Genomic DNA, 57,671 nt, shown 5'->3' with positions numbered 1-57,671 from the left:
GCTCGACGGTTTGCAGATCGCCAAACCCAAAGACATCGGCGACGCCGCCAGAGAGGGCACGCACCAGCACCTCTACGCTCATCAGAACAAATGGTACGCCCCCGTGGGCACGCGCTGGTTTGAGGTGGTGATCAATGAACACGACCAAGTGCAAATCATCGACTCGCGCCAGCAACCGCCGCGTAACGGCCCGCCACTGGCGCGCACTGCCAATGGCCAATGGGTGGTCGACCTTCGATTGCGCTTGCGCGGTGGCGGACTCGACAGCGCTCTCGAGAACGCTCAAAGCGCCAACAAACCTCATGCCAGGCAACTGACCGCCGAAATCAGTGCGTTCGACGCAACGATGGAAGCCAAGAGCATTCAACGTGACGCCGACCACGACAACTTCAACGCAGCGCTCGCGCCAGCACGCGCACAGGCGCGCGAGCAATACCTGGCGACGCTCGATTCACAGCACAAGGCGTACGGTGCGAACATTGAGCAGATCAAGGAGTTGAACCAAATGGAGCCCATTCCCAACTACCGCACCGTCATGATTCAACGGCTGCAGATGCAGCTGTTTCTTGGGCAGGAATGGCTCGACCTGCATGCCACGGAGTTCGACGCCAACCTGAGCATAATGAAGGTAATGCTTGCCAATGAAGCCGGCTTCGCACCACAGGCGTTTGTGCGGATCTTCGAAGAAATGACCGAACAGACCCAAGCCATCATTGAAAAAACGGAGTTGGCGCAGAGCCGTTTTGACGAACTGAAGTTGTTGGGGAAAAAAGCTGTCGAGGTCGTGCACACCTATCGCAACTCGTTGCCTGAATATGATCTGAACGACCTCAAACTCTTGCAGATCAGTCTCGGCCAGGAGATCTGCATCAAGGCCGGTGCAACAGCGAACACCGCCAATGCCTATCGGACACTGGCCAATCTCATCGAAGACGCTGCGCTGAGCATCCAGAGCACGCTGAATCTGACCGCGGATGAAAGCCTCGACAACCTGCGCGAACGCACGGCTGTCCTGAGCAACGTGGCCGAACGATTTTCCGCCATCGATCAACGCTTTGGCGATCTGCTCATCGATTATCCCGAGCAGATCAATACCGCACGACTTGAGCATGTGCGCAACCGGGTGATCGCGTTCAAGGTCCGCACAGATGAAAAATTGGTCGAGCTGCTGCGCTACAAGCACTTGCTGGAGCAAGAGCCCGGGACTTCCAGATCCCGACCTGCATCATCTTCGACGCGGCGGATCATCAAAACCAAGTCCAGAGGCACGGTGGTCGGCGAACGGAAACAGCGCATCAAAGGTCAGGACGCCGACCAGGTAGAGGTGCGAACCACCCTGACCGGGGTCATCGCCACATTCCAGGAAGAGTCACCCGGTGTTTGGGTGGAGCAGCGCAAGACCCAACCCAAACCGGCCAAGGCCAGCCCCACGCTCAATACCAGCATTCGTGAAGGCCAGGCCCTGATCGATGGCTTGGAGGCGTTCCATCGACGGATCGAGGCTCAGCTCAAACGAGGGCGGCGGATACCGGTCGAAGTCGAGGAGGAATACCACAGACATGCCGCTGCCTTGCGCGAAGCCAATGCGGCTCTCGATGAAGCCCTGACCGCGAGCAATCTGACCGCGGACCTCAAAAAACCCACCGAAGAACTCGGGCACAAGCTTGATCAGGCCGCTAACGCCCTCGACGAAAAAGGTACCAGCACCCGCATCAGACTGATCAAGCAACAGCCGCCGAGTGCGGCGGGGGTCCAATGGCTCAAAGACAAAGGTGAAGTGAAGATCACTCAAACCATCACCCGTCGCCGGCTCAAAGGTCGTACAAAAGATTTTCTAGACGAGTACGAAGTACGCGATACCCACGCCGGCAAGGTGCTGTGTTACGCCCATTTCCACTACAACAGTGCCGACGCTTCCGCCGCTTCGTTCACCGCCGGGCATATGAAAACAGTTGCGCAACGACACTTGGGCGGCTCCTACGAACCGAGCAATCTCAGCAGTACGCAGCTCATCGAAATCCATCGCAGCGAGGTTTCCCGGCAATCAGCCGAGCGTCTGTTCTTCACGCCTGCCAAACCTGCCGCAAGCGCTTCAGCGCCGCTGTAATGTCAGGTTCAGGGACGGCCGCAAAGCCCAGGACCAGCCCGGCGCGCTGGTCCGACGCTGTCGTGGAGTCCGGCAGCCAGTAACGGCTCAAGCCGTTGATCTCGACGTCGACGCCAGCCGCTTGCGCAATCAATTGCTGCTCACGCTCGATGCTGTCCACGGCAACGGTCAGGTGCAGCCCCGCCGAGACAGCGGGCAAATCGCCCACCCCGTCGATGACGGTCGGCCAACCCTCGAGCAGGGTATTGCGGCGGCTCAAGGCGGCGCGGCGCATGCGCCGGATATGCCGCTGGAAATGCCCGGCTGCCATGAACTCGGCCATCACCGCTTGGGTACTCACCTCGGAATGGCGGACATCCACTGCCCGGCGTTGCGAGAAGGCATCCACCAGCGCCGGGGGCAGCACCAGATAACCGAGGCGCAATGCCGGAAAGGCAACCTTGCCGAAGGTGCCGACATACAGCACTCGCCCCTGTCGATCGAGTGCCGCCAACGGCGCCAGCGGTGCACCGGTGTAGCGGTATTCGCCATCGTAGTCATCCTCGACAATCCAGCCTTGGTTGCGCTCGGCCCAGGCAAGCAACTCAAGGCGCCGGGCAAGGCTCATCACTACGCCGGTCGGGTACTGATGAGAGGGCGTCACATAGACCACTCGACAATCGTGGGTGGCCGACAGCGCCGAGCAATCCATGCCCTCTTCGTCCACCGCAATACCATGCAAACGACCTCCCGCCACCGCGAACGCATGACCGGCCGCGCGGTAGCCCGGATTCTCGATTGCCACGCCATCGCCGGGCTCCACCAGCAACTGTGCACAAAGGCTGATGCCTTGTTGGGCGCCGCTGGTGATCACAATTTGTTCAGCCGAACACTGCATGCCACGCGAACTGCGCAAGTAGGCGGCGATCATCGCGCGCAAACGCGCATCGCCGGACGGATCGCCATAGCACAATTGCTCCAGATCCGGTTTGCGCCAGAAAGCCGCATTCAGCTTGGCCCACACCTCAAACGGGAACAGATCAAACGCTGGAACCCCGACCCGAAAAGCGCGCGGTGGACCACTCGGCGGTCTGGGTAAATGGTTGTTTTCGATGCGGGAAAAACCACCACTGTGGATAACTTTACTGGATGGAATCACAGGTAAATCCAGCCAATTTGTGGATAAGTCTGTGGGTAAGCCTGTTGAAAACCCTGTGGATACTTTTGTGGATAGTTTTTCTGACGAGGTCCCTGCCGGCATCAACTGTGCGACGTAGGTCCCGTCCCCTACTCGCCCTTCGATAAAGCCTTCGGCATACAGTTGATCGTAGGCGCGCACGACGCTGTTGCGCGAAATCCCCAACGCCGCCGCCAGATCGCGACTGGCCGGCAACCGTGTGCCACTTGCCAGCCGTCCATCCAGTACGCGCAGGCGCAAAGCCTGATACAGCTGACGGCTCAAACCCTGGCGTCGATCAAGCTCGATTCCGGCAGGGTTGAAGGGCATGGATAACGGCAGCGACTCGGGCATGACAATGGACCTATGAAATTGGTCATCAATGGCTCTTACAACAGACCAATAGCCTGCCTACGATGCTGGCATTCGCCAAGGAAATTCTGTCCATGTACACGCCACGCGCCTTTGCCATCGAAGACCTGTCCCAACTGCACGAACTGATCCTCGCTACTCGTCTCGCCATTCTGGTGACCCATGGCGAAAGCGGCCTGCAGGCCAGTCATGTACCGGTGCTGCTGCATTGCGAACAAGGCGAGTACGGCACGCTGTACGGGCACCTGGCCCGCGCCAACCCACAGTGGAAAGACCTGCGCGACGGCGCCGAAGCGATGCTGATCTTTGCCGGCGCCGATGCCTATGTCAGCCCGGGCTTTTACCCGAGCAAAGCCGAACACGGCAAAGTCGTGCCGACCTGGAACTACATCGCCGTGCATGCCTATGGCCACGCCGAAACCTTCAGCGATGGCGGGCGCCTGCTCGACATCGTCAGCACCCTCACCGACCGCCATGAAGCCGGCCGCGCACAGCCGTGGGCAGTCGCCGATGCGCCCGCCGACTACATCGACGGCATGCTCAAAGCGATCGTCGGATTTGCCATTCCCATCGACCGTCTCGAAGGCAAGCGCAAGCTCAGCCAGAACCGCAGCGCCGAAGACATTGCCGGCGTGCGCGAAGGCCTGGCCGCCAGCCCGGAAATCAATGATCAAACCCTCGCCCGACTGATGCGCTAAGGAAATCACCATGAGTCAGATCGATATTCGCCCGGTCAGCGTCGACGACCACGCCGCGTGGTTGCCGCTGTGGCAGGCCTATCTGCGTTTCTACAACACCGAGCTGCCAGAAGCGGTGACGGAAAGCACCTGGCAGCGCTTTCTCGACCCGAACGAACCAACGCACGCCGCCCTCGCCTGGTCCGATGGCAAAGCGGTGGGCATGGTGCATTACATCTACCATCGCTCGAACTGGAGTATTGAAAACTCCTGCTACCTGCAAGACTTGCTGGTTGCGCCAGAAACTCGCGGCACTGGCGTCGGCCGTCTGCTGATCGAACACGTTTACGCCACGGCCAAGGCTGACGGCTGCTGCAAAGTGCACTGGCTGACCCACGAAACCAACGCCACCGCGATCCAGCTCTATGAGCGCATCGCCGAACGCCCGGGCTTCATCCAGTTTCGCAAAGCCCTTTAAGGAGACGCACGCATGACCGCATCGCTCGCAGACTGGAAAGGCGTCCCCGCCCCCACTGCCACATTGCTTGAAGGGCGTTTCATTCGCCTGGAAAGACTCGACCCGGCGCGCCACGGTGACCAGCTGTTCGCCGCCCTCGAAGGCCCCGGTGCCGACCCGAAACTCTGGGATTATCTGCCCTACGGCCCATTCCCGGAGCGCACAGCGTTCGACGCATGGCTGAACAACCACGCGGCGGCCAGCGACCCGTATTTCTTCAGCGTCGTCGATCGCGCCAGCGGTCAGGTACAAGGCATCCTCAGCCTGATGTCGATTGTCCCGGCCCAGGGCCGTATCGAAATCGGCCACGTCACCTTCGGCGCGCCGATGCAGCGCTCGCCGAGAAGCACCGAAGCGGTGTACCTGTTGGCCAGATATTCCTTCGACCTCGGCTACCGTCGCCTCGAATGGAAATGCAACAACGGCAACGCCCGCTCCAAGTACGCCGCCGAGCGTTTGGGTTTCAGCTTTGAGGGTGTGTTTCGCCAGCATATGGTGGTCAAAGGGCAGAACCGCGACACCGCGTGGTACTCGATTCTGGATGGCGAGTGGCCGGCAATTGCGGCAGGTTTCGAGCGGTGGCTGTCGGATGAAAATCAGACGCCCGACGGGCAGGTGAAAGGTTTGGTCGAGTGCCGTTCCTGATTATCTGAAAAGCAAAAGATCGCAGCCTGCGGCAGCTCCTACACGGGATTGACGTTGACCCTAGAGCTGCCAAAGGCTGCGATCTTTTGATCTATTTTCAGCCCAGCTTTTGCGCCAGCACCGCAATGTGCTCCGGCCCGATCCCGCAGCAACCGCCCAAATGGCTGGCACCGCGCTGCTGCCAGTCAATCGCCCAGTGCAAGTAACCCGGCGGATCCAGGTCATCGCGCAACGGATCGAGTCCGTCATTGGCGGTTGCCTCTTTTGGCTGCGGCGGAAACGCATTGGCATAGGCGCCAAGGTGAATGTTCACCCCCAGACGCTCGAAGGTGTCACGCGCGGCATCAATCGCGGCACCGATCACTTCCGGCTGACTGCAATTGAACAACAATGTCTCGACGCCCAACTCGGCCGCCACTGCAGCGGCTTCGGCGACGGGCTCACCAGAGCGCAGGCGCGGCACTTCATCAGTGTCCTCGTCCTTCAAGGTGAACGACAACCAGAACGGTTTGCCATCCTTCGGCAACCCGGCGCGAATGGCGCGCGCCTCGACGATCGAACTCTGGGTTTCCGCCAGCCACAGATCAACGTGCGGTGCCAGGCCATCGACCAAGGGCGCCAGCAACTCGGTCACTCGCTCGGCGTTGAACAGATCCGGACGATAGGAGCCAAACAGCGGCGGCAATGAGCCGGCCACTCGCACGGATTTCCCCGAGGCCTGCACCGCACGCCGCGCCAGCTCACCGGCCAATGCTGCCAGCGCCTGCCCTTCAGCGGCGAAACGCTCTTCGCCAATATGGAACGGCACCACGGCGTAACTGTTGGTGGTAATCACGTTGGCACCACTGGCGATATAAGCGGCATGTACCGCCTCAACTGCTTGCGGCGCCTCGCTCAACGCCAGCGCCGACCACTCCGGCTGACGAAATGGCGCACCGGCGCGCTGCAATTCACGGCCCATGCCGCCATCGAGAATAATCGTGCTTCCTGCGGCCATATGCTTTTCACTCATATGCTTATGAAAATAACTCACTATCAGAGTCGTTCTTATAACTATTTAATACGCACCATCCGGTTAATAACAACCTCTTTTTTGCTCAGGGATCGACTGTGAAATTTCAACCGCTACTGGCCTTGGGCCTGACCATTCTGGCCGCCTCCACGCAAGCCTTTGGTGGCACTACGCTGGACCGTATCGAGCAAAAGAAAGAACTGGTTGGCGTACTGATGGAAAGCTATCCGCCGTTCTCGTTTCTCAATGACCAGAACCAGCTCGATGGCTTCGACGTGGATGTCGCCAAAGCCGTGGCTGACAAGTTAGGCGTCAAGTTGCGACTCGAAACGCCGTCGTGGGACGTCATTGCCGCCGGCCGCTGGAGCGGGCGCTACGACATCTGCATCTGCTCGATGACACCGAGCAAGGCCCGCGCCGAAGTGTTCGATTTCCCGGTCGAGTACTACGCCTCGCCGGCAGTGATTGTGGTCAACGCCAAGGATGAGCGGATCCACGCTGCCAAAGATCTGAGCGGCAAAAAAGTCGGCCTCACCAGCGCGTCCAGTTACGAAAGCTATCTGAACAAGAACCTGGTCATCGAAGGCGCCGAAGACACGCAGTTGCAGTATCCGTTCGACGATGTGCAGATCGCGCCGTACGACACCGACAACGTCGCCTTCCAGGATTTGGGTCTGGGCGCCGGCGTGCGCCTGGATGCCATCCTCACCAACCTCGTCACCGCGCAACCACGCCTTAACGAGGACAAACGCTTCAAACTGGCGGGGGCGCCGTTGTATTCGGAACCGAATTCGGTGGCCATCGAAAAGGGTGACGCGCAATGGGATGCCAAAGTTCGCGAGGTGTTCGCGCAACTGAAACAGGACGGCACCCTGAGCAAGCTGTCGCAAAAATGGATCGGTGCTGATATCAGCCAATGACTTCTTTCCCGACACCTCCACAGCCACCGCAAGCGGTGGCTGAATCACGCCTGCAACGCTTGTTCGGTTTTCGTACGCGGCTGTACCTGACGTGGGCAGCGCTGTTCTGTCTGTTCGCCGGGTTCTTCCTGAGCTTCGACCTGAAGTTCTCGATCATCCTCGACAAACTGCCGAATCTGGTCGGCCTGCACCTCGCGCCCAACGGCTTTTTGCAGGGTGCGGCGCTGACGCTTTTCCTGTGTATGTGCTCGATTGTTGCCTCGTCCCTGCTGGGCTTCGTCACGGCATTGGCGCGGCTGTCGAAAAGCGCCGTGGCGTTCGGCATCGCCAGTTTTTACACCTCGTTCTTTCGCGGCACGCCACTGCTCATCCAGATCCTGCTGATCTACCTGGGCTTGCCGCAACTGGGCATCGTGCCTGGCGCCATCGTCGCGGGCATCATTGCCCTGTCGTTGAACTACGGCGCCTATCTCAGCGAAATCTTCCGCGCCGGCATCCTCGGTGTCGACCACGGCCAGCGCGAAGCTTCACTGGCCTTGGGAATGCGCGAGACGGTGATTTTCTGGCGCATCACCCTGCCGCAAGCCATGCGCACGATCATCCCGCCCACGACCAACCAGTTCATCTCGATGCTCAAGGACTCGTCACTGATTTCGGTGATGGGGGTCTGGGAAGTGATGTTTCTCGCCCAGTCCTACGGACGCTCAAGCTACCGCTACATCGAAATGCTGACGACGGCGGCGATCATTTACTGGCTGATGTCGATTGGCCTGGAGTTGATTCAAGCGCGCATGGAGCGGCATTACGGTAAGGCTTACGTGCGTCGTGATCAGTGACTCATCACCTCAAAGACATCATTCTGTAAAAACCCTTCGCTATACAGGACGGCCCGCTTATAACAAAAAGGCCGTCCACCCATGCCGTTCCCGCCTCAGCGTCTGTCTCTCGCCATTGCCCTATTGATCACCGCTACGTCGGCAAACGCTAAAACCGTGCAGATCGACACCGCCACCACTGCAGCGCAAACCCTGGGTGGCAGCGACACGTTGACGATTTCCGCGCCGGGCAGCATCACCAACAGCGGCAAGGCCGTGAGCCTGAAAGACAAGACCAGCGGTGCCGGTGTGGTGATCGACAACGCCGGCAAAATCGTTTCCAGCGGTGGCCGGGCCATCGACAGCAGTGGCGACCTGACCCAGGCGCGCAACTACACGATTTACAACCGCAGCGGCGGGCAGATTCTCGGTGCCAACGACGCGCTGCGTATCGACAGCAACTTTGTCAGCGGCAGCCTGTTGATCGACAACAGCGGCGTGATTCGCTCCACCACCGGCCAGGGACTGGATCTCGATGCGCTGCGCAGTGACGGCGTGAAGACCACCATTATCAACCGCGTCGGCGGGCTGATTCGCGGCGACGCCAGCGACGGCATGAAGACCGGCGCGAATGCGACGATCAGCAACTATGGCGAGATTTCGTCCGGCGATTCGCACAATACCGACGAGAAGTTCGACGGCATCGATATCGATTCTGCAAGCGGTGTCAGCGTGACCAACTACGGGGTGATTTCCGGCGGCCGGCATGGCATCACCACCGATCTTGGCGCGACGCTGATCAACTACGGGCAGATTACTGGCCGCAACGGTTCCGGCTTCGGTTCCGACGGCGATGGCACGGTGATCAACCACGGCACCATCACCGGGGCCTACTCAGGCTTGCAAGCGAACGGTGACGGCGACGGTGTCGACATCGACAAGATTGCCCATATCGAAAACTACGGGACCATTCAGGGCGTCGGTGCGGGCGGTGTGGACAAGGGCGGTTTCGCCAACGGAAGCGAAGGTATCGCGCTGGGTGGCGGCTACATTCTCAACGCCAGCGGCGCGCTGATCAGCGGGGCTGACAGCGCCATTCTGGTCGACGATGGCAGTGGCGGTTCGGGGCTGGCGGCGACCACCCTGGAAAACTTCGGCACCATTCAAGGCCTCAACGGTTTCGGCGTGAAGTTCGTCGGTGATTTCGCCGACAACGTCATCAACGGCGGCACGATCAGCGGCAGCAATGGCCTGGCGCTGGATCTGGGCGGTGGTAACGACAGCCTGACCTTGCGCAACGGCAGTCGCTTTGTCGGCGTGGTGGATGGCGGCAGCGGTTACGACCGGGTGGTGATGGATGACGCGGCCGGTGGCAGCTTCGGCGCCAGTCGCAATTTCGAATGGCTGGAGGTCAAGCAAGGCGCGTGGACGCTGACCGGACATGATGATTTCAGCGACGGCGGCGCGGTGCGCAACGGCGCCACCCTGATCAACCAAGGCAGCATCGCTGGCAACCTGAGCGTGGATGCCGGCGGTGTGTATGCCGGTGGCGGTTCGGTGGGCAATCTGAACGTCAACGGCACGTTGCGCACCGACACCAGCCTCGGCCGCGCCACGATCGTTCGTGATTTGAACATGGGCAGCGCAGCCACCCTCGCCTATGGCGTCAACGCCGACGGCAGCAGCGCGCCGGTACAGGTCGGCGGCATCGCCAACCTCAACGGCGCAACGCTCGCCGTCAATCCCGGCATTGGCACCTATCCCTGGCAGAGCCACTACACGGTGCTGCAAGCGGCGCAGGTCAACGACACCTTCGGCAAGGTCAGCAGCGACTATGCGTTCCTGACGCCGACCCTCGCCTACACGCCGACGCAGGTCGATCTGACCTACACCCGCAATGACGTAGCGTTCAATGCGTTCGCCACGTCCGGCAACGGCAGCAACGCCGCCAACAGCCTCGCCTCGATCGGCAAAGACAACGCCTTGTACAACGCCTTGCTCAATACCAGCCAAAGCAGTGCGGGTGCGGCGATCGAACAACTGGCCGGCACCAGCAACGCCAACCTGACCAGCGCCACCCTCGGCGCCAGCAGTCAGGTCGGCAGCAGCATGCTCTCGGCAATGCAGCAAATGGGCGGCAGCCCGGGACTGCTGGTCGGCCTTGATCAGCGCGACACACCCGTACTGGCAGCCAATGGCGTGCCGTCCGAGGCGCGCAATCTGAATGATCCGAATGCTCGCGGGCGCCTCTGGCTGCAAGGCATCGGCGGCTACGGCAAGCTCGATGGCGAACACGGCAGCAGTGGTCTCGAACAACGCACCAAGGGCAGCGTGCTGGGCGCCGACTGGTCACTGAACCCGGCATGGCGCCTGGGCGTACTGGGCGGCTATTCGAAAACCGATCTGGACGCGACCGGCGTCGACGGCAACGTCGAGAGCTGGCACGCCGGTGTCTATGCATTGCATCAGAACGGCCCGATGTCGCTGCGTCTGGGCGCGGCGTACAGCGGCCATCAGGGTGAAAGCAAACGCACCATCGCCTTCAATGGTTTCAGCGACCGCCCCAAAGGCGATTACGACGCCGACAGTCAGCAAGCCTTCGCCGAACTCGGCTACGCCATGGGCAGCGGCCGCCTAAGCGCCGAGCCGTTCGCCAGCCTCGGCTATCAGCGCTACCACCGCGACCGCTACCAGGAAAAGGGTGGCGCCGCCGCGCTGCAAGTCGACAGCCAGACCCAGGACAACTTCAGCAGCACCTTCGGCCTGCGCCTGGCGCACCTGAACAGCCTGGACAACGGCATGAGCGTGACCCCGCGCATGGCTGCTGGCTGGAAACACACCTATGGCGATGTCAGCAGCTCCACGCGCCAGGCGTTCGTGACCGGCGGCACAGCGTTCAGTGTCGATGGCAGCTCGCTGGATCGCGACAGCCTGGTGCTGGAGGCCGGGCTGGATGTGGGAATCTCGGCGCGGCATACCTTGGGTGTGGGATACAGCGGTGAGATCGGCAGTAATAGCCGCAATCACGGTCTGATCGGGCAGTGGCAGATGAGTTTTTGAGGTTGAACAGTCGGCGGGGTCTTGATTGAGTGTAGGAAACGGCACCGCTGAAGCCGAGTAAAACTTCGGGTTCAAGATCACACGGTCATTTTCTACAAAACGATGCGATGTCGCCTGCAAGCCTGCGGGAAGCAGCCGACATCGGATTTTTCGGTGCATCAATAGAGTTGGGTCTCCTGCTAACAGAGGCTCGATTCAATGCCCGCTCAACACATCTGCAAACCGAAACATCTGGCTTTGGCGATTGCACTGGCAATCGGCTGTGTAGAAACCTCGATAGCGCAACAACCCGAATCACCCGTCGCTGCAGAAACAGAAGACAGCAAGCCGCGAAAAAAAACCCGCGTCCCCAAAACAGTGGCTCCGGCTATTCCAGATAACGTGATGGAACCGATCGAAGACCTCTTTGCGGTGGAGGAATTTATCGGACCGCTCGAACACTCTGCACCGTTCCTCAGGAGTCTTGGAAAGCCCGCCGTCGCAACGGTGAATTTTGACGATGCTTTCTACGCGGATCTGAAATTTCCCGAGATCGTCATGGAAGAACACGATGACCAGGAGTTTGACCTCGTCGATCCCTTTGATCGGGACATGCATGCCTACACAACGGCAATTTCGTTTCTTTCCAGTCCGGTTGAGAGCGTCGGTGGTGTGTCCCTGCAACTGGGCGAAGGAGACGATTTACTGGTGATCAACAACGGCGCCCGCTGGAGTGGACGCCTGGACGGCGGCGCTGGCATCAACGGCCTGCAACTGAACGGAACCGAGGGCGGTGAAATTGGTGAGACGCGCAATTTTTCAAGTCTGCGTGTCGCCCGTGGCCTATGGACGCTCAGCCATGAATTTGCTGGTGACGCAGACGTCAAGTCGGGGGCGGCACTGGTCAACTATGGCTCGATTGGAGGGGTAACCGTAGACAAGGGGGCGGTATTCGGTGGTTCCGGCCACGTTGCCAACTTATACGTCGGCGGATCATTGGTGGCGTCCCGGGCGCATGGAGCGCCGAGAATCCAGGGTGATCTGGAGTTCGCTAAGGACGCAGTATTTTCCTATGGCGTCTCTACTGATGGTGGGTCAGACCCCGTAATGGTCGAAGGCACCGCAACCTTGGGAGGCGCTCAGGTTCAGGTTCACGGGATGCCCGGAAATTACGCGGACAACACGGAGCACTTGATTCTGACCGCCGACATGATTGAAGGAGAATTCGGCGAGGTCACCACCAACCTCGCCTACATGATTCCGACGCTGTCCTATGAAGAACAAAGGGTGAACCTCAATTACACCCGCAGTGATGTAGCGCTCGCAGTACTTGCCAAGACCCGCAATGGACGTTCAGTCGCCAGTAGTATTGTCGAACCGACGGCGCGCGCAGCAACAGTACCTGCACGCACTGACGCTGCCGAAAAACCGGCAACATCTCAAACAACAAAGCCTTCAAACACCGCCGTCGCGGCATTGCTGACCAGCGACAAAACCTCCGCACCGGTCGCCCTCGAACAACTCGCCGCCGGCAGCAATGCCAATCTCGCCAAAGCCACCCTGAGCAGCATCACTCCGGTGAGCGCGAGCATGCTTTCGGCCATGCAGCAGCTGAATAGCCGTTACGGCTCGGCTTACAGTTCCGGCACCTCGCCGCGTCAGGCTGCCGGCGCTGCCGACTCCGGGCGAGTGTGGATTCAGGCGCTCGGTCATGGCGGCAAGGTCGACCGCGACTTCGACAGTACCCTCAAACACGCCACCCAAGGTCTGGTCATGGGCGCGGACTGGCGGCTCAACGAGCAATGGCATGTCGGCCTGATCGGCGGTAAATCGCAGACCCGACTCGACGCCCGCCAATATGAGGGTGATCTCGACAGCTGGCATCTTGGCGCCTATGCCGTGCGCCAGGACGGACCGATCTCACTGCGTCTCGGGGCGACCTACGCCAGCCATGACGGCGACAGCAAACGTCGCGTGGCCTTCAACGGTTTCAGTGATCGCCTCAAGGGCAATTACGACGCCAACACCCAACAGGCCTTTGCCGAACTGGCGGTCAATATTGGCCGACACAACGCGACGCTCGAGCCGTTTGCCAGTGTTGGCTATCAGCGCTATCAGCGCGACAGCTACAGTGAAAAAGGTGGGGATGCGGCGCTGAACGTCTTCGGACAAACCCGCGACAACCTCAGCAGCACCTTTGGCCTGCGTACGGCAAAAATCAGTCGGCTGGATAACGGCATGACGCTGACACCGCGATTCAGTGCCGGCTGGAAACACACCTTTGGCGAGATCGAAAGCGACACCCGCCAGCAACTGGTCAAGGGCGGAAAACGCTTTGAAATTGCCGGTGCGGCGCTGGATCGAAACAGCCTGTCCGTGGACGCCGGCCTCGACCTAGGGCTGTCAGCCAATCACACGATCGGTGTTGGTCTCACCGGTGAAATGGCCACTGACAGCCGCACTCACGGCGTGATGGGCCAATGGCGCATGGAGTTTTAACTGACACAACATTTTCTGTAGGAGCTGCCGAAGGCTGCGATCTTTTGATCTTTGTTTTTATTAACCCAAAACAACATCAAAAGATCGCAGCCTTCGGCAGCTCCTACAGGTGAAAAATTCAGACAAAAAAAAGGGGAGCACATGCCCCCCCGAGGTTTAAAGCGTTGGTTCGCGGCGGTTATCTCAGCCTTCGATCTCGATCAGAATTTCACCCGGATTCACCCGATCACCCTTGGCCACATGAATCGCGGTGACCTTGCCGGCAACCGCAGCCTGGACTTCGGTTTCCATCTTCATCGCTTCGGTGATCAGCACAGCCTGGCCGGCCTTGACGGTGTCGCCCTCCTTGACCAGGACATCGACGATGTTGCCCGGCATGGTGGTGCTGACGTGGCCCGGTGCCGACGCCTGCTTGCGTTTGCTGCTACCGCCGCTGACAAATTCGTTGAGCGGTTCGAACACCACTTCTTCCGGCATGCCATCGATGGACAGGTAGAAGTGACGCTTGCCTTCGGCCTTCACGCCGACGCCCGTGATGTCGACGCGGTAGGTTTCGCCGTGGACGTCGATGACGAACTCGGTCGGCACGCCTTCGCCGCCCGCCGAGGCGACCCTGCCGGCTTCAGGAATCGGCAGCAGCACTTCCGGGGTTAGGGTACCGGCGGCACGCTCCTCGAGGAACTTGCGACCGATGTCCGGGAACATGGCGAAAGTCAGCACGTCTTCTTCCGACTTGGCCAAAGCGCCGATGTCAGCACGCAGCTTGGTCATTTCCGGTTTGAGCAGATCGGCCGGACGCACGTCGATGACTTCTTCACTGCCGATGGCCTGGCGACGCAGCTTCTCGTTAACCACGCCCGGCGCCTTGCCGTAGCCGCCCTGCAGGTAAAGCTTCACTTCGTTGGTGATGGTCTTGTAGCGCTCACCGGCCAGCACGTTGAAGAACGCCTGGGTGCCAACGATCTGCGAGGTCGGGGTCACCAGCGGCGGGAAGCCGAGGTCTTCACGCACCCGTGGGATTTCCGCGAGCACTTCGGCCATGCGGTTGAGGGCGCCCTGCTCTTTCAACTGGTTGGCGAGGTTGGAAATCATCCCGCCCGGCACCTGGTTGACTTGCACACGGGTGTCGACGGCGGTGAATTCGCTCTCGAACTGGTGGTACTTCTTGCGCACGGCGTAAAAATACAGACCGATTTCTTGCAGAAGTTCCAGGTTCAGGCCGGTGTCGTACTCGGTGCCCTTGAGCGCTGCGACCATCGACTCGGTGCCTGGGTGGCTGGTGCCCGAGGCAAAACTGGAGATCGCGGTGTCGATGTGGTCAGCGCCGTTTTCGATCGCCTTGAGCTGGCACATGGTCGCCAGACCGGCCGTGTCGTGGGAGTGGATGAACACCGGCAGCGATTGCTCGGCTTTCAACGCGCGAACCAGTTCGCCAGTGGCGTACGGGGTCAGCAGACCGGCCATGTCCTTGATCGCCACCGAGTCGCAACCCATGGCCTCCATTTGCTTGGCTTGCGCCACGAAGGCGTCGATGGTGTGCACCGGGCTGGTGGTGTAAGCGATGGTGCCTTGGGCATGTTTGCCGGCAGCCTTGACCGCCTCGATCGCCACGCGCAGGTTACGCACGTCGTTCATCGCGTCGAAGATACGGAAGACGTCGATGCCGTTTACTGCAGCTTTGGCGACGAAGGCTTTGACCACGTCGTCGCTGTAGTGGCGGTAGCCCAACAGGTTCTGCCCGCGCAGGAGCATTTGCAGGCGCGTATTAGGCAGCGCCGCACGCAGCTGGCGCAGACGCTCCCACGGGTCTTCTTTCAGAAACCGTACGCAAGCGTCGAATGTCGCCCCGCCCCAGCACTCCAGCGACCAGTAGCCGACTTTGTCGAGCTTGTCGCAGATCGGCAGCATGTCTTCGGTGCGCATGCGGGTGGCGAGCAGCGATTGGTGAGCGTCGCGCAGGATGGTGTCGGTGACAAAGATCTTCTTGGACATTGTTGTATTCCTCACAGGCCTGCGTGGGCGGCGATGGCGGCGGCGATGGCCAGGGCCAGCTCTTCGGGTTTGCGCTTGATCGAGTAATTGGTCAGTTCAGGGTGGCTTTCAACGAAGCTGGTATTGAACTGGCCGCTACGGAATTCCGGGTTGCGCAGGATTTCCTGGTAGTACGCGGCGGTGGTCTTCACCCCCTGCAGACGCATGTCGTCGAGGGCGCGCAGGCCACGATCCATTGCCTCTTCCCAGGTCAGTGCCCAGACCACCAGCTTCAGACACATCGAGTCGTAGAACGGTGGAATGGTGTAGCCGGTGTAGATCGCCGTGTCGGTGCGCACGCCCGGACCGCCGGGGGCGTAGTAACGGGTGATCTTGCCGAAGCTCGGCAGGAAGTTGTTTTTCGGGTCTTCGGCGTTGATGCGGAACTGCAACGCGAAACCCCGGTGCTGAATGTCTTCCTGCTTCACCGACAGCGGCAGGCCGGAGGCGATGCGAATCTGTTCGCGGACGATGTCGATCCCGGTGATTTCTTCGGTGATGGTGTGTTCCACCTGCACCCGGGTGTTCATCTCCATGAAGTACACCTCGCCCTCGGCGAGCAGGAACTCGACGGTGCCGGCGTTCTCGTAACCCACAGCCTTGGCCGCGCGTACCGAGAGGTCGCCGATGTAGGCGCGCTGTTCCGGGGTCAGTTGCGGGCTCGGGGCGATCTCGATCAGCTTCTGGTTGCGGCGCTGGATCGAGCAGTCCCGCTCGAACAGGTGCACGACGTTGCCGAAGCTGTCGCCGAGAATCTGCGCTTCGATGTGCTTGGGGTTGACGATGCATTTTTCCAGGAACACTTCCGCCGAACCGAAGGCTTTGGTCGCTTCGGAAATCACCCGAGGGAAATTCTGTTCAAGTTCTTCGCGGCTGTTGCAGCGACGGATACCGCGACCGCCACCACCGGAGGTGGCTTTGAGCATCACCGGGTAACCGATGCGGTCGCCTTCGGCCAAGGCTTCTTCGATGTCGGCGACATTGCCTTCGGTGCCCGGCGTCACCGGTACGCCCGCCTTGATCATGCTGCGGCGCGCTTCGGTCTTGTCGCCCATGCGGCGAATGACTTCTGCCGACGGGCCGATGAATTTGATTCCGCGCTCGGCGCAGATGTCGGCCAGTTCGGCATTTTCCGAAAGGAAACCGTAACCGGGGTGCAGTGCATCGCAACCGGTTTCCACCGCCAGGTTCACCAGCTTGCGCGGGTTCAGGTAACCGGCCAGTGGCTCGGCACCGATGCTGTGAGCCTCGTCCGCACGCTTCACATGCAAGGCATGGCGGTCGGCGTCGGAAAAAATCGCAACCGAGCGAATGCCCATTTCGGCGCAGGCTCGTACGATTCGTACGGCAATCTCACCACGGTTGGCGATCAGGATCTTTGTTATCACTTGGAGGTTCCCTTGAGCCGGTGGCACCACGACCTGCTAGACCAGGTCGACGCGTGACCAAATGTTTCAATTTGGTCGCAGGTCCACACTAGCGCTCATGAGGGATTAACAAAAATGAATAAAAATTGGGTCATGCATAAGTAAAGACTTATAGTTGAGTGATCAGCCTGCCGTCAGAGCCTATAAGAAATGCGTAAGTCCCTGATGCGTATGACATTGCGTCAATTGCAGATCTTCAACGAAGTGTGTGATTTACGCTCTTACAGCCGCGCCGCCGAGGAAATGTCCCTCACCCAACCGGCCGTCAGCCTACAGATTCGTCAGCTCGAAGAGCTGATCGGCCAGCCATTATTCGATTATGTCGGCAAAAAACTCTATATGACCGAGGCCGCCGAAGCCCTTCAGCGCGCCAGTCGGGACATCTTCGGGCGGCTGGAAAACCTCGATATGCAGCTGTCGGACATGCAGGGGTCGCTGCAAGGTCAGCTGAAACTCGCGGTGGAATCCAGCGCCAAATACTTCGTGCCGCATCTGTTCGCCGCGTTCAAGCGCCAGCACCCGGAAGTGAATCTGCAACTGACGGTGGTCAACCGTGGCCAAGTGATTCGACGGCTGTCGGACAACCGCGACGATCTGGTGATCATGTCGATGGTGCCGCAGGACATGGGCCTGGAATTCCTGCCCTTCCTCAACAACCCGATTGTTGCCGTGGCGCGCCCGGATCACCCGTTGGCGCACATGGGGCCACTGCGCCTGCAAGATCTTGAGCCTTACACGCTGCTGATCCGCGAACCGGGTTCAGGTACCCGACTGGCGTGCGAAGAGTACTTCAAAGAGAAACGCGTGCACTTCACCCAGACTCAGGAAGTGGCCTCAGCCGAAGCTCAGCGTGAATGCGTGCAGGCGGGTCTGGGCCTGGCGCTGTTGACGCGCCACGCCCTGAACCTGGAGCTGGCGACCGGCGGACTCGTCGAACTGCCGGTCGAAGAATTGCCACTGTTCCGTAGCTGGTGCCTGGTGCAAGCCAAAGCCAAACGCTTGTCACCGGTGGCACACGCCTTCCTGGCGTTTATCCGCAGCGAACGGGTGCAGATCAGCGCGCTGGTTGAGCGCTTCGACGGGAAGTTGCGGGAGCCGCCTGCCAGTGGTTGATTTCGGGAAAATCGCCGATTTCGGCTTGAAGCTGGCGAAGTTCGAAGCGATCTTCGATTGCGCGGCGAAACTCCATGCGGCGCTGGTCTTCCTGCTGACGACGGGTTTTCGCGGCGCTGTTGCGTTCTTCGTAGGGCTGAGCCATTTCGATTCTCCCAAGGCGAGTACGGGAGTTTCACGATAGGCGGGAGGGATGACGGTTTGGCTTCTTCGGGGTGACAAACTGATGAAGGTTTACTTCGAAAAGCAAATCGCAGCCTTCGGCAGCTCCTACAGGGAAATGCATTCCAATGTAGAAGCTGCCGAAGGCTGCGATCTTTTGATCTTAGTCATCGAGGGCTTTCACGGCTTTCGGCGACAAGCGCAAGCTGCGCAGACTGCGCTTCACGCTCTTGAGGTGATTGACCAGACTCGGCCCACGCGCCATCGCTACGCCCATCGCCAGCACGTCGATCACCACCAGATGCGCGATACGCGAAGTCAGCGGTGTATAGATCTCGGTGTCTTCGTGCACATCGATCGCCAGATTGACCGTCGACAGTTCGGCCAACGGCGTCTGACTCGGGCACAAGGTAATCAGCGAAGCGCCGCTCTCACGCACCAGATTGGCGGTGATCAGCAGATCCTTGGAACGCCCCGACTGAGAAATGCAGATCGCCACATCGGTCGGTTTCAACGTCACTGCCGACATTGCCTGCATGTGCGGATCGGAATACGCCGCCGCCGTCAGCAGCAACCGGAAGAACTTGTGCTGCGCGTCCGCCGCCACAGCGCCCGACGCACCGAAGCCGTAGAACTCGACCCGCTGCGCCTGCGACATCAACGTCACCGCGCGCTGCAGCTCCACCGGATCGAGCTTCTCGCGAACCTCCATCAAGGTGTGCAATGTGGTGTCGAAAATCTTTAGGCTGTAATCGGCGACCGAGTCGTCTTCATGGATCGCGAACTGGCCGAAGCTGGCACCGGCGGCCAGGCTTTGCGCCAGTTTGAGCTTGAGATCCTGGAAGCCGGAGCAACCAATGGCGCGACAGAAGCGCACGATGGTCGGCTCACTGATGCCAACGCTGTGGGCGAGGTCGGCCATGGAACTGTGCATCACTGCCGCAGGGTCAAGCAGCACGTGGTCGGCGACCTTGAGCTCCGACTTGCGTAACAGGTGACGTGACTGGGCGATGTGTTGCAGCAGATTCAAGGGGCTGGACTCTTCTTATGGGCAAGGATGTAGCACGCTTGTAGTTATACTACATGAATTGGCTTTTTGCCTGCTCAATGCGTAACTCCATGTCCCCGTATCAGGCGCGATGGACCGCATGTAGCCCTTAAAGCGGTTTGTCCTGTTCGCGCAAAAGCCCAGCCAGAGCAGCGGCTTCGACCGGGCGACTGATCAGATAACCCTGCACTTCATCGCAACGCTCGGCGCGTAAAAAATCCAGCTGCTCCTGGCGCTCGACACCTTCGGCGACCACTTTCAGCGACAAGCCATGGGCCATGGCAATGATCGCGCGAGTGATCGCCGCATCTTCACTGCCCTCCCCCAAACCGCGTATGAACGCCTGATCGATCTTCACGTAATCCACCGGAATACGCTTGAGGTAACTCAGCGAGGAGTATCCGGTGCCGAAATCATCGATGGCCAGTTTCACCCCCAAATCACGCAGTTGCTGGAAGGTCGCGATGATGTGCTCGACGCTGTCGAGCAATTGGCTTTCGGTCAATTCCAGCTCGAGAAAATGCGCCGCCAGACCGGTCTCCTCCAACACCTGCCGCACCAGACTGACCAGTTTGCCCTGACGCAGTTGATGCACCGACAGGTTCACCGAAACACGGATCGGTTCCAGCCCCTGCCGCTGCCATTCGCAGGCCTGCCAGCACGCCTGGCGCAAGACGAACTCGCCGATCGGCCCGATCAGACCGGTTTCCTCCGCCAACCCGATGAACTCCCCCGGCGGCACCCGGCCCATGGTTGGATGATCCCAGCGCACCAGCGCTTCCGCCGCATTCAGCCGTCCGGTTTGCAGGCACAGCTTCGGTTGATAGAACACGTTCAACTGTTTTTCCTCGATGGCTTTGCGCAACTGGTTTTCCAGTTGCAAGCGCTCAAGGGTGCTGGCCTGCAGGCTGTCGGTGTAGAACTGGAAGTTGTTCCCGCCCAGGTGCTTGGCATGTTGCATGGCCATGTTCGACTGGCTGACCAGTGCGGAGATTTCCCGGGCGTTGTCCGGCAGCATGCTGATGCCCATCGAGGCGCTGACCACCAGCTCATGCCCTTCGACTGTCAGTGGCAGGCGTAATTTGCTCGACAGGCGCGTGGCGACCCGGGCCAGACTCGACAGATTGCCGTAGGCATCGAACAGCACGGCGAATTCGTCGCCGGACAAACGGGCGATTGTGTCCGCTTCCGGCAAGGCGTTGACCAGGCGGCGCGCCATTTTTTGCAGCAACTGGTCGGCAATCTCATGGCCGAGGCTGTCGTTGAGCAATTTGAAACGATCGAGATTGATGTGCAGCAACGCCAGACTGCGCCGGCCCTGACGCGAGCGCTGATGCGCTTCATGCAAACGCTCGCGGAACAGTGAGCGGTTGGCCAACCCGGTGAGCTCGTCGTAGTGGGTCAAGTAACGCATGCGCTCTTCAGATTCGCGGCGCGCCGACAGATCGGCGAAGAAGCCCACAATATGGCTGACATTTCCCCGACTATCGCGCACCGCATTCAGCTGTAGCCACTGCGGATACAGCTCGCCGTTCTTGCGCGTCTCCACCAGTTCGCCCTGCCAACTGCCGTGCTGCTCAAGCGCATGACGGATCGCCAGGTAATGGCGGCGAGCATCGCGGCTGCACGGCAATTCGACGACATTGCGCCCGAGCATGTCTTCAATGTCGTAGCCGGTGACGCGGCTGAACGCCTGATTGATCGCGATCAGCGCATAGTTCGGGTCGAGAATCACGATGCCTTCACTGGCCGCTTCGAATACGGTTGCCGCCAGGCGCTGCTGCTCTTCGAGGCTTTTGCTGGCGCTGATGTCGCGGCGGGTGCCGACCATGCGGATCACCCGGCCGCTGTCGCTGCGCTCTACGGCGCGGCCTCGGTCTTCGATCCACACCCAATGGCCATCGCCGTGACGTACGCGGTATTCGATCTGATAGTCCTCGGTGCGTCCCTTCAAGTGCTCGATCAACGCGTATTTCAGCGTCGGCACATCGTCCGGATGCAGACGTGGCTTGAGGTCGCGCAAAAGCGCCGTGACGTATTCCGGAGCGAGGCCGAACAGCTCCTGAATCTGCGTGTGGTGGACTTCGTCGGTTTGCAGGTTCCAGTCCCACAGCCCCAGCTCACTGGCCTTCAACGCCAGCGCCAGCCGCGCTTCGCTTTTGCTCAGGGCCTGATTGGCCGCGTCCAGTTCAAGGCTGCGCTGGGCCACGCGGTCTTCAAGTTCAACCTGCGCTTCACGCAATTTGCCTTCGGCGCAGCGGCGCTGGTCGATTTCTTTGGCAAGATCCTGATTGAGCTGTTCGCTGCGCGACTGCGTCTGTTGCAGGTGTTCGATCAAGTGCTGATTCTGGAAGCGCCGCAGCAAGCCGCGATCGATCAGCCGATTGACCTGCCACGCGACCACGCTCAGCGAGCCGAGCAGGATCAGACCGAGCCAGCCCCAACCGCGCGCCTGCTCGTCACCGCCCCAGAACAGATAACCGATCGCCGGCAACAGGCAGGGCAAGGTAAACGACAGAAACGCCGGCAGGCTCACCGCGTAGGCGACGCTGGCCGAGAGGGTCGCGGCGCCGATCAGGCCGAACACCCAGGCCTGCTGAATGAAGTTGTCGGCGGGTACCAGAGCGATGCCGGCACCGGCCAGGGTCAGACCGGTCATGGTCGAGCCGAGCAGAAACATCCGCCGCCAGATCGGTTGCGCCTGACGATCGGGGATCGCCGAATCGAACGCCGCCACCTGAATCACCCGCAATGCCACCAGCGACAGCAACCACACCAGCCAGACGCTGACCACGAAGTAGCGCTGCGGGCTCCAGAGCAAAGCGGCGCAGACCAGACCATTGATCAACATGAACAGCGTGGGCAACAACGAGCCCTGATACAGCAGACGCGTGCGCTCGACCGCCATCTCGACAGCATAGTGCTTGCGGATAACCCGGGGTTCCACGGAGGGGCCCGACAGTTCGGAGCTGAGGGTCATGGGCAACGTTCTTGTTCTTATAAGGAGGGCGTGCGCCCGAAACGTGGACGGAGCATACACAAGCCGATCCCGTTGCCAAACTGCTCCACATCATAATTTCCGCGAAACTTTTCCGTCCTTTGCCACTGGCCAAACCCTTGGAGCGCGGCGGGCCGATGCCTGTAGCCAGTGACCGACCGGTCGTCATCGACGGGAGTTTCATCGGCTAATGCAAAGCTCGGTTTGCCCGGGCCTGCGGCGCACCCTAGAATGCCCCGATGCGCGATGATCTCTCCCTTCTGCTGAACTCCCTCAACGATGCCCAACGTCAGGCCGTAGCAGCCCCCGTTGGCCGTCAGTTGGTCCTGGCCGGCGCCGGTTCCGGTAAAACCCGAGTGCTGGTGCACCGTATCGCCTGGTTGATCCAGGTCGAAAACGCCTCGCCCCACTCCATCCTGTCGGTGACCTTCACCAACAAGGCCGCTGCCGAGATGCGTCACCGCATCGAGCAATTGCTGGGGATCAACCCGGCCGGCATGTGGGTCGGCACCTTCCACGGCCTGGCGCACCGCTTGCTGCGGGCGCACTGGCAGGAAGCGGGCCTGAGCCAGACTTTCCAGATTCTCGACAGCGACGATCAGCAACGGCTGGTCAAGCGGGTGATCCGCGAGCTGGGCCTCGACGAGCAACGCTGGCCGGCGCGTCAGGCGCAGTGGTTCATCAATGGCCAGAAAGACGAAGGTCTGCGTCCGCAACATATCCAGGCCAGCGGCGATTTGTATCTGGCGACCATGCGCGGCATTTACGAAGCCTACGAGGCGGCGTGCCAGCGTGCCGGCGTCATCGATTTCTCTGAACTGCTGCTGCGTGCCCTCGACCTGTGGCGCGATCACCCGGGCCTGCTGGCGCATTATCAAAAGCGCTTCCGGCATATTCTGGTGGACGAGTTCCAGGACACCAACGCCGTGCAATACGCCTGGTTGCGTCTGCTCGGCAAGGGTGGCGACAGCCTGATGGTGGTGGGCGACGACGACCAGTCGATTTACGGCTGGCGTGGCGCGAAGATCGAGAACATTCATCAGTACTCCTCCGACTTTCCGGATTCGGTGACCATTCGTCTGGAGCAGAACTACCGCTCCACCGCCGGCATCCTCAAGGCCGCCAACGCCCTGATCGCCAACAACACCGGGCGTCTGGGCAAAGAGCTGTGGACCGACGGTGGTGATGGCGAAGCAATCAATCTGTACGCCGCGTTCAACGAACACGACGAAGCACGCTACGTTGTCGAAACCATCGAAAGCGCGCTGAAAACCGGCCTCGCTCGCAGCGATATCGCGATTCTGTACCGCTCCAACGCCCAATCGCGCGTTCTCGAAGAAGCCTTGCTGCGTGAGCGCATTCCGTACCGCATCTATGGCGGTCAGCGCTTCTTCGAACGTGCCGAAATCAAGAACGCCATGGCCTACCTGCGTTTGCTTGAAGGTCGTGGCAACGATGCGGCGCTTGAGCGGGTGATCAACGTACCGGCTCGTGGCATCGGCGAAAAAACCGTCGAAGCCATTCGCGAGCACGCCCGGCACAGCGATGTTTCGATGTGGGAAGCCATGCGCCAACTGGTCGCCAACAAAGGCCTGACCGGTCGAGCAGCCGGTGCGCTGGGTGCGTTTATCGAGTTGATCGAAAACCTCGCTGCCAAGTGCACCGAGATGCCGCTGCACCTGATGACGCAAACCGTCATCGAGCAGTCCGGCCTGATCGCTTATCACGAAGCGGAAAAAGGCGAGAAAGGCCAGGCCCGGGTAGAAAACCTTGAGGAACTGGTCAGCGCCGCGCGCAACTTCGAGAACACCGAAGAGGACGAAGAACTGACGCCACTGGCGGCGTTCCTCGGCCATGCTTCGCTGGAGGCTGGCGATACTCAGGCCGACGAGCACGAAGACAGCATTCAGCTGATGACCCTGCACAGCGCCAAAGGCCTGGAATTCCCTTACGTGTTCCTCGTGGGCATGGAAGAAGGCCTGTTCCCGCACAAGATGAGCCTGGAAGAACCGGGGCGTCTCGAAGAAGAGCGGCGTCTGGCTTACGTGGGCATTACCCGGGCGATGCAGAATCTGGTGATGACCTATGCTGAAACCCGACGCCTTTACGGCAGCGAGACTTACAACAAGGTTTCGCGTTTCGTACGCGAAGTACCGAAAGGACTGATTCAGGAAGTGCGCTTGTCGAACAGCGTCAGCCGACCGTTCGGCGGCAACCAGTCGATGAGCGGCAGCAACCTGTTCAGTGGCAGCGAAATCCCGGAAACAGGTTTCAGCCTCGGTCAGGCGGTACGCCATTCGATCTTCGGTGACGGCGTGATTCTCAACTTTGAAGGTGCCGGCGCCCAGGCACGGGTACAGGTGAACTTCAGCGAAGGCAGCAAGTGGCTGATGCTCGGTTACGCCAAGCTGGAAGCAATCTGACGACCTGCACTGAACAAATGTGGGAGCGAGCAGGCTCGCTCCCACAGGTAATACGGCGCACAGTGCATCAATCCCGCTGAACCTATCTCCTTTTCCTACAGACAAAAGTACATAGGCTGATTGCCTCGCGAAGCTGAACGCGACCTGTCAGGCAAAAGCCCGAAACACTCTCTCGCTAGCCAGTAACACTTCAGCTGTGCAACATGGCGCGCGTGTCTCCACAAACGGGAATACCCTTTATGAAACGTTTTCTTAGCATCGCCATGGCGTTGTGCATCGGCCTGACGATGAGCCTCGACGCCAACGCCAAGCGCTTTGGTGGTGGCAAAAGCGCCGGCGCTGCGCCGACGCACCAGACCAGCCAGATGGCTCCTTCTTCTCCAGGTGTCGGCGGCGCAGCAGCGACCGCTGGTGCTGCCGGTGCCGCTGGCGCTGCCGCCAAGGCCGGTGGTGCTTCGAAATGGCTCGGCCCTCTGGCCGGTATCGCCGCCGGTGGCTTGCTCGCTTCCATGTTCATGGGCGGTGGCTTCCAGGGCATGCAGATCTTCGACATCCTGATCATGGCCGTGATCGCGTTCGTGATCTTCCGCTTCATCGCCGCGCGTCGCCGCAAGCAGCAAGAGCAATTCGCTCCGGCCGGTGCGCCGATGCAGCGTGAAGTGTTCGAGCAGAAACCTGCTGCCATGGGTTCGATCTTCGGTGGTTCGGCTGCGCCTGCTGCCGCCCGTCCGGTAATCAACGCGCCGGCCTGGTTCAACGAGCAGAACTTCCTTGAAGCTGCACGCAGCCACTTCCAGTCGCTGCAGCAGCACTGGGATGCCAACGAAATGGACAAGATCGCCGAGTTCGTGACCCCGCAAATGCTTGAGTTCCTCAAGCGTGAGCGTGCAGATCTGGGTGACGCTTTCCAGTCGACCTACATCGACAACCTCCAGGTGCAACTGGACGGCGTTGATGACCGTGCCGACAAAACCATCGCCACCCTGACCTTCAGCGGTGTGTCGAAAACCTCGCGCTTCGACCAGGGCGAAGTGTTCAGCGAAAGCTGGAACATGGAACGTCCGCAGGGCGACAACCAGCCTTGGCTGGTGGCCGGTATCCGCCAGAACGGCTGATCCCTGTTCACGCTTCACTTGCGGTAATAAAAACCCCAGCCTCGGCTGGGGTTTTCTATTTCGCGGTTGCATCTATAGCGAGCTACTGTATAAACCGGCCCATATAAACCGCGCCATTCAAGCAAGAGGATCCCGGACGTGGAAGAAATCATCGAACAACTGCGTGAAGCCAACGAACCCGTGCCGGTTCCTTTGGAGTTGCCTGACGAAGATCTGCTGGTTGAAATCGAAGAACAACTGTTCATCGACATTCCGTTTGTCTTCAAAGAGTTTCTGCTGACCGTCAGCGATGTGGTTTACGGCAGCCTCGAGCCGGTGACCGTCACCGACCCGCAATCCCACACCTATTTGCCGGATGTTGCCGCCAACGCTTGGGATGTCGGTGTTGATCGCAGCCTGATCCCGATCTGTCAGGACGGTGATGACTACTACTGCGTCGAAGAAGATGGCACGGTAGTGCTGTGGCAGGCAGAAGAAGAGCTGATTGCCGAAGAAACCTGGGAGTCGGTGTGGCACTGGGCGCGGGACGTCTGGCTGGAAAGCTGATCGGCCAGCCGCCCCGGCAGGTCAATGTCCCGACGACTCCTTGTGGTTGTCGAGGGTTTCCAGCAGCGCCACCTGCATCCGCGTGTGCACGCGGATGAACCAGCGCCAGAGCAGCGCCGCCACGGCGGCCGCGACCACGGCGATCAGCACCAGCAACTTGTTGGTCGGCAGGATACTGGCCGACAAGGCTGCCAATAGCAGGAAAATCACCAGCAGCGAGAGGATCGGGATCACTTCGGAGATCACCCGGCGCACTCGCTGCGTGTGACGCCCCGCCATCTCAGGCTTCACGCCCATCTCTGCCAGCAGCATCGACAGCGCCTTGAGCTTGCGATACGCCGCGATCAGGAACGGCAACGACACCAGCAGCGCCCCGCCCCAGATCAATGCCTTCTGCCAGCTCGGATCACTGATCCAGTCTTGCAGCGACAGCGAGATGCGCTCGGCGAAATACGCTCCGGCGAAGAAGATCGCAATCACCAGCGCCAGATTGACCCCGACTTGCAGCAGGATTTTGCGGATAATCGACGCCAGCATCGCGCCCTCGCCTTGCGGCTGGATGCTGCGCAGCCACTCACCGTACATGCCCAACACACGCCCCAAACGTTTGGGTACGGCACCGGACAGCTTGATCGACAGCGGATCCGCCGCGCGAATCAGATACGGCGTCAGCAGCGTGGTGATCACCGACACCGCCACGGCGACCGGGTAGAGGAAGTTACTGGTCACCTGCAAGGTCATCCCGAGCGCGGCGATGATGAAGGAAAATTCGCCAATCTGTGACAGGCCCATCCCCACGCGCAGTGAGGTGCGTCCGTCATTGCCGGCGATAAACGCTCCGAGACCGCAGGACAACATCTTGCCGAGTACGACGGCTACGGTAATTACCGCAATCGGCCACGCGTATTCGAGCAGAATCAGCGGATCGAGCATCAAGCCGATGGCGACAAAGAAGATCGCACTGAACAGGTCGCGGACCGGCTCGATCAGGCGCTCGATCTTCAGCAATTGTCGCGACTCGGCCATGATCGCGCCGATCAGAAAGGCGCCAAGCACCATGCTGTATTCAAGCTTGACCACCAGCAGGCAGAAGCCGAAACACAGGCCGAGCACAGTGATCAGCAGCATCTCGTTGCTTTCGAATTTGGCCACGTAAGCCAGCAAACGCGGCACCAACAGGATGCCGATAACCAGCGCGACGATCATGAACAGCGACAGTTTGCCGACCGTGGAAAACACTTCGCCGGAGCTGACCGTGCCGCTGACGGCGATGCTCGATAGCAGCGCGATGATGCCGATGCCGAGGATGTCTTCGACAATCAGGACGCCGAAGATCAACTGCGCAAAGCGCTCGTTTTTCATCTTCAGGTCATTGAGGGCCTTGACGATGATGGTGGTCGAGGAGATCGCCAGAATCGCGCCGAGGAACAGCGAGTCCATGGTGTTCCAGTCGAACCAGCGGCCGATTTCGTAGCCGATCCAGATCATCAGGACGATCTCGAGGAACGCCGCAATAAACGCCGTGGCGCCGACCTTGAACAGCTTGCGCAGGCTGAACTCCAGGCCGAGGCAGAACATCAGGAAAATCACCCCGAGTTCGGCGAGGGTCTTGATCGTTTCTTCGTCGTGGATCAGGCCGAACGGCGGGGTGTGCGGGCCGATGATGAAGCCGGCGACGATGTAGCCGAGTACCACCGGCTGTTTGAAGCGATGAAACAACACAGTCACCACACCTGCGACCAACATGATCACTGCCAGATCCTGAATAAAGCTGATGGCATGCATGGCGTGGGCTCCTTGAATGACGAGGCTCGCCAGCAGACGTCAGAAAGGTCTGGGCGAGCGAAGTAAAAATCCGCTTTTCGTGTGGGAATTGCCTTTGTAAGGGGCTTTTGCAGGTTAACACCGCGACTTGCGGCTGGAAGGCGGTGCAATATATGGAAACAGATCGATTCCGGCGTGACGGCGGCCAGTCGCCCGGCGTCCCGATAACGGTGCTTTTGAAAAGCGACCAGGCACCCGCAGAGGTGCTTCCAGTAATCAGCCTTGATCCGTGAGAACGTTATGGAACCCGGAAACGCCCAGCTGTCGATGACGGTACTGATGACCCCCGACATGGCCAACTTCTCTGGCAATGTCCACGGCGGCACCCTGCTCAAATACCTCGACGAAGTGGCCTACGCCTGTGCGAGCCGTTATGCCGGCCGCTACGTGGTGACGCTGTCGGTGGATCAGGTGATTTTCCGCGAGCCGATCCATGTCGGCGAACTGGTGACCTTCCTCGCGTCGGTCAACTACACCGGCAACACCTCGATGGAAGTCGGCATCAAAGTGGTCACCGAAAACATCCGCGAGCGCTCGGTGCGCCACACCAACAGCTGCTTCTTCACCATGGTCGCGGTAGACGACCAGCGCAAGCCGGCCGCCGTGCCGCCGCTGCAACCGCAGAACAGTGAAGACAAGCGTCGCTATATGCAGGCGCAGCAACGTCGGCAGATTCGCCAGGAGCTGGAGAAGCGCTATCAGGAGATCAAGGGCGACGCCTGAGATCAAAAGCAAAAGATCGCAGCCTTCGGCAGCTCCTACAGGGTTTTGCATTCCCATGTAGGAGCTGCCGAAGGCTGCGATCTTTTTGAACGATTAGGCGATTACAGGCTGATCGCCGTCGCCTCGAACTTCACCCGCGGATGCGCAATGCGATCCTGCGCCCGCACCAGTTGCAGCTCATAACTGGCGCAAGCTTGAGTCTCCAGCAATACCTCGTGCACCGCCGCCGCGGTGAATTCGAACGCCGCCAGCAGACTGTCACCCAGCAGCACCCGCGCCAGGAACAGCCCGGACGTCAGATCGCCCACGCCCACCGGCTGCCGCGGAAACGCCAGCAGCGGACGGCGCAGATGCCAGCTGCCTTCGGCCGTCACCAACAACATCTCGAAACCATCGGCCGGTTTGCCCGGATAATCCAGATGCTTGACCAGCACTGCTTTCGGCCCGCGCGCCAGCAACGCCCGCGCCATCGCCAGGCAATCGAACAGCGACTGCGGCTTGCGCCCGGAGAAGCTGTCCAGCTCCAACTGGTTCGGACACATGATGTCCGCCACGGCTGCCGCCTCTTCCAGCAGGAAATCGCTGACCTCGGTCGGCACGCTGCACCCCTTTTCCGGATGGCCCATCACCGGATCACACAGGTACAGCGCCTTCGGGTTGACCGATTTGATCCGCTCGACACCACTGAGAATCGCCCGGCCCTGCGCCGCGCTGCCGAGGTAACCGGACAGTACCGCATCGCAATTGCCCAGCTCGCCAATCGCGGCGATGCCTTCGACCAGCTCGGGAATCTGTTGCGGCGCCAGCACTTCGCCGGCCCATTGGCCGTACTGGGTGTGGTTGGAAAACTGCACGGTGTTGAGAGGCCAGACATTGACCCCGACCCGCTGCATCGGAAAAACCGCGGCGCTGTTGCCGGCGTGGCCGAACACCACGTGGGACTGAATGGCGAGCAGATGAGGCGTACGTTTCATTCGGGTCATTCCGTAAAACGATTGAAATTCAAGCCGCGCAGTATGCGACGAAACACAGCCTGTACGACAGACCGGCGACGCAGTTAAGCTGACGCTATCTTTTGGAGTTCGATGTTGATGCTGACCCTGGAAAACATCTTCGTGCTGATACTGTTCGCCGCTGCCGGCGCCTGGCTGTGGCACAACCACGGCTTGCGCGAACGCGCGCTGGAGCGGGTCAAACAGCATTGTCTGAACGTGCGGGTCGAGTTGCTCGACGGCAACGTGGCCCTGAAGAAGATCGGTTTCATCAAGGACGCCAACGGTCGCCGACGACTGGCGCGGGTGTACAACTTCGAGTTCACTGTAACCGGCGAAACCCGGCATAACGGCACCATCACCCAGTTTGGCGCACACAGTGCGCAGATCGAACTGGCGCCCTACCCGGCGCCGTTCGACGACACGCCGCCGGTGGTTGAAGTGCACAAGCCGCGGGCTGAAGTGATCGAGTTGAGCCAGTGGCGGCAAGAACACACCAAGTGGAAGCCGTAAAAGCCTGCCAATGGCTATGATCTATTGATCTTGACCTTCCCGGCACGCTGACAGCGTTCTCTGCAGCACCTCAACATCCTGCACTTCACTGAAGATCAGCTCGATTCGCGAATCTTTTCGCCATTCACTGGCCTGCCAGATCAACGTTGCATTCTCCAGCGCATTCGCCGACACCCAGCCATCCGTGCTGTGGATAACCAGTTTCGCCCTGATCCAATCCAGATTCCCTAGGCAGTCGGCAATGCGCCGCTTGTCGAACCTCTGCCCCGGATGCCAGCGCCAACCAATGCTCCATCCGCCTTCCTGCGCCTGACTCAGGCAAATCGGCACCGTCGGGTCACTCCAGACGGCCGGCATCTGCGCCAATCCTTGGGGCACCACCAGGTTATCCACACCGATAACCGCTTGCGCTGCCAGTCCCGGGAGATCGTTCAAGGTGAGTTGTGCCTGCTGCGTCCAGATCTGCCGGACCGGTGGGAGCTGACCGGCGATTTTCTGCCGCTCATTTTCATCAAGGTTTTCCGCCTTGTTCAGCAGCAACAACCCGGCACTGGCTAACGCTTCCTGCTGCGCTGCCGGCAATGCTTTCCCCGCCCGGAGCGCCTGAGCATCCAGGACCAGCACGCATGGCTGCACCGTCAGCACACCCCGCCACGGCGCCTCGTTCAGCTGTTTGATCAACTGCGCCGGATGCCCCAGGCCGGACGGCTCGATGAAAAGTCGATCCGGCTTCGCCCTGCGCAGCAACCGCCCCAGGCCAATCTGAAACGGCGCGCCATTGACGCAACACAGGCAGCCGCCGGCTACTTCGCCCAGTGCGATACCATCGGCGTCGCTCGTCAACAGGGCGGCGTCGAGACCGATCTGGCCGAACTCGTTGATCAGCACCGCCCAACGCTCGCCTTCCGGGCGCTGGGCCATGAGTTGGCGAATCAGACTGGTCTTGCCGGCGCCCAAAGGGCCAGCAATGACATGGGTAGGAATGTTCTGCAACATGGCCGGAAGCTTTCTTGGGAGATTCGAAGATGCGTTGGAGGGGATGGTCGTTGCTGTTGGCGCTGCTGTCGAGTGAAGCATGGGCCCAGGCCTGCGTGGTGCACAGTCAGGGCGAGCGGCTCGACGTCAAAGTCTGTCAGCAGAACCGCAATATCCCGGAGAAACTGTTCAACGACGGTTTCTGTCAGCCGACGCTGGCCGGGCAGAAAGTCGAAGTGCAGTACGTCGACCAGTGCCCGAGCGGTGCATTTGGCGTATGCAGCAACGCACAAGTCGCCAATATGCCTTATCGCCAGGATATCCACTATTACGGTGTGGCCACGGATGCGGCGTACCTGAAGCCGTACTGCGAAGGCCAGAGCCAGGGTAAGTGGCTCAAGCCTTGAGTCGTTAGCCGAGCCAGTCGAGGGTCAGTATCAGACGGCGTTCGCCCACAGCCGGTTGCGGCGAGCGGTGGATCAGGCCGAAGCCTTCATTGCCGTGCCATTTCTCGCCTTTCAGCAACGCCACGTCGCCGCTGTTGAGTTGCTGTATTTGCACGTGTGGCTCGGCGTTGACCTGCCCCAACTGACTGCGATCCATCACACCCTCCTTGAGCCATTGGCTGCCGACACCCGCATAAGTCGTGATCAGTCGCACCGGCACGTGATCGACATGGAAGCGTGGACACATGGCTTTATCGAGCACCCGCAGACGCAGGCCTACACGCTTTGCCCCCAGTAAGCAGGCGAATGCGCTGACCAGCCATTTCAGGTCGGCGATAAAACCCTCGTAGCCTTCCAGATCACGGAAGCCTGATGCCAGGCCGGTGAGATCGGGTTCAGCGTCCTCATCCGGCAACTCAAGGCACAACGATTCCGCCAAGGGCTCATTGAGCGACAGCAGCAGGTGGGCGAATTCGCTGATGTGCAACGGCAGTTGGCGTTGCCAGACGGCGAGGTTGGTATCGTCCTCGAGAATTCGCGCCAGCGCTTTGGGTGTCGGGCCTTGATGCTGATGGCGGGGGCGGTTTTGCTGCAATTTGAGTGCAAGCATCAGGCAGCCTCTTCGTGCCAAGGGCCAAAGGGATCCGGTAGCGCACGCCAGCCTTCTACACCGAGTGCCATCTCCTCATCGGTGAGTAGGCACTCATCCAGTTCGACTGAGAGCTGCAGGAAATCGATGTTCTGACCGATGAACACCAGTTCCTGGCGGCAGTCTCCTACGCTCGGCGTCCAGTTTTCCATGATCGCGGCGGTGCTTTCCTGATCTTGTGGCCACTGCTCCTTTGGCACGAAACGCCACCAGCGCCCTGCAAAGCCGTGGCGCATCAAACCACCGGCCTGCGACCAGCTACCGGCGTCGGTGGGTTTGCTCGCCAGCCAAAAGAAGCCTTTGGAGCGCAGCAATTTACCGTTCAGCCAAGGACGGTCGATGAAGCTGAAAAAGCGTTGCGGGTGAAAGGGCCGGCGGGCGCGATAAGCTGTGGAGGCGATGCCGTACTCGTCGGTTTCCGGCACGTGCTCACCGCGTAACTCCTGCAGCCAACCCGGCGCCTGGGCGGCCTTTTCGAAGTCGAAACGTCCGGTATTGAGGATTTTTTCCAACGGCACCTCGCCCATTACCATCGGGATGATTTCCGCTTGGGCGTTGAGACGCTGGAGGATCGCGATCAACTCCTCACGCTCGCGCTGGCTGATCAAGTCGATCTTGCTGATCAACAGCACGTCGGCGAACTCGATCTGTTCGATCAACAGATCCGTGATGGAGCGCTCGTCTTCTTCGCCAAGGATCTCGCCACGGGAGGCGAGGCTTTCCGCTGCCTGGTAGTCCGGCAGGAAGTTCACACCGTCGACTACAGTGACCATGGTGTCCAGACGCGCGATGTCGGAGAGACTCTGACCGTGCTCATCGCGGAAGGTAAACGTCTCTGCCACGGGCAGTGGCTCGGAAATCCCAGTGGATTCAATCAGCAGGTAATCGAAGCGAGATTCACGAGCGAGCTTGCTGACCTCCTCCAACAGGTCCTCGCGTAACGTACAGCAGATACAGCCGTTACTCATTTCGACTATTTTTTCTTCTGAACGATTCAGGCTGACATCACGCTGGACTTCGCTGCCATCAATATTGATCTCGCTCATATCATTGACGATAACAGCCACACGCAAACCGTCTCGATTACGTAGTACGTAATTCAAAAGTGTACTTTTTCCGGCGCCGAGAAATCCTGAAAGAACGGTGACGGGCAACTCTGCTGACATTGGATAATCCTCTTTAGAATGCAGCCAATCAGCGCTTTTGTTGCGCGTGGCGTTTTCGCGCTTCCCACGGTGGATCACGTAGAAAACCAACGCTTTGAAATTGGCCTGCCCAGGCTTAATTTGGATTTATGTTATAGTATAACAGCACTTAGAAACCAGCCTTCTCTTGTCTTGATCGACAAAGAGCCGGAAGCTCTGCCAATACCGAGTCCGGAAATCACCATGAAAAATGCGCTGAAATGCTCAATGTTGAGCCTTGGGTTATTACTGACCGGCAACGCCTGCGCTCAATTACCCGCTCTCGCCAGCTGCACGCGCAGCGCTAATCTGCTGGCGTGCGTGGACGCCGACGGCAACGCTTATAGCGTCACCACAGCCGGCAACACGCTGTATCTGCGCGGTTTTGAGAAGAATGGCCAACGTTATTGGGCGCAGACCAACAGCCGTTTCGGCCAATTGACCTTCTTTACCGGGATCGCCTCTGATGGCGAAGCCTGGGTTGGCTACACCCGACGTGTCGGCTGGACGACCATCAATCGCTTCTCCAGCTCGGGCGGCAGCAGTGCGAAATTCACCTGCAGCCGTATTACCGGCTGCTAAACCGGCGTGCTTTGCTGCGCTTGCTGCCAGGCAAGGTAGCTGTCGATGGGCGGGTTCTTTGCAAAGTAACGCTGCAGCCCTTCAAACAATCCGTTGGCCACGGCCTGCTGATGTCGCGCCGTGACCAGCCGTTGACTGTCGCGCGCGTTGGAAATGAAGCCGGTCTCCACCAGAATCGAAGGTACATCTGGCGATTTCAGAACCGCGAATCCTGCCTGCTCCACACGTTTCTGATGCAGTGTGGTGATGCCAGCCAAACTACCAAGTACCGTGCTGCCCAATTGCAGACTGGCGGCGATCGTAGCGTTCATCGACATGTCGAGAATCACCCCCGCCAGCATCGGATCTTTATCTTTCAGATTGAGCAGACTGGTAGCGCCGAGCAGATCCGCACCGTTCTCCCGCTGCGCCATGAAACGCGCCGTCGCCGATGTCGCACCGCCCTCAGACAAGCAATACACCGACGCGCCGGAAGCGGTCAGACGCGGCGCTGCATCGGCATGCACTGAAATAAACATGTCAGCCTTGTGCTGACGGGCTATCTCCACACGTTTGCGCAACGGCACGAAAAAGTCGTCGTTGCGCACCAGTTTCACATCGAAGCCTTTCTCTTTTTTCAGGCGTTTGGCAAGCAGTTGCGCGATGGAAAGCACCACATCCTTTTCCCTTTCGCCCTTGGCGCCAACTGCGCCCGGATCCTTTCCACCATGCCCTGGATCGACGACAACCATGATGTCTCGCCGGGGATGTGCCTTCATTGGAGGTGTTTCACGTGGAACCATTGGGACATTGAGCTCGGATTTTTCGCTGACCAAATCCAAAACCAGGCGATACCCTTGGCCATCCTGTGGCGCCAAAAGAAAGCTGTTCAGCAGAACCGGACTGCTTAAATCCAGAACAATCCGCGTATCACCGTGGCCAAAAACCCCGGAGCGAATCGAACGAATGACCGTGCCGTTCAGCGCCAGCTGGCTGAAATCTGCGCCAACGCTCGCACCAGACACATCAATAATCAGCCGCTCCGGGGCCGTAAGGGTGAAGGTTTTGTAGCGTACCGAGCCGCTTAGATCGAACACCAATCGCAGCTTTTCATCCGACCGCCACAGCCGGGCATTGCGAATCTGCGCGGCAGAAGCACTGAAAGGGAGGGCGAAGGCCGCGCTGGCCAGGATCAGATTAAGCAGATGGCGTCTGTGCATATGAAAACCTGTTCATGAAAAAGGCATCGTGATTTGAATTGTTATAATGTAACATTCAATTCAATCAACACGATGGTCCCGAACATGAATTCGATGACACTTCCGGATATCGCCGCGCAGGTCGCACGCCAGGCTTTGCCACTTGAATGGGTGGGCATGCGGGGCATCGCGTTACCTGTTTTGTTAGAGGGTGAGCGCGTGAGCGCGAAGGCTGATGCGGGCGTCAGTCTTGATGATGGCGAGGCACGCGGTATTCATATGTCGCGATTGTATTTAGCCCTGGAAACACTCGAACAGAAGAACCTGTCCCCCACGCTACTGCATCAGGTGCTCAAGCGTTTCCTGCAAAGCCACGAGGGTTTATCCACCCGCGCCTACCTGAATATCCATACCGATTTACTGCTAAAGCGGCCGGCGCTTATCAGTCCATTGGCCGGCTGGAAGTCTTATCCCGCGAGCATCTTCGCCAGTCTGATAAATGAAGTGTTCCACGTGGAACTCAAAATCGAAGTGCCCTACTCCTCAACTTGTCCTTGCTCTGCGGCCTTGGCGCGACAACTGATCCAGCAACAATTCATCGACGACTTCGCCAACAAAGCCCTTCAGCACGCAGACGTTTTGGCTTGGCTGGGCTCGACCCAAGGCATCATTGCCACGCCACATAGTCAACGCAGCACTGCACAACTGCACCTTCATCTCGACGAATTCATTGATGAGTTACCTATGAGCGTGATCATCAATGACGCTGAAGCTGCCCTCGGCACCGCCGTACAAACCGCCGTGAAGCGCGCCGACGAACAAGCCTTCGCCCTCGCCAACGGGCAGAACCTGATGTTCTGCGAAGACGCGGCACGTCGACTGAATCTGGCGTTGCGTCGTACTCCGGGGGTCAGCGCTTTTCACCTGCGAGTGATCCACGCCGAAAGTCTGCACGCCCACGACGCCGTCGCTGAAAGCCACTGGCAGCGTGAGCAAGCATGATCCGCTGCCAATCCCTGAGTTGGGGCGCACCCGGCCAAGCACTGACCGCGCCCCTGAACCTTGAGCTCGACAGCGGCAGCCTGACGGCGATCGTCGGCGCCAACGGCTGTGGCAAAAGCAGCCTGCTGAAAGTGATCGCCGGATTGCAGAAGCCTCTGGCTGGCACAGTCGCCCTGAGTGTCCCACGTCAAAGCGGATTATCCTTTCTGCCCCAGCAACAGCATCTGGATCGCCAATTCCCCATCAGTCTCGAAGAACTGGTCGCCGCCGGATTCTGGGGACGCAGGCTATCGACTCAACTACGAAGCCAGCGCCTGAAAGACGCACTGGCGAACTGGCACCTGAGCGGACTCGAGCACCGTCCCCTCATGGCCCTGTCCGGTGGCGAACTGCAACGCGCCCTGCTCGCTCGACTGAGCCTGACCGATGCGCCCGTGCTGTTGCTCGACGAACCCCACGCCGCACTCGATGAACTCGGTCAGCAGTTGCTCTGGCAGCACATCCACGCCTGGCATGGCGAAGGTCGAACACTGGTCGTGGTGTGCCACGACCTTGCCGCCGTGCGCCGACACATTCCCGAAACGTTGCTGATCAAAAACCGCGACTGCGTGTTTGGCGCGAGCGCAGAACTCATTCAGCAAACACCTCACACACAGGTGGCCTGATGCTCACCGTCGCCCACCTCTGGCAACCGTTCAATGAGTTCGTGTTCATGCGCCGCGCCCTGCTCGGCGGCCTCGTATTGGCGTGCAGCACCGCGCCACTCGGCGTGTTCTTGATCCTGCGAAGGATGAGCCTGATCGGTGACGCCGTGGCCCACGGCATCCTTCCCGGCGCGGCCTTGGGTTTCTGGTTTGCCGGACTGAGCTTGCCCGCACTGACGCTGGGAGGCTTGGGCGCAGGGCTGAGCATGGCCGGTCTCGCCGCCTGGATTACCCGCCGCACCGGTCTGCGCGAAGACGCCAGCCTCGCTGCGATCTATCCGATTTCGCTGGCCAGTGGCGTGCTGATCCTCGGCATCGCCGGCAAACGCCTCGATCTGTTGCACCTGCTGTTCGGCTCAGCACTGGCCGTCGACGGACCGACCCTCACCGGCATGTTGTGGGTGTCGGGATTCAGCCTGATCGCCATGGCCCTGATCTACAAGCCGCTGTTGCTCGACACTCTCGACCCGTTGTTTTTGAGAACCGTCAGCCGCCTCGGCCCACTCGCCCATGGTGTCTTCCTGACGCTGGTCGTACTCAATCTGGTGATCGGTTTTCAGGCGATCGGCGCGCTGATGGTGGTCGGGCTGATGATGCTTCCCGCCGCGGCTTCGCGATTCTGGAGCCGCCGTTTGCCGATCCTGATTGCCATCGCAGCGGTCATTGGTTGTCTCTCGGTATGTTTCGGCTTGCTGCTGTCGTTCTACTACTCGCAGCCGAGCGGCCCGGCCATCGTCCTGGTCGCCGGCCTCGGCTATCTGTTGTCCGTGGTGTTCGGACCGGTGCACGGTCTGTTGCGCCGCCCGCCTTTGCTCACATCCCAATGAGGTGTTTCCCGATGCGCGCTCTACTCGTGCTGTTCAGCCTGATGCTGTCGATGTCCTTGTCGGCCGCGGAAAAACTGCCCGTGGTCACCAGCTTCAGCATCCTCGCCGACATGGTCCATCAGGTCGGCGGCGAGCATGTCCAGATCACCAACATGGTCGGCCCGGACGCCGACGCACACACTTACGAACCAACGCCAGACGATGCCAAAGCCCTGCTAAAAGCCAAACTGATCATAAAAAATGGCTTGGGTTTCGAGCCATGGCTGGATCGTCTGGTCACCAGCACCGAGACCAAAGCCACGATCGTCAGTGCCAGCCACGGCGTGATTCCACGCTCGCTGGATGAAGACGGCGAGACCGTTCCCGACCCGCATGCCTGGCACAATCTGGCGAACGCCGAGTTGTATGTCGCCAATATCACCAAGGCCCTGATTGCTGCCGACCCGGCGAATAAAACCGACTACGAACGCAACAGCCAAACCTACCTGAAGCAGATCTATGCCCTGCTCGCTGAGGCCAAAGCCAAACTCGGTGCGCTGCCACCGGGCAACCGCAAGATCGTTACCAGCCATGATGCTTTCGGTTATCTCGGTCAGGCGTACGGCATCGACTTCATGGCACCGCAAGGCCTGTCCACCGAACGCGAACCCTCCGCTGCTGACGTCGCTGCATTGATCACTCAGATTCGCCAGGCTCACGTCAAAGCGGTGTTCATGGAAAACATCAAGGACGCACGTCTGCTCAAACAGATCGCCGACGAAAGCGACGCGCACATTGGCGGCACGCTTTACTCCGATGCCCTCGCGGCCACCGGCCCGGCCAGCACCTTTACCGGTCTGTTCGAATACAACCTCAACACCCTTTACAACGCACTGAGCCAGCCATGATCCGTAAGAATCCTTCAGGTGATCTACCGCACATTGCCGAGTCGGCCTACGTCGATAAAACCGCGATCATCTGCGGCAAGGTGGTGATCGGCGAGAACGTTTTCGTCGGTCCCTACGCGGTCATCCGCGCCGACGAAGTGGACGCCTCGGGCGAGATGGAGCCGATCATCATCGGCGCCAACTCGAACATCCAGGACGGCGTGGTCATCCATTCCAAATCCGGCGCGGCAGTGACCATCGGTGAGTACAGTTCAATCGCCCACCGCTCGATCGTGCACGGCCCCTGCGTCGTCGGCGATCGCGTGTTCATCGGTTTCAACAGCGTGCTGTTCAATTGCGTCGTCGGCAACGGTTGCGTGGTGCGGCACAACTCGGTGGTCGACGGTCGGGATTTGCCGGATGCCTTCTATGTGCCCTCCACGACTCGCATCGGCCCGAACACCGATCTCTCGCAATTTCCACCGGTGAGCATCAGCGCCTCGGAGTTTTCCGAAGACGTGGCGCGCACCAACGTCGATCTGGTACGTGGCTACAAAGCCTTGCAGAACGAGTTCTGAACCATGGGCAGCGTGCTGATTCGCAACGCAAGGATGGTCAACGAAGGACGCGAGCTCGACGGCGATCTGTTGGTCAGCAACGGGCGTATCGTCAAGATTGCCCGCAGCATCGAAGGCGAAAATGCCAAGGTGGAAATCGATGCGAAGGGCCAATGGCTGCTGCCGGGGATGATCGATGACCAGGTGCATTTTCGTGAACCCGGTGCTCCAGCCAAGGGCAGCATTCATAGCGAATCCCGTGCGGCGGTCGCCGGAGGCATCACCAGTTTCATGGACATGCCCAACACCCAGCCGGCCACTCTTACCCTCGACGCACTGGCGGATAAAAAGCGCCGGGCAGCGATCAGCTCGGTAGCCAATTACGGCTTTCACTTTGGCGTGAGTCAGGACAACCTCGACACGGTGGCGGCGCTCAATCCTTGCGAAGTGGCAGGCGTGAAAGTGTTCATGGGCGCCTCGACCGGCAACATGTTGGTGGATGATCCGCAGACTCTTGAGCGGCTGTTCGCCGAGGTGCCGACGATCCTCTTGGCTCACTGCGAACACACGCCCAGCATCGATGCCAATGCAACCAACTTGCATGAGTTGTTCGGCGATCGCTTGCCGCCCGCGGCGCATGCGTTGATCCGTAATGCCGAGGCCTGTTATCGCTCTTCTTCACTGGCGGTTGATCTGGCGAAACGTCACGGCACGCGTCTGCACGTTTTACACCTGACCACGGCGCGTGAACTGGCGTTGTTCGAGGACAGACCGTTGGCGCAAAAACGCATCACGGCTGAAGTCTGCCTGCACCATTTGCTGTTTGATGATCGCGACTATCCCCACCTCGGCAACTTGATCAAATGCAATCCAGCGATCAAGACCCTGGCCGATCGCGATGCGTTGCGCACGGCGCTGAACAGCAATCGGCTGGACGTGATCGGCAGTGACCACGCACCGCATACCTGGGATGAAAAGCAGCGACCTTATGCCCAGGCACCTGCGGGTTTGCCATTGGTGCAGCACGCGTTGCCGGCACTGATGGAGTTGGTCGCGGACGATATGCTGCCAATCACCACGCTGGTGGCAAAGACCAGTCACAGAGTCGCGGATCTGTTTGCGATTCCCGATCGTGGGTATCTACGTGAGGGGTACTGGGCAGATCTGGTATTGGTCGAGCCGCGAGCCCTGGAGGTGAATCGGCAACCCATCCTGTCGCAGTGCGGATGGACACCGTTTGCCGGACGCAGCTTTCGCCATCAGGTGAGTACGACGATTGTCTCAGGGCAAATTGCCTGGCGGGAAGGTCAGGTGAATGACGGGTGTCGGGGGTTGGCGCTGAGGTTCATGCGCTGATTTCGAGGACGCTTTCGCGAGCAGGCTCGCCCCACATGTGGAATGCATTTCCCTGTGGGAGCCAGCCTGCAGGCGACCTTTTTATGCGCGGGGTTTAACGGCGCCGCAGTCCTGACCCAGCCAGACTGCTCGGGTTTCCAGACTGCCCTTCTGGTTGATCCCGATCGCGTTGAACGTGCCGTTGGCCACGGTGGTGAATTCACGATCACTGAGGAATGTCGCCACCCCGGTGCCCTGCGCTTTCGGGCAACTGAAACGGAATTTCCACTGATTACCGGTGCGATCAGTGATCTGCTGTTTGCAGCCCGATTGCGGGTCGGCCAATGGAATATCGTTGGTTGCCACCTGCTGCGGCGTCAGGCAGGCACGAATGCCCTTGCCGCCGATATTGATCCCGTTTTTCTCAAGCGCCGCGCGCTGTTGCGGAGTCATCTGGCCCTGCAACTGGCCGAGGATCGATTGCACATCCATTGGCTGGTCATCGACCTTGACGTTGCTCGATGTCATTTCCCACAGTCCCGGCTGCAGCATCTGCGCCTGCGCAACCACCGGCAATGCCAAACCCAGGCCCAGCGCCAAACCCAGCAGACGAACGTTCATCGAAAAACTCCTGATCAGTAGTGGCCGTTAGACGTCGGCCGATTGCTTCGGTTCATGCCCCAATTAAATAGCGACATTCGCGACAGAACATGGTCTGTTAAGGCATTAGAATCTTGCGGAGCAAGGCTGCCCCATGGATTATTTTGGACCGCACATTTTCGGTTATCTGATCGCCCTGATACACACCCTCGGTCTGATCGCCGCCGTGCATGCGGTGCTCACCGTGCGCACGGCCCAAGGTTCGATCGCCTGGGCATTGTCGCTGATCTTCATTCCCTATCTCACGCTAATTCCGTATCTGGTGTTCGGGCGCAGCACTTTTGATGGTTACATCAAGGCACGGCGCCAGGCCAACGAACAGATGCGTCAGGCCATCTCCGAGTTGAACTGGCGCCCGTGGGTGGAAGAGGCGTTGACCGCGCGCGCCTCGAATGCCTACGCCTCGCTGCGCGCAATGCCCAAACTCGGGCGCATGCCGTGTCTGGCGAACAACGAAGTGCAATTGCTGATCAACGGTGCGGCCACCTTCGAGGCGATTTTCCACGCCATCAACCAAGCGAAAGAAGCCGTGCTGATCCAGTTCTTCATCATCCACAATGATCGGCTCGGTCGACGCTTACGTGATCTGCTACTGCGCAAGGCTGCTGAAGGCGTATCAATTCATCTGCTTTACGACCGCATCGGCAGTCACGCCCTGCCCCACGGCTATGTGCAGACGCTGCGTGATGGCGGCGTCGAGGTCAAAGCCTTCGCCACACGCAGCGGCTGGCTCAATCGCTTTCAGGTCAACTTTCGTAACCACCGCAAGATTGTCGTGGTCGACGGCGTCGTCGGTTTTGTCGGCGGACATAACGTTGGCGATGAATACATGGGTGAAAAACCACCACTGGCGCCTTGGCGCGATACGCATGTGAAGGTGCGCGGCCCCGTGGTCGCGTGCATGCAGGAATCCTTCGCCGAAGACTGGTTCTGGGCCGCGCGCGCCCTGCCGCCGCTGATCCTGCCCGACGAGTATCCGGATGATGGCGTGCTCTGCCAATTGCTCGCCAGCGGCCCGGCGGATGCCTACGAAACCTGCTCGCTGTTCTTTGTCGAGGCGATTCACGCGGCGACCGAACGGGTGTGGATCACCAGTCCGTATTTCATCCCGGATGAAGCCGTATTCGCCGCCCTGAGATTGGCCGTGTTGCGAGGCGTCGACGTGCGATTGCTGCTGCCGTCGCGTCCCGATCACCGCATCGTTTACGCCGCGTCCAGCCTCTACGCCTTTGAAGCCGTACGCGCCGGCGTGCGGGTATTCCGCTACGAACCCGGTTTCCTGCATCAGAAAGTGGTATTGATCGACAGCGAGATCAGCGCAATCGGCAGCGCCAATCTGGACAACCGTTCGTTCCGGCTGAATTTCGAAGTGATGCTGCTGACCGTCGACACTGACTTCGCCGCCAGCGTGGAAAACATGCTCGTCGCCGATTTCGCGCAAGCCTACGAAGTCGCCAAAGAAGAAAGCCGGGAGATCCACCGCCTTCAACAGATCGGCATGCGGATCGCCCGGCTGATTTCACCGATTCTTTGAGAGTCCTCTCACCGGGAGAGGACTCAACAAGGATCAAGGGTTATAGATGTCGTCGCGAGTCCACGGCAGTTCATGGCTGCCATCTGCATGTGCCTTCACCGCGAGGATCTGGTGCAGGTTGATCCAGCCGCGCGCAAACGCATAGGCGCAGCCGGCCAGGTACAGGCGCCAGATGCGCAGCGCTTGGTCAGGCACCAGCTTGCCAGCCGCTTCGAGGTTGTCCTCCAGCCGCTCGCTCCAGTGATCCAGCGTGCGTGCGTAGTGCAGGCGCAGGCTTTCGACGTCGACAATTTCCAGACCGGCTTCGCTGATCTCGGCCGAGATCATTGCCAGGTGCGGCAACTCACCGTTGGGGAATACGTATTTCTCGATGAATTCCCCGGCACCGCGTCCCACCGGACGGCCATCGGTGTGTCTGGCGGTGATGCCGTGGTTCATCACCAGACCGCCCTCCTTCACCGCGCCAAACAGGGTTTTGCAGTATTCGGCCAGATTGGCATGGCCAACGTGTTCGAACATGCCGACGCTGACCACCTTGTCGAAACGCCCGTCCTGAGGCAAATCGCGATAGTCGAGCAATTGCAGTTCGACCAGGTCTTCCAGGCCTTCGGCTTTGACCCGCTCGCGGGCCAGTTCCAGTTGCTCCTTGCTCAGGGTGATGCCGAAGACCTTCGCGCCGAACTCCCGCGCGGCATACCTGGCTAGCCCACCCCAGCCACAGCCGACATCCAGCAGATACTCCCCCGGCTGCAAGCGCAGTTTGCGGCACAGGTGGCGGAATTTGGCTTGTTGTGCCTGCTCGAGGGATTCGCTACCGGTTTCGAAATACGCGCAGGAATAGGCCATGTCGCTGTCCAGCCAGAGCTGGTAGAACGCATTGGACAGGTCGTAATGATAGGAAATGGCTTTGGCGTCTGTTTCCTTGTCGTGCAAGGTACGCACCGGCTGACTGCCGTCTTCTTCATCAAGCAAGGCACTGCTCAATTCGTCGCAGACGCGGATCACTTCGCTGATCGAGCCCTCCAGTTCCAGCTTGCCTTCAACGAATGCCGCTCCGAGCGCATCAAGACTTGGATGGCTGAACTGGGTGACCATTTGTGGGTCCTTGACCACAATGGTGACGCTGGGCGCCGGCCCCAGATTGAACTCATGGCCATCCCAGAGTCGCAGGCGAAGCGGAAGCTGCAGATTCTGTAAGGCCGGTGGAAGTTGCGCGAGCATGAAAAATCCCCCTTGTTTCAGACGTCTGATCTGAGGGTAGACCATCACAGAAAAATAGCAGGCTATCGATTTGATTAACCTTGTCTATCGTTGCAGACGCTCCAGCAAACCGTCCTGTATCCATTGTTTCAACCAGGTCACAGCTTGAAGTGATGCGCCCTTACCATAAGTGACTGCTAACTCGGCGCACAGTTCGGAGAAACTCCAGCCACCGTTGAGCACGCCATCGAGAGCTGAGGCTTGGGCCGGGTCGAGACTGCGGTAATTGCAGATCAACCCATTGCGCCAGATCAGACAGATCTGCGGGATTTCAAGGGGCACGCTGTCAGGAAACGCTGTTTCTTCCTTTACCGAGCGCCATAGAGAAAGGCTGTTGAAGCGGCACTTCAGCCACTGCATCGACGGCACCGCTCTGACGCGCAATTCCGGCCATTCCTCCGGGGCCAGGGCCGCCATGGTCTCAATTGTCAGCGGCTCGGCGGCCGGCGCATCGAAAGCCAGTGTGAAGGCCCATTCGAGCGCAATCAGTTCGGCCAGCGGTGCGCTCTGTTTCGGCACCAGATGCTCGCGGACAAAGCCTTCGAAGCCTTTGCCCAACCAGCGCAGGCTGAAATGCGCTGACGGAGACTGGCGGATGTACGCAGTCGCGAGGCCGTCGAACTCCTCATCGCCCATCCAATGCAGGATCGTTGGAAAGTCATTGCGCAACACGTCCAGCAAACGCGCTTTGTAAGCGTTGTGATAGATCGCCAGCCCCGTGCCGACATCCAGTGTCGGGCCACCGATCAGGCTCTCGCTCAACGTCGGATTCGTGTTGGGGTCTTCTTCGAGCAGAAACGCTTCAAACGCCAGTTGCCACTCTTTCAGGAGCATGGCTGTCTCCCCGCCAGAACCTTGTTGCCGAGCTGACGGGCTTTTTGCAGTTCATCAAGCAGCGTTTCGAAGGGCGGAAAATGATCGTCGCGTTCCAGCAACGTGGCCACCGGGCCGAAATGTTCGAGTGTGCGTTGATAGAGTGCCCAGACCGGATCGCTCACTGGATGGTCGTGGGTGTCGATCACGTAATCGCCGTAATCGCTGTGCCCCGCCAGATGCAGTTGGCGGACTTTATCAACGGGCAGGCTGCTGATGAAGGCCCATGGATCGAAGCCATGATTACGTGAACTGACGTAGACATTGTTCACGTCCAGCAACAATTCGCAGCCACTCACGCGGCTCAGCGCTGCGAGAAAGTCCCACTCGGTGAATTCGTCCGAGGCACCGCGCACGTAACTGGAGACGTTCTCCAGCACCAACGGGCGCTGCAGAATGTCCTGAACCTGCATCACACGGGCAGCGATATAAACCAGGCTTTCTTCGGTGTAGGGCAACGGCAGCAGGTCGTGTAACTGATGGGCATTGCCGCGGCTCCAGCACAGGTGATCAGAGATCCATGCCGGTCGGACCCGTTCGGCCAATTGCTTGAGTTGTTGCAGATAATCCGGATCGAGGGCATGCGGCCCGCCGATGGACAACGATACGCCATGCATCACCAACGGATAGCGCTCGGCGAAGGCATCGAGGTAATACAGAGCCTTGCCGCCCTGCACCATGAAGTTTTCCGAAACCACCTCGAACCAGTCGACATCCGGCGACTGCTCAAGGATCTGCTGGTAGTAAGCGCTGCGTAAACCGAGGCCATAACCCAGAAAAGGAAGAGAAACAGACATGTGCGGACTCCTGATAAAAAGTGGCCGCAGTGGCGCAAGCCACTGCGGCAACACTTGCCGGTCAGTTATTCGCCGACCTTGCCACCGGCTTTTTCGCACGCCGCCTGAGTCATCGCCTTGAAGCCCTGGCCTTTGCAGGCGCCCATGCCTTTGCAGGCGTGGTCTTTGGTTTTGCAGTCGTTCTGGCCTTTGCAAGCGGTCACGCCGTAGCAATGAACCTGGGCATCGGTAGCCATCGCATTAGTAGCAACACCGGCAAACATTGTGGCGGCGGCCAAAGCGAGAGCGGCACCAGCAGCAGTGGTCTTGATGGTCATTTTTCTTATCCTCGGTAATCGTCAGGGGTGTCGGCTGGAAGGTTGTTCAGTCCCGACATAGCACTAGAGAGAGCGGCCCCAACGGCGTTACAGAGGATCGAAAAATAATTTCAAAGGTCTTTTTCGAGTTTGAGCAGCGGTTCCTGAAAGCGCAGCAGGCGCCCGGCGTTACCGAGGACCAGCAATGTGCTGAGGTTGTGCAACAGCGCAGCGATCATCGCCCCGGCAGCACCCAGCCAACCGAATGCAGCGAACACGACGATGGCCAGCGTCCAGCCCAGGCCGATGATCACGTTGACCTGCAACGTTCTGCGACACTGGCGACTGAGCCGTACACACGTACCGAGACGGCGCAGGTCACTGCCGATCAAGACGATATCGGCCGAGGCCAGTGCGATGTCCGCTCCGCCCGCGCCCATGGCCACGCCGACCACGCCCGCCTTGAGCGCGAGGGAATCATTGATGCCGTCACCGACCACCATCGGCCGGAAGCCATTGTCGATTTCCTTGAGTACGCGATTGAGTTTGTCCTCGGGCAAGGCTTGGGCTTCGACTTCATGCAAGCCGACGTCTCTGGCCAGCGATTGCGCCACGCTTTGGCGATCACCGGTCAGCAACAATTGCCGGCCGAGACCCAACTCGCGCAATTCGTCGAGGGCGAAACGGGCTTCCGGTTTAACCGTGTCGGCGAGCAACAGCCAGGCGAGGAATTCACCGTTCAATGCCAAACCGGCGATGGGTCCGTCGTGATCGGGAACCATTGTCGTGGCGATGCCCAGTTGCGTGAACAACTCCGGGCGGCCCAGCGCGGCTTCACCCTGCGCGGTCATGGCCACCACGCCGAGGCCTTGGCGCTCGTGAATATCAGTCAGGGGTAAACACTCTTCCTGGCTGACCAACCCTGCCAGCGCACGACTGACCGGGTGGCTGCTCGCCGCGCCGAGGCTGGCGGCGAGCGCGATGATCACGGATGACTCTGCGCGCGGGTTGTTGATCGACTGCAGGCGCAGAGTGCCGTAAGTCAGGGTGCCGGTCTTGTCGACCACCAGCGAGGTCAGATCGGCCAGTTCCTCGAGGAACGCCGAACTGCGGATCAGAATGCCGTGACGTGCGGCCACCGCCACACCGGCAATCGCCGTGGCCGGGGCCGACAACACCAGCGCACACGGACAGGCGGCGACCAGTACCGCGAGCATTGCTTGCGCATCGTGAGTGATAAACCAGGTCACTGCCGCCAGCAGCAAGACCAGCACCATGTAACTGCCGGCGTAACGTTCGAGCAAGCGGGTGATGGGCGGTTTCGAGCGTTCGGCGTTCTGCATCAACGCAATGACCTTGCCCAGCGTTGACTCGCCACCGGTGCGCGTCACTTCGATACGCAGCAAGCCGTCGAGGTTGATCGCACCGCCAAACACCGACAGGCCGACGCCCGCCTCGACCGGCACCGATTCACCGGTAATCGACGCGGTGTCGAGACTGGCCTGACCGGACAAGACTCGACCATCGGCGGGAATCCGATCACCGGCGCGGACTTCAACGGTGTCGCCGGCTTTCAACGTGCCGTTGTCCACTTCGATGATCGAGCCGTCAGCCTGAACCTTGCGCGCATGACTGCGCGTCAATTGGCCAAGGGCATGGATCGCCTCCTGCGAGCCGATGACGCTGCGCTCCTCCAGCACATGGCCGAAGATCATGATGATCGGCAGCAATGCCGCCGTCAGCAGATCACCGGTCGCCCAGGCGCCGAGCATCGCCAGGGCGATCAGTTGATCGGTGATGCCGTGCAGGCTCGGATAGCGCAGGCTGTACCACGCCGAACGCATCACCGGCACGCCCACCAATAACGATGCAAACCCAAGCAGCAACTGACTGACACCGGTTTGCTCGGGCATCTGCCAGCGCCAGATCAAACCCAGACCAAGCAGGCCCAGTGCAAGCATGGCCAAGGTCAGTTGCCGTGCAGCGCGGCGTTGTTCGGCCGAAGACAACAGGCTCGGTGCGGCGGTTGTCGCAGTCATTTACTGGCTCCCTGAATGATCAGGCGGGAATCGTCTTTCGGGTCAACCGTGGTCACCGATCCGGCCTGGCCGAGAATCTTCGGCATACGCTCGCGGTAAAGACGCAGGAGCATTTGCCGGTCGGTAGTTTTGGCCAGACTCGACACCGTGGCCGTGTCTGCAGAGGCTTTGGCCAAGCGCTCGCCAGCCTGCGCGTGAGCCACCTGCAGCGTGCGGTCGGCTTGTTCGTTGGCAGTCTGGGTGAGTTTCTCGGCATCAGTGCGTGCATTGGCCACAGCTTTGTCGGCCTGTTGACTGGCGGTCAGCACCGCGTTGAAAGCACTGACCGCGGGGTCGGGCAGACTCGATTGCACGTCGACGCGCGCCACTTCGATGCCGATGCCCTGCCCGCTTGCCTTCAACTCGGCCAAGCGTTTGTTGATGCCTTGCACCAGATCACCACGCAGTTTTTCCCGACGTTCGGCGGCTTGATTGTCAGCACCGATCAATTCCGGGCGAGCGACCAGAATGGTGTCCAGATCGCGTGCGGCCGTCAGCGCCACCGCGCTGCGTGTCACCAAGCGATCCAGCGCAGGCAAAACATGCTCGCCCTGCAACACGAATTCGTAAGGGTCGGTGACTTTGTAAAACACCCGCACATCCAGCTGCACCACACCGGCGTCACCGGTCAATAAATAACCAGATCCCGCCAGCGCATCGCTCAGGGGGGTGGCAAAGGAAGCGACCCGATCGGCCTTCAGCGCCTCATCACTGCGCAACAGATTCTCGACGCGACGCTCGATTACCCGATCGGCTGCCGGCAGCAAAATCACTTGTTCGAATGGCTGCGGCCAGGCCAATAGCAGACCGGCATTCTGGGTGCGATCCAGCGCGCCGAAATGCAACACCACTGCGCGATTCTGCGGATCAATCTGCCGCACGTTGGAAAACACCCAGGCCAATGCCGCCAGGATCGTTACCGCGTACAAGGCAAAAAATGCCAAACGCCCGGCCTGAATCCATGGACTGTTCAGCGCATGTGTTCCACGTGGAACTTCTTCATTCATGGCTGCGATCCGGATTTGCTGTCGAGTGTCGGCGGGCCGTCAACCAGTACACGGAATGGCGCAGCGTCGGTGCGCAGAATCAGTTTGGTGTCTGGCGTGACGATGGTGCCGAGGGTGTCCAGTGAGCGCAGCAAATTGTAGAGCTGCGGTGAACTGGCGTACGCACGGCCATAAATCTGCGCCGCTTCGACACGAGACTGCGCTTCGATTTCCGCCGCTTTTACTGTCGCGTCAGCCTGCACCATTCGCGCATCGCGCTCGGCTGCGGAACGGATTTGCGCGGCTTCACGTTTACCGATGGCTGTGCGCTCAGTGGCGATTGTTTCTCGCTCGGCGCGCATGCGATCAACCGTGGCGGTGAGCGTCACCGACGGCAAGGTCAAACGCTCGATGCCGACTTGCACAACCCGCACGCCATACGTCGCGAGTAATTGCTGATCAATCTGTTGGCGCAACTGCGCTTCAAAATCGGCGATACGCACCTGACTGGCATCGGTGTTCACCAGATTCGCCAGATCAAAACTGCTCGCGGTGGTTTCCAGCGCCGAGCCGACAAAGGTACGAATCTGCCGCGCGGCTTCGTCCGGCTGATTCTGCACCGCACGCATGAATCGCTGCACGTTGTCCGCATCGCCCTGCACCTGCCACGCCACGTAGGCCTGCACGATGATGCGCAAACCGTCACGAGTGCCGACATCCTGCAAGCCGCTGGACGTCGTGCGCAAACGCAGGTCGACCGGAATCGCCGCCTCGAACGGCGCGGGCCAACGCCAGCTCAAACCCGGATCAAGCAGCACCCGCGATGGATTGCCAAAGCGAGTAATCACCGTGGCCTCACCGGAGCGCACCTGCACCAGGCTCGCCGCCGCAATGGCAAACGCTACCAACAAGACTGCCCAGCCCATCCGCCGCCAAGGAAAAGGCCCCGCCTCCTCCGGCGCACCGTGATGGTGTCCGTGATGATGGTGATGCCCGCCGTGACCGTGATCGTGGCCACTGTGGTCATGATGATCGTGTGTATGCGACTGGCTCAATGGGCGACTCCTGGTTGAGCGGTGGTGCGCGCGGGCGTCGGGTCAGCCGGCAGCGTGAACGTACGCAAGTCGATGGTCGGCGCATTGCTGCTGCCGCCCAGACGGTGGTCGAGTATCAGCAATCTCGCTTTACTCAGGCCTTGGCCGAGCTGGCCGAGGTATTGCTCCAGCACAAAGGCCTGGCCGGCACTGGCGTAGGCCTTTTGCTCGGCGCTGAAGCGCAGATCCGCCGCCTGCGCCGTGGCACGGGTTTCCCGCGCATTGGCGCTGGCCTGATCGCGAGCCAGGCTGGCCTGCAACTGCGCCTGATTGCTCGCTTCAGCAGCCGCGCCACGCTCGCGGGAGATCAATGCCTGCGCGCCGATCTGCGCGGCTTGCACGCTGTGATAGGCATTGGCGGCACCGGCCGGCGGGTGAATGGCTTCGACGACCGTGGCGAGAATCTCCACGCCACTGTTGAGTGATTGCAGATCACGCTGCACCGCGCGACCGATCTCCTCGCCCAGCCCCACCCGGTCCTGGCCGAGTAAACCGTCCAGCGTGCGCGAGGCAAAGTCGTGCACCAGAATCCGGCTGGCGGTGCTGCGGATCAGCGTTGGCACATCCGCGCTGTTGTACGTCGCCGCCAGTGCGGCCTGATCGCTGAGGCCGATGCGATAGACGAAGCGCACGTCCATGTTGACGATCTGAAAGCTCTGCTGCTCGCCACGGCTGCTGGCGATGACTTGCGATTTGTCGTTGACGTGGCTGGCGTCCCATAAACGGTTGGCGGTCATCGGGGCCGGGCCTTCCGCGGGGTCGGCTTGCAGCGGGACCGGCTTGTCGCCGACGCTGGTCGCCAGTTCATGCACCACGCCATTTTCGACGATCAACACCCGTCCCAGCGGCCAAGGTAAACCGCTGTGCAAACCGGGACCAAACACCTGCACCGGTTTACCGAAGCGCTCATAAATACCGCGTCCCTGTAGCGGAATTTCGTGGATGCCGGTAAGCAACCAACCCACTGTCGCCACCAGCGCCAGCACGGGTAAAAAGGCGCGACGCATGTAACTAAACGCCCAGATCTGACGCAGATCGATACCAAACCGGTTGTGCAATTCATGCTGCAAAGCGAGCAACGGTTGTGGCGGCCAGCGCAACATATCAGCGACAAAACTGCGCGCCAGCAGGGTCGGCTCAAGCTGCTCGCGACGAGGACTGAAAACTGAAAAAACGGCACGCAATAACAACTCGATCGCGACCAATCCCGGCAAGATACCGCTCAACACAGCAACGCGAACTGGCCACACCGCGTTCTCGCCAGCGAACAACAAACACAGCGCGCCAAGCACCAGACTGATGATCGCCACACGCGTCAGTTGCGCCAGTGAACCCGCTTCGGGCCATTGCGCCGGGTTTTCCTGAGCCAGTTGCCGCTCCAGCACCAACAAACCGAACCCCAGCAACAACGCCAACGCGGCGCCTACCGTTGCCGATAAACCCGTGGCAGCGGCCGGCAACGTCAGATTCCACGTTTGATCGATACTCAGCACCGCCAGCAGCGCCCAGCCACCCAACCACAGCGTCGCCGCGCCGATCTGACCAAGCAGATGCAGACCGCGCTGACTCAAGCGATCCAGCAGCCGCTCATACCACCCTTGCGGCGCGGGTTGTTTCTCCACGGCAAGCGGCGCCAGCACAACTGGATTGATCACCCGCGCACGCCATCGCGTCACCCACCACGCCGATTGCAGCCCGGCAACCAGCACCAGCAGCGCGGCGCTCTGATTGACCAGCAGCGGCAGCCACAATGACTGCGGGGCAAACAGCCCGACAAAAAACGCCAGCACCCACCCTGCCCCGGCCAATCCGCCGAGGCCGATCGCCCAACGGCGCAGACGCCGGCACTGCTCGGCCGCCTGCTGAAAGCGCGGCAGTGCGGTCACTTGCGTGCCATCCACTTCCAGATCGACTTGCATATCACCCCAAATTCATTAGTCCACATTGCATATCGTTACGATATAACGAAAAGCGTGAAATATTCGTACACAATTACGCTTATTCAAAGATGCCCAACCTGTCGCTTGCCTGAAGCCTTGACCGAAATGTCCGCGAACGCACATATTACGTTCGTAATTTTTATCCAGAGCTACTTTTAGCGATCCGCATCCATCCATCAGGAGCAAGCACATGAGCAACTATGACGTGGTGATTCTGGGCGGCGGCCCCGGTGGTTATAACGCGGCGATCCGCGCCGGCCAGTTGGGCCTCAAGGCCGCTTGCGTCGAAGGCCGGGCAACCCTCGGCGGCACCTGTCTGAACGTTGGTTGCATGCCGTCCAAAGCCTTGCTGCATGCATCAGAGCTTTACGACGCGGCGATGGGTGCGGAATTCGCCAACCTCGGCATCGAGGTCAAACCGACACTCAACCTCGCGCAAATGATGAAACAGAAAGACGAGAGCGTCGCCGGCCTGACCAAAGGCATCGAGTTTCTGTTTCGCAAGAACAAGGTCGACTGGATCAAGGGCTGGGGCCACATCGATGGCCCCGGCAAGGTCACGGTGACCGACGCTCAGGGCAGCAAAGTCGAGCTGGCCGCCAAGGACATCATCATCGCCACCGGTTCCGAGCCCACTCCCCTGCCCGGCGTCGAGATCGACAACAAACGTATCCTTGATTCGACCGGCGCGCTTTCCCTGAGCGAAGTGCCCAAGCATCTGGTGGTGATCGGTGCCGGCGTGATCGGCCTGGAACTGGGCTCGGTATGGCGGCGCCTGGGTGCGCAGGTCACCGTGGTCGAATACCTCGACCGCATCTGCCCGGGCGTCGATGGCGAGGCCGGCAAAGCCCTGCAACGCTCGCTGAGCAAACAGGGCATGGCCTTCAAATTGAGTTCGAAAGTCACCAGCGCCACCTCATCAGCCGCAGGAGTACAGCTCAGCGTCGAACCGGCCGCTGGCGGCACTGCCGAGTTGCTGGAAGCCGATTACGTGCTGGTAGCCATCGGCCGCCGCCCTTATACGCAGGGCCTCGGTCTGGAGAACGTCGGCCTGAGCACCGACAAACGCGGCATGCTCGCCAACAAACAGCACCGCACCGAAGCCGCCGGGGTCTGGGTGATCGGTGACGTCACCTCCGGGCCGATGCTCGCGCACAAGGCTGAAGACGAAGCGATGGCCTGCGTCGAGCAGATCCACGGCAAGGCCGGCGAGGTCAATTACGAGCTGATCCCCAACGTGATCTACACCAGACCGGAACTGGCCAGCGTCGGCAAGACCGAAGAACAGCTCAAGGCTGAAGGACGCGCCTACAAGGTCGGCAAATTCCCGTTCACCGCCAACAGCCGGGCGAAGATCAATCACGAGACCGAGGGTTTCGCCAAAGTCATCGCCGACGAGCGCACCGATGAAATCCTCGGCGTGCACCTGGTCGGCCCGAGCGTGAGTGAAATGATCGGCGAGTTTTGCGTGGCGATGGAGTTCAGTGCTTCGGCGGAGGACATTGCGTTGACCTGTCACCCGCATCCAACGCGATCGGAAGCGTTGCGCCAGGCGGCGATGAATGTCGAGGGGATGGCGACGCAGATGTAGGTGGTCACCCAAACCCTGTGGGAGCTGGCTTGCCAGCGATGGCGTCAGTCCTGTAACCGTTGCGGTCGCTGACACACCGCTATCGCTGGCAAGCCAGCTCCCACAGTTGACCGTGCTCCTGCTGGAGGAACGCGGTCACTGTGGGAGCGAGCTTGCTCGCGAAGGGTGCGACTCGGTCTACAGCGGAAGATGCCCCAGCGGCAACGCCCCCGGCGTCTTCACCGTGTGAATCGCAAAGTTGCTGCGGATGTCACTCACCCCCGGCAGCTTCAGCAGGCAGCCACTGAGAAACCGGTCATACGCACGCAGATCCGGCACCACCACTTGCAGCAGAAAGTCTGATTCCCCCGACACCAGAAACGCCGAAATCACTTCCGGCAACGCTGTCACCGCGGCATAAAACGCCTCGGCCTGTTCATCGTTGTGGCGCTCGACCTTGACCCCGACAAACACCGTCAGCCCCAGCCCGACTTCATCGCGATCGAGATTGGCCTGATAACCGCGAATCACCCCGGCCTCTTCGAGCATCCGCACCCGGCGCAGACACGGCGAGGCCGACAAGCCGATTTCATCCGCCAACTCGACATTGCTCAGGCGTCCGTTGCGTTGCAGGGCCGCGAGAATCTTGCGGTCGAAGGCGTCTAGTTTCATGGTTGGCAGATTCCAATAGTCATGGCAATGAAAACCAGCAGGTTATGCCAATCCGGCGTGCTTTTGAAGCTGACTACGCAAGCACCTGCCCCGCCTTTCGGCCCTAGACTTGGCGCACCGAATCGATAACGAAAGGACTGCGACATGGCGAGTCTCTGGCTGTTCTTCATGGCATTGGCAGTGGTCTATCTATTGCCCGGCCCGGACATGATCCTGCTGCTGCAAACCGGTGCCCGGCAGGGACGCGGCGCGGCGCTGGCCACCGCGATCGGTCTGGGCATCGCCCGTGGTTGTCACGTGGCCCTCGCGGCGCTGGGGCTGGCGGTGCTGTTCAAAGCGGCGCCATGGACATTCGAGGTGGTGCGATTGGCGGGGGCGGCGTATCTGCTGTGGATCGGCATTCAATGCCTGCGTAGCACCCTGCTGCCGAACCTGAATGCGGGTGCGGCAAACGAGGCACAAGGGCAATGGCGCGAAGCCGTCCGACGCGGTTTGCTGACCAACCTGCTCAACCCCAAAGCGTTGCTGTTCTGCTCGGTGTTGCTGCCGCAATTCATCGTCAATGACGGCGCGCCGGTACTGAGCCAGTTCGCCGTGCTCGGCATGCTACTGGTCGGCGTCGGCCTGCTGTTCGACAGTGCTTACGCCCTCACCGGCGCCGCGCTGGGTCGTTGGCTGCAACACAGTCCAACGGCCCAACGCGTACAACAATGGCTGTTCGGCAGCCTGCTGATCGGTTTCGCCGTGCGCCTGACGTTCGTCCAGCAGGCTTAGCCTTTGCGGACCTTGCGCTGGCGACGGCTGATCAACAGCAACGCGGCGGCCGCGACCAACACGAGCGCGCCGATCTGCACCGGCCACTTGTACGGCCGCAGCGACGAGCGCACAGCATCGGTGACTTGGGTGACGTAACGCTTGTCGGCGTTTTCGAAATCCGGGTACGGGCACTGATTGCCGAAATCCACGGCCCACGGGACGAACGGACCTTCCTTGACGTAACGCTGATACAACGCGCTCTGATCTTCCAGGCTGCTGTTCCAGCCGGCCGCGTTGCACAGCACGGCAGCGAATGCCTGACTGGTGTGCGGCAGGTTGTCGGCGGCACGCCCGGCCAGCTCGGTGGCAACGAAACGGTAGTGATAGCGCTGATCCGGTTTCGCTTCACTGGCGACCTGACGTTGCACTTCGGCCTCGCTCACCAGCGGGCCGACTTTCAGTTCAGTGGATTCCAGGCTGTAGTTGCCACCGAACGTGGCGAAGTCCGGCGCCATCTCGTAACCGAGAATATCCATGCCCCACTCGCGGGCTGTCCACGCGGCGTTGTACAAGGCACTGGCGCGTTTGGTCGGCCACCACGCGGCATCGGCCTTCAAGCGTTGTTCGCCGTAGAGTCGAGCCTTGTTTTGCAGATCGGGATTGTCGAAATAAGCGACCGCGTCGGCGTAATGCCCTTCACGCAGCAAGCGCCGTCCGAGCAGATTGCGCAGGCTGGCGGCGACCGGCAGCGGCACGTAGTTGTCGCGCTGCTGCTGGGTCAACGCTGGCGGCGCCGGCACGTTTTCATCGACGTAGCGTTTTAATTCCTCAACCGTCAGCACACGCTCGGCCACGGTCGCAGCGTCGAACCAATAGGTGCTGTTGCTGCGATACAACTGCACGAAGGCTTGCAGGTATTCGCCACGCTGCAACGCGAGAATCGCGCTTTCGCCCTCGACCCGGCACTTCGGTTGAACACTTTCAAACGCCCAGTCCGGCGTGCGCCGGTAACCCCAGTCCTCGTTCTGCGGGAAGGCCTGCGCGGCTTTGGCATAAGCTGCCGCAGCGGCATTTTTATCGCCGTCACGTACCGCGAGTTTGGCCCGCAGCCACCACGCCAGGCCACCGTCACCGGCGTTTTCAAGGAAGGCCTTGGCGCCAGCGTAATCTCCCTGTTGATAACTCATCGCCGCCAGACGATCGGCGTTCTCGAGGCTGCCGCGCGTGCTGTTTTGCAGCAACTTGACGAGCTTTTTCTCGTTCGGTGGTTCATCGCCATACGACCAGCCTTGACGGCTGACCAACGATGCCGTGACCAGTTGCTGTACGGCTTTATGCTGGAACAACCTGGCCAGTTCGGCCTCGGGCAACTCCGCCAGTTCATTCATCAATTGCTTGAGCGAGGTGTAGCCCACGCCCGAGCCGTGAAGGTTTTGTGCTTCATACAACTCGATGGCGCCGCTCCAGTCGCCGCCAGAACGCAGCACCCGCGCCTCTTCACCGAGGCTGGCGACACCCAGCTCCAGCGGATCGCTGAAACCGTCGATGCTCATCTGCCGGGTCTGGCGGAAGGCGTCACGCGCTTGCTCCAGCGCCTCGACCGCATCCGCGCCTTCGCTGCTCATGGCGAACCAGCTGCGGCCCAGCGAATACGCCGCCCACGTGCTGCGCAACGGACGCTGGTCCGCCGGCAGTGCCAGAAGCTTGTTGAAATACTCGACGGCAAGTTGATGATCGCCCGTGGCAAACGCCACCGCACCGGCCACGTACAAGCGGATTTCCGCCGGCAGACTAGCGCCCTGCGCCTCGACCTGACGCGCATCGGTCAGGCCGCGCAATTGCTTGACCAACCCTTGCTGCTCGGCGCTCAGGCCGGCTTGTTCGGCGATTTCCCGAGATTCGGCGGCGGCGTTTTCCTCGCCGTACACATCGTTGGGATTGTGCGTCGCAGCGGTGACGTTCTTCAGCCCGGCGATGGTTTTGCCGAGGCGACTGAGTTCGAAACTGAAATTGCCCTCAGGCAGATCCGCCAGGGTCTGGCCGCGATTGTCGAGCAGGCGCATCGGGAAATCCGGTCCGCAGGCCAGCGCCGAACCCAGCGGCAGGCAGAGGCTCAGGCAGAGCAGATGGCGGGGCCAGTTACGGGTCAACATGCGAACCTCCTTGATCAATATCG

49 protein-coding genes (1 of these 49 running past the window's edge) are annotated in these 57,671 nt (G+C 60.1%); 25 read left to right on the top strand and 24 right to left on the bottom strand.

Annotation, left to right across the window (positions count from 1 at the left end; translation table 11 throughout):
- Positions 1-2,107: the 3' end of a dermonecrotic toxin domain-containing protein gene (locus M9827_RS12060; RefSeq protein ID WP_250605625.1), read on the top strand. It extends 2,498 nt beyond the left edge of the window; the window shows 2,107 of its 4,605 coding nt (coding positions 2,499-4,605); its start codon lies beyond the left edge, outside the window; the stop codon is at positions 2,105-2,107.
- On the opposite strand, the gene pdxR is transcribed toward M9827_RS12060, so the two are convergent.
- Positions 2,064-3,617, bottom strand: a complete 1,554-nt coding sequence (gene pdxR, locus M9827_RS12055; protein WP_250605624.1) for a MocR-like pyridoxine biosynthesis transcription factor PdxR — start codon at positions 3,615-3,617, stop codon at positions 2,064-2,066. The two genes, M9827_RS12060 and pdxR, sit on opposite strands and share 44 nt — an antisense overlap.
- Before the next feature lie 92 nt (positions 3,618-3,709).
- Here pdxR and M9827_RS12050 point away from each other — a divergent pair, with 92 nt between their 5' ends.
- Genes M9827_RS12050 through M9827_RS12040 form a run of 3 tightly spaced genes read left to right on the top strand, consistent with a single transcriptional unit; the run spans position 3,710 to position 5,474 of the window.
- On the top strand, positions 3,710-4,333 hold the full coding sequence (locus tag M9827_RS12050; RefSeq protein WP_250605623.1) for an FMN-binding negative transcriptional regulator: 624 nt from the start codon (positions 3,710-3,712) through the stop codon (positions 4,331-4,333).
- A 10-nt stretch (positions 4,334-4,343) separates the two neighbouring features.
- On the top strand, positions 4,344-4,790 hold the full coding sequence (locus M9827_RS12045; protein ID WP_250605622.1) for a GNAT family N-acetyltransferase: 447 nt from the start codon (positions 4,344-4,346) through the stop codon (positions 4,788-4,790).
- Positions 4,791-4,802: 12 nt separating this feature from the next.
- Positions 4,803-5,474, top strand: a complete 672-nt coding sequence (locus tag M9827_RS12040) for a GNAT family N-acetyltransferase (RefSeq protein WP_250605621.1) — start codon at positions 4,803-4,805, stop codon at positions 5,472-5,474.
- A gap of 97 nt (positions 5,475-5,571) precedes the next feature.
- On the opposite strand, the gene M9827_RS12035 is transcribed toward M9827_RS12040, so the two are convergent.
- Positions 5,572-6,471 carry a homocysteine S-methyltransferase family protein gene (locus M9827_RS12035; protein ID WP_250605620.1) on the bottom strand — a complete coding sequence of 300 codons (900 nt, stop codon included), beginning with the start codon at positions 6,469-6,471 and terminating at the stop codon, positions 5,572-5,574.
- Positions 6,472-6,584: 113 nt separating this feature from the next.
- Here M9827_RS12035 and M9827_RS12030 point away from each other — a divergent pair, with 113 nt between their 5' ends.
- The 4 genes from M9827_RS12030 (at position 6,585) to M9827_RS12015 (ending at position 13,759) form a co-directional block, all read left to right on the top strand.
- Positions 6,585-7,406 (top strand): ABC transporter substrate-binding protein, encoded by an 822-nt coding sequence (locus M9827_RS12030; RefSeq protein ID WP_064389623.1) that lies wholly within the window; start codon positions 6,585-6,587, stop codon positions 7,404-7,406.
- A complete protein-coding gene (locus tag M9827_RS12025) occupies positions 7,403-8,242 on the top strand; it encodes an amino acid ABC transporter permease (protein WP_250605619.1) in 840 nt (279 codons plus the stop codon). The genes M9827_RS12030 and M9827_RS12025 overlap by 4 nt, the downstream gene beginning before the upstream one ends.
- 81 nt (positions 8,243-8,323) lie before the next feature.
- The gene (locus tag M9827_RS12020) at positions 8,324-11,281 is read left to right on the top strand and encodes an autotransporter outer membrane beta-barrel domain-containing protein (protein WP_250605618.1); all 2,958 of its coding nucleotides are present in this window, start codon (positions 8,324-8,326) and stop codon (positions 11,279-11,281) included.
- 198 nt (positions 11,282-11,479) lie between these two features.
- Positions 11,480-13,759, top strand: coding sequence for an autotransporter outer membrane beta-barrel domain-containing protein (locus M9827_RS12015; protein WP_502943447.1), 2,280 nt, complete (start codon positions 11,480-11,482; stop codon positions 13,757-13,759).
- A 183-nt stretch (positions 13,760-13,942) separates the two neighbouring features.
- On the opposite strand, the gene oadA is transcribed toward M9827_RS12015, so the two are convergent.
- Both oadA and M9827_RS12005 read right to left on the bottom strand, forming a co-directional pair.
- Positions 13,943-15,751: a sodium-extruding oxaloacetate decarboxylase subunit alpha gene (gene oadA, locus M9827_RS12010; RefSeq protein WP_250605616.1), complete on the bottom strand. Its 1,809-nt coding sequence runs from the start codon at positions 15,749-15,751 to the stop codon at positions 13,943-13,945.
- Between the two features lie 11 nt (positions 15,752-15,762).
- Positions 15,763-17,178, bottom strand: a complete 1,416-nt coding sequence (locus M9827_RS12005; protein ID WP_025112637.1) for an acetyl-CoA carboxylase biotin carboxylase subunit — start codon at positions 17,176-17,178, stop codon at positions 15,763-15,765.
- Positions 17,179-17,367: 189 nt separating this feature from the next.
- On the opposite strand from M9827_RS12005, the gene M9827_RS12000 reads away from it, so the two are divergent.
- On the top strand, positions 17,368-18,330 hold the full coding sequence (locus tag M9827_RS12000) for a LysR family transcriptional regulator (protein ID WP_250605615.1): 963 nt from the start codon (positions 17,368-17,370) through the stop codon (positions 18,328-18,330).
- On the opposite strand, the gene M9827_RS11995 is transcribed toward M9827_RS12000, so the two are convergent.
- The 3 genes from M9827_RS11995 to M9827_RS11985 form a co-directional block, all read right to left on the bottom strand.
- Positions 18,272-18,475: a PA3496 family putative envelope integrity protein gene (locus M9827_RS11995; protein WP_123454772.1), complete on the bottom strand. Its 204-nt coding sequence runs from the start codon at positions 18,473-18,475 to the stop codon at positions 18,272-18,274. The genes M9827_RS12000 and M9827_RS11995 overlap by 59 nt on opposite strands.
- Positions 18,476-18,655: 180 nt before the next feature.
- Entirely contained in the window at positions 18,656-19,522 is an 867-nt protein-coding gene (gene hexR / locus M9827_RS11990; protein ID WP_007962240.1) for a transcriptional regulator HexR, read from the bottom strand.
- A gap of 127 nt (positions 19,523-19,649) precedes the next feature.
- On the bottom strand, positions 19,650-22,520 hold the full coding sequence (locus M9827_RS11985) for a putative bifunctional diguanylate cyclase/phosphodiesterase (RefSeq protein ID WP_250605614.1): 2,871 nt from the start codon (positions 22,518-22,520) through the stop codon (positions 19,650-19,652).
- Positions 22,521-22,777: 257 nt separating this feature from the next.
- Here M9827_RS11985 and uvrD point away from each other — a divergent pair, with 257 nt between their 5' ends.
- The 3 genes from uvrD to M9827_RS11970 all read left to right on the top strand — a co-directional run bounded on the left by uvrD (position 22,778) and on the right by M9827_RS11970 (position 26,622).
- Complete coding sequence (uvrD, locus tag M9827_RS11980) at positions 22,778-24,961, top strand: DNA helicase II (RefSeq protein WP_250605613.1); 2,184 nt, start codon at positions 22,778-22,780, stop codon at positions 24,959-24,961.
- A gap of 239 nt (positions 24,962-25,200) precedes the next feature.
- Positions 25,201-26,076 (top strand): Tim44 domain-containing protein, encoded by an 876-nt coding sequence (locus M9827_RS11975; protein ID WP_095049619.1) that lies wholly within the window; start codon positions 25,201-25,203, stop codon positions 26,074-26,076.
- Positions 26,077-26,214: 138 nt separating this feature from the next.
- On the top strand, positions 26,215-26,622 hold the full coding sequence (locus tag M9827_RS11970; protein ID WP_038359443.1) for an SMI1/KNR4 family protein: 408 nt from the start codon (positions 26,215-26,217) through the stop codon (positions 26,620-26,622).
- Between the two features lie 21 nt (positions 26,623-26,643).
- Here the strand turns inward: M9827_RS11970 and M9827_RS11965 are convergent, their stop codons facing one another.
- Positions 26,644-28,407: a cation:proton antiporter gene (locus M9827_RS11965; protein ID WP_250605612.1), complete on the bottom strand. Its 1,764-nt coding sequence runs from the start codon at positions 28,405-28,407 to the stop codon at positions 26,644-26,646.
- Between the two features lie 279 nt (positions 28,408-28,686).
- Here M9827_RS11965 and M9827_RS11960 point away from each other — a divergent pair, with 279 nt between their 5' ends.
- On the top strand, positions 28,687-29,169 hold the full coding sequence (locus M9827_RS11960) for an acyl-CoA thioesterase (RefSeq protein ID WP_003229693.1): 483 nt from the start codon (positions 28,687-28,689) through the stop codon (positions 29,167-29,169).
- A gap of 101 nt (positions 29,170-29,270) precedes the next feature.
- Here the strand turns inward: M9827_RS11960 and pdxY are convergent, their stop codons facing one another.
- A complete protein-coding gene (gene pdxY, locus M9827_RS11955; protein ID WP_250605611.1) occupies positions 29,271-30,143 on the bottom strand; it encodes a pyridoxal kinase PdxY in 873 nt (290 codons plus the stop codon).
- Between the two features lie 117 nt (positions 30,144-30,260).
- Here pdxY and M9827_RS11950 point away from each other — a divergent pair, with 117 nt between their 5' ends.
- A complete protein-coding gene (locus M9827_RS11950) occupies positions 30,261-30,674 on the top strand; it encodes a DUF3301 domain-containing protein (protein WP_026000521.1) in 414 nt (137 codons plus the stop codon).
- A 21-nt stretch (positions 30,675-30,695) separates the two neighbouring features.
- On the opposite strand, the gene M9827_RS11945 is transcribed toward M9827_RS11950, so the two are convergent.
- The gene (locus M9827_RS11945; RefSeq protein WP_250605610.1) at positions 30,696-31,670 is read right to left on the bottom strand and encodes a CobW family GTP-binding protein; all 975 of its coding nucleotides are present in this window, start codon (positions 31,668-31,670) and stop codon (positions 30,696-30,698) included.
- A gap of 29 nt (positions 31,671-31,699) precedes the next feature.
- Here M9827_RS11945 and M9827_RS11940 point away from each other — a divergent pair, with 29 nt between their 5' ends.
- A complete protein-coding gene (locus M9827_RS11940) occupies positions 31,700-32,056 on the top strand; it encodes an NADH:ubiquinone oxidoreductase (RefSeq protein WP_250605609.1) in 357 nt (118 codons plus the stop codon).
- A gap of 4 nt (positions 32,057-32,060) precedes the next feature.
- On the opposite strand, the gene M9827_RS11935 is transcribed toward M9827_RS11940, so the two are convergent.
- Together M9827_RS11935 and zigA are read right to left on the bottom strand one after the other, a co-directional pair.
- Positions 32,061-32,705, bottom strand: coding sequence for a DUF1826 domain-containing protein (locus M9827_RS11935; RefSeq protein ID WP_250605608.1), 645 nt, complete (start codon positions 32,703-32,705; stop codon positions 32,061-32,063).
- Positions 32,705-33,910: a zinc metallochaperone GTPase ZigA gene (zigA, locus tag M9827_RS11930; protein ID WP_250605897.1), complete on the bottom strand. Its 1,206-nt coding sequence runs from the start codon at positions 33,908-33,910 to the stop codon at positions 32,705-32,707. Before zigA ends, M9827_RS11935 begins: the two co-directional genes overlap by 1 nt.
- Positions 33,911-34,132: 222 nt before the next feature.
- Between zigA and M9827_RS11925 the strand changes: the two genes are divergently transcribed.
- The gene (locus tag M9827_RS11925; RefSeq protein WP_250605607.1) at positions 34,133-34,510 is read left to right on the top strand and encodes a glutamine synthetase; all 378 of its coding nucleotides are present in this window, start codon (positions 34,133-34,135) and stop codon (positions 34,508-34,510) included.
- On the opposite strand, the gene M9827_RS11920 is transcribed toward M9827_RS11925, so the two are convergent.
- Positions 34,507-35,709: an N-acetylmuramoyl-L-alanine amidase gene (locus M9827_RS11920; protein WP_250605606.1), complete on the bottom strand. Its 1,203-nt coding sequence runs from the start codon at positions 35,707-35,709 to the stop codon at positions 34,507-34,509. The two genes, M9827_RS11925 and M9827_RS11920, sit on opposite strands and share 4 nt — an antisense overlap.
- A gap of 84 nt (positions 35,710-35,793) precedes the next feature.
- On the opposite strand from M9827_RS11920, the gene folE2 reads away from it, so the two are divergent.
- Genes folE2 through M9827_RS11890 form a run of 6 tightly spaced genes read left to right on the top strand, consistent with a single transcriptional unit; the run spans position 35,794 to position 41,000 of the window.
- Entirely contained in the window at positions 35,794-36,690 is an 897-nt protein-coding gene (gene folE2, locus M9827_RS11915) for a GTP cyclohydrolase FolE2 (RefSeq protein ID WP_250605605.1), read from the top strand.
- Positions 36,687-37,355: a metal ABC transporter ATP-binding protein gene (locus M9827_RS11910; RefSeq protein ID WP_250605604.1), complete on the top strand. Its 669-nt coding sequence runs from the start codon at positions 36,687-36,689 to the stop codon at positions 37,353-37,355. The genes folE2 and M9827_RS11910 overlap by 4 nt, the downstream gene beginning before the upstream one ends.
- Complete coding sequence (locus M9827_RS11905) at positions 37,355-38,221, top strand: metal ABC transporter permease (RefSeq protein ID WP_250605603.1); 867 nt, start codon at positions 37,355-37,357, stop codon at positions 38,219-38,221. Before M9827_RS11910 ends, M9827_RS11905 begins: the two co-directional genes overlap by 1 nt.
- An 11-nt stretch (positions 38,222-38,232) precedes the next feature.
- Positions 38,233-39,108 (top strand): metal ABC transporter substrate-binding protein, encoded by an 876-nt coding sequence (locus tag M9827_RS11900; protein ID WP_250605602.1) that lies wholly within the window; start codon positions 38,233-38,235, stop codon positions 39,106-39,108.
- Positions 39,105-39,665 carry a gamma carbonic anhydrase family protein gene (locus tag M9827_RS11895; RefSeq protein WP_250605601.1) on the top strand — a complete coding sequence of 187 codons (561 nt, stop codon included), beginning with the start codon at positions 39,105-39,107 and terminating at the stop codon, positions 39,663-39,665. Before M9827_RS11900 ends, M9827_RS11895 begins: the two co-directional genes overlap by 4 nt.
- Positions 39,666-39,668: 3 nt before the next feature.
- Positions 39,669-41,000, top strand: coding sequence for a dihydroorotase (locus M9827_RS11890; protein WP_250605600.1), 1,332 nt, complete (start codon positions 39,669-39,671; stop codon positions 40,998-41,000).
- Positions 41,001-41,081: 81 nt separating this feature from the next.
- On the opposite strand, the gene M9827_RS11885 is transcribed toward M9827_RS11890, so the two are convergent.
- Complete coding sequence (locus M9827_RS11885) at positions 41,082-41,600, bottom strand: DUF3617 domain-containing protein (protein ID WP_038359480.1); 519 nt, start codon at positions 41,598-41,600, stop codon at positions 41,082-41,084.
- A gap of 133 nt (positions 41,601-41,733) precedes the next feature.
- Between M9827_RS11885 and cls the strand changes: the two genes are divergently transcribed.
- Complete coding sequence (cls, locus tag M9827_RS11880) at positions 41,734-43,173, top strand: cardiolipin synthase (RefSeq protein WP_250605599.1); 1,440 nt, start codon at positions 41,734-41,736, stop codon at positions 43,171-43,173.
- Between the two features lie 33 nt (positions 43,174-43,206).
- Here the strand turns inward: cls and cfaB are convergent, their stop codons facing one another.
- The 8 genes from cfaB to hflK (M9827_RS11840) all read right to left on the bottom strand — a co-directional run bounded on the left by cfaB (position 43,207) and on the right by hflK (M9827_RS11840) (position 52,476).
- A complete protein-coding gene (gene cfaB / locus M9827_RS11875) occupies positions 43,207-44,394 on the bottom strand; it encodes a C17 cyclopropane fatty acid synthase CfaB (RefSeq protein ID WP_250605598.1) in 1,188 nt (395 codons plus the stop codon).
- Between the two features lie 84 nt (positions 44,395-44,478).
- Positions 44,479-45,267, bottom strand: coding sequence for an HvfC/BufC N-terminal domain-containing protein (locus M9827_RS11870; protein ID WP_250605597.1), 789 nt, complete (start codon positions 45,265-45,267; stop codon positions 44,479-44,481).
- Positions 45,258-46,103: an MNIO family bufferin maturase gene (gene bufB, locus M9827_RS11865; protein WP_250605596.1), complete on the bottom strand. Its 846-nt coding sequence runs from the start codon at positions 46,101-46,103 to the stop codon at positions 45,258-45,260. The genes M9827_RS11870 and bufB overlap by 10 nt, the downstream gene beginning before the upstream one ends.
- A gap of 65 nt (positions 46,104-46,168) precedes the next feature.
- Positions 46,169-46,420: a BufA2 family periplasmic bufferin-type metallophore gene (gene bufA2 / locus M9827_RS11860; RefSeq protein ID WP_250605595.1), complete on the bottom strand. Its 252-nt coding sequence runs from the start codon at positions 46,418-46,420 to the stop codon at positions 46,169-46,171.
- Between the two features lie 110 nt (positions 46,421-46,530).
- Entirely contained in the window at positions 46,531-48,438 is a 1,908-nt protein-coding gene (locus tag M9827_RS11855; protein WP_250605594.1) for a heavy metal translocating P-type ATPase, read from the bottom strand.
- Positions 48,435-49,484 (bottom strand): protease modulator HflK, encoded by a 1,050-nt coding sequence (gene hflK / locus M9827_RS11850; protein WP_250605593.1) that lies wholly within the window; start codon positions 49,482-49,484, stop codon positions 48,435-48,437. Before hflK (M9827_RS11850) ends, M9827_RS11855 begins: the two co-directional genes overlap by 4 nt.
- A complete protein-coding gene (hflC, locus tag M9827_RS11845; RefSeq protein ID WP_250605592.1) occupies positions 49,481-50,518 on the bottom strand; it encodes a protease modulator HflC in 1,038 nt (345 codons plus the stop codon). The genes hflK (M9827_RS11850) and hflC overlap by 4 nt, the downstream gene beginning before the upstream one ends.
- Positions 50,515-52,476: a protease modulator HflK gene (gene hflK, locus M9827_RS11840; protein WP_250605591.1), complete on the bottom strand. Its 1,962-nt coding sequence runs from the start codon at positions 52,474-52,476 to the stop codon at positions 50,515-50,517. Before hflK (M9827_RS11840) ends, hflC begins: the two co-directional genes overlap by 4 nt.
- A gap of 211 nt (positions 52,477-52,687) precedes the next feature.
- On the opposite strand from hflK (M9827_RS11840), the gene lpdA reads away from it, so the two are divergent.
- Entirely contained in the window at positions 52,688-54,088 is a 1,401-nt protein-coding gene (gene lpdA, locus M9827_RS11835) for a dihydrolipoyl dehydrogenase (protein WP_250605590.1), read from the top strand.
- A 177-nt stretch (positions 54,089-54,265) separates the two neighbouring features.
- On the opposite strand, the gene M9827_RS11830 is transcribed toward lpdA, so the two are convergent.
- Positions 54,266-54,739, bottom strand: a complete 474-nt coding sequence (locus M9827_RS11830) for an Lrp/AsnC family transcriptional regulator (protein WP_007960832.1) — start codon at positions 54,737-54,739, stop codon at positions 54,266-54,268.
- Positions 54,740-54,883: 144 nt separating this feature from the next.
- On the opposite strand from M9827_RS11830, the gene M9827_RS11825 reads away from it, so the two are divergent.
- Positions 54,884-55,513 carry a LysE family translocator gene (locus tag M9827_RS11825; protein ID WP_250605589.1) on the top strand — a complete coding sequence of 210 codons (630 nt, stop codon included), beginning with the start codon at positions 54,884-54,886 and terminating at the stop codon, positions 55,511-55,513.
- Here the strand turns inward: M9827_RS11825 and M9827_RS11820 are convergent.
- Positions 55,510-57,648: a hypothetical protein gene (locus tag M9827_RS11820; RefSeq protein WP_250605588.1), complete on the bottom strand. Its 2,139-nt coding sequence runs from the start codon at positions 57,646-57,648 to the stop codon at positions 55,510-55,512. The two genes, M9827_RS11825 and M9827_RS11820, sit on opposite strands and share 4 nt — an antisense overlap.
- Positions 57,649-57,671: the final 23 nt, after the last annotated feature.

Source organism: Pseudomonas sp. AKS31, from assembly GCF_023634765.1.
Lineage (GTDB): Bacteria > Pseudomonadota > Gammaproteobacteria > Pseudomonadales > Pseudomonadaceae > Aquipseudomonas.
Note: the sequence above shows the minus strand (reverse complement) of the source record. Positions and strands in the feature narration are given on the sequence as shown.

What these genes read in the sequence shown, in the direction of transcription:
- pdxR (WP_250605624.1), bottom strand. Translation starts at nt 3,617, where the DNA reads ATGCCCGAGTCGCTGCCGTTATCCATGCCCTTCAACCCTGCCGGAATC.
- M9827_RS12050 (WP_250605623.1), top strand. Translation starts at nt 3,710, where the DNA reads ATGTACACGCCACGCGCCTTTGCCATCGAAGACCTGTCCCAACTGCAC.
- M9827_RS12045 (WP_250605622.1), top strand. Translation starts at nt 4,344, where the DNA reads ATGAGTCAGATCGATATTCGCCCGGTCAGCGTCGACGACCACGCCGCG.
- M9827_RS12040 (WP_250605621.1), top strand. Translation starts at nt 4,803, where the DNA reads ATGACCGCATCGCTCGCAGACTGGAAAGGCGTCCCCGCCCCCACTGCC.
- M9827_RS12035 (WP_250605620.1), bottom strand. Translation starts at nt 6,471, where the DNA reads ATGGCCGCAGGAAGCACGATTATTCTCGATGGCGGCATGGGCCGTGAA.
- M9827_RS12025 (WP_250605619.1), top strand. Translation starts at nt 7,403, where the DNA reads ATGACTTCTTTCCCGACACCTCCACAGCCACCGCAAGCGGTGGCTGAA.
- M9827_RS12020 (WP_250605618.1), top strand. Translation starts at nt 8,324, where the DNA reads ATGCCGTTCCCGCCTCAGCGTCTGTCTCTCGCCATTGCCCTATTGATC.
- M9827_RS12015 (WP_502943447.1), top strand. Translation starts at nt 11,480, where the DNA reads ATGCCCGCTCAACACATCTGCAAACCGAAACATCTGGCTTTGGCGATT.
- oadA (WP_250605616.1), bottom strand. Translation starts at nt 15,751, where the DNA reads ATGTCCAAGAAGATCTTTGTCACCGACACCATCCTGCGCGACGCTCAC.
- M9827_RS12000 (WP_250605615.1), top strand. Translation starts at nt 17,368, where the DNA reads ATGCGTAAGTCCCTGATGCGTATGACATTGCGTCAATTGCAGATCTTC.
- M9827_RS11995 (WP_123454772.1), bottom strand. Translation starts at nt 18,475, where the DNA reads ATGGCTCAGCCCTACGAAGAACGCAACAGCGCCGCGAAAACCCGTCGT.
- M9827_RS11985 (WP_250605614.1), bottom strand. Translation starts at nt 22,520, where the DNA reads ATGACCCTCAGCTCCGAACTGTCGGGCCCCTCCGTGGAACCCCGGGTT.
- uvrD (WP_250605613.1), top strand. Translation starts at nt 22,778, where the DNA reads ATGCGCGATGATCTCTCCCTTCTGCTGAACTCCCTCAACGATGCCCAA.
- M9827_RS11975 (WP_095049619.1), top strand. Translation starts at nt 25,201, where the DNA reads ATGAAACGTTTTCTTAGCATCGCCATGGCGTTGTGCATCGGCCTGACG.
- M9827_RS11965 (WP_250605612.1), bottom strand. Translation starts at nt 28,407, where the DNA reads ATGCATGCCATCAGCTTTATTCAGGATCTGGCAGTGATCATGTTGGTC.
- M9827_RS11960 (WP_003229693.1), top strand. Translation starts at nt 28,687, where the DNA reads ATGGAACCCGGAAACGCCCAGCTGTCGATGACGGTACTGATGACCCCC.
- pdxY (WP_250605611.1), bottom strand. Translation starts at nt 30,143, where the DNA reads ATGAAACGTACGCCTCATCTGCTCGCCATTCAGTCCCACGTGGTGTTC.
- M9827_RS11950 (WP_026000521.1), top strand. Translation starts at nt 30,261, where the DNA reads ATGCTGACCCTGGAAAACATCTTCGTGCTGATACTGTTCGCCGCTGCC.
- M9827_RS11945 (WP_250605610.1), bottom strand. Translation starts at nt 31,670, where the DNA reads ATGTTGCAGAACATTCCTACCCATGTCATTGCTGGCCCTTTGGGCGCC.
- M9827_RS11940 (WP_250605609.1), top strand. Translation starts at nt 31,700, where the DNA reads ATGCGTTGGAGGGGATGGTCGTTGCTGTTGGCGCTGCTGTCGAGTGAA.
- M9827_RS11935 (WP_250605608.1), bottom strand. Translation starts at nt 32,705, where the DNA reads ATGCTTGCACTCAAATTGCAGCAAAACCGCCCCCGCCATCAGCATCAA.
- zigA (WP_250605897.1), bottom strand. Translation starts at nt 33,910, where the DNA reads ATGTCAGCAGAGTTGCCCGTCACCGTTCTTTCAGGATTTCTCGGCGCC.
- M9827_RS11925 (WP_250605607.1), top strand. Translation starts at nt 34,133, where the DNA reads ATGAAAAATGCGCTGAAATGCTCAATGTTGAGCCTTGGGTTATTACTG.
- M9827_RS11920 (WP_250605606.1), bottom strand. Translation starts at nt 35,709, where the DNA reads ATGCACAGACGCCATCTGCTTAATCTGATCCTGGCCAGCGCGGCCTTC.
- folE2 (WP_250605605.1), top strand. Translation starts at nt 35,794, where the DNA reads ATGAATTCGATGACACTTCCGGATATCGCCGCGCAGGTCGCACGCCAG.
- M9827_RS11910 (WP_250605604.1), top strand. Translation starts at nt 36,687, where the DNA reads ATGATCCGCTGCCAATCCCTGAGTTGGGGCGCACCCGGCCAAGCACTG.
- M9827_RS11905 (WP_250605603.1), top strand. Translation starts at nt 37,355, where the DNA reads ATGCTCACCGTCGCCCACCTCTGGCAACCGTTCAATGAGTTCGTGTTC.
- M9827_RS11900 (WP_250605602.1), top strand. Translation starts at nt 38,233, where the DNA reads ATGCGCGCTCTACTCGTGCTGTTCAGCCTGATGCTGTCGATGTCCTTG.
- M9827_RS11895 (WP_250605601.1), top strand. Translation starts at nt 39,105, where the DNA reads ATGATCCGTAAGAATCCTTCAGGTGATCTACCGCACATTGCCGAGTCG.
- M9827_RS11890 (WP_250605600.1), top strand. Translation starts at nt 39,669, where the DNA reads ATGGGCAGCGTGCTGATTCGCAACGCAAGGATGGTCAACGAAGGACGC.
- M9827_RS11885 (WP_038359480.1), bottom strand. Translation starts at nt 41,600, where the DNA reads ATGAACGTTCGTCTGCTGGGTTTGGCGCTGGGCCTGGGTTTGGCATTG.
- cls (WP_250605599.1), top strand. Translation starts at nt 41,734, where the DNA reads ATGGATTATTTTGGACCGCACATTTTCGGTTATCTGATCGCCCTGATA.
- cfaB (WP_250605598.1), bottom strand. Translation starts at nt 44,394, where the DNA reads ATGCTCGCGCAACTTCCACCGGCCTTACAGAATCTGCAGCTTCCGCTT.
- M9827_RS11870 (WP_250605597.1), bottom strand. Translation starts at nt 45,267, where the DNA reads ATGCTCCTGAAAGAGTGGCAACTGGCGTTTGAAGCGTTTCTGCTCGAA.
- bufB (WP_250605596.1), bottom strand. Translation starts at nt 46,103, where the DNA reads ATGTCTGTTTCTCTTCCTTTTCTGGGTTATGGCCTCGGTTTACGCAGC.
- bufA2 (WP_250605595.1), bottom strand. Translation starts at nt 46,420, where the DNA reads ATGACCATCAAGACCACTGCTGCTGGTGCCGCTCTCGCTTTGGCCGCC.
- M9827_RS11855 (WP_250605594.1), bottom strand. Translation starts at nt 48,438, where the DNA reads ATGACTGCGACAACCGCCGCACCGAGCCTGTTGTCTTCGGCCGAACAA.
- hflK (WP_250605593.1), bottom strand. Translation starts at nt 49,484, where the DNA reads ATGAATGAAGAAGTTCCACGTGGAACACATGCGCTGAACAGTCCATGG.
- hflK (WP_250605591.1), bottom strand. Translation starts at nt 52,476, where the DNA reads ATGCAAGTCGATCTGGAAGTGGATGGCACGCAAGTGACCGCACTGCCG.
- lpdA (WP_250605590.1), top strand. Translation starts at nt 52,688, where the DNA reads ATGAGCAACTATGACGTGGTGATTCTGGGCGGCGGCCCCGGTGGTTAT.
- M9827_RS11830 (WP_007960832.1), bottom strand. Translation starts at nt 54,739, where the DNA reads ATGAAACTAGACGCCTTCGACCGCAAGATTCTCGCGGCCCTGCAACGC.
- M9827_RS11825 (WP_250605589.1), top strand. Translation starts at nt 54,884, where the DNA reads ATGGCGAGTCTCTGGCTGTTCTTCATGGCATTGGCAGTGGTCTATCTA.
- M9827_RS11820 (WP_250605588.1), bottom strand. Translation starts at nt 57,648, where the DNA reads ATGTTGACCCGTAACTGGCCCCGCCATCTGCTCTGCCTGAGCCTCTGC.